Below are 55,671 nucleotides of genomic sequence, written 5' to 3' on the forward strand. Positions count from 1 at the left end.
TGGGCACCAGCGTCGCAGTTCTGCGCGGCGGTGGCATGGATCTGCCGCCCGGACAGGGTCAGGCGCTTCTCCAGCCTCAACTGCGGGACCTCAGCTCGGATGAATGCCGGGCGCGGCTTTCCACGCACGGCGTGGGCCGCATCGCGGTGTCGACACCCGATGGTCCGGCGGTGGTCCCGGTGAACTACGAGGTCATCGACGACGCGATCGCCTTCCGGACCGCGCCCGACTCAGTGGCCGCGGCGGCCGTGGGAGTGGAAGTCGCCTTCGAGGTCGACCACGTGGACGACGCGATGAGCCAGGGCTGGAGCGTGCTCGTCGTCGGTCCCGCGCGGGTGGTCACGGAGCCCGACGCCGTGCGCCGACTGGCCGAGCGTGCTCACACCACGCCGTGGGCGGGGGGTGAGCGGGAGATGTGGGTGTGGATCCAGATCCAGCGCCTCACGGGGCGCCGCATCGGTCCTGTCGACGAGTGAGTGGCCATGTGACCGCCGCTCGCAGGGCACGCACTCCGTGACCAGGATCCCCGCGACAACCGGCGAGCGGTCCCGCCCCGGGATCCCCGCGACAACCGAAGAACGGTCCTGTCCCCCAGGGACCGCCGACTCACGAAGGGAGGCTCGGGTGTTCCCTCAAGCACCGTCCGAGGAGCGGGTGACGGCCCTGGTCCAGGACGCCGTCGCCGCCCCGTCGATGCACAACGCGCAGCCGTGGCGCTTCGGCTACTTCCAGGGCAGCCGCACCTTCCACGTGCGCGCTGACCTGGACCGCGTCATGCCGCACTCCGATCCCGACACCCGTGGCCTCCACCTCGGCTGCGCCGCCGCGCTGCTGAATCTGCGGGTCGCGGTGGTCCACGGTGGCTGGTACCCGGCAACGCGGCTGCTGCCCGACCCCACCGATCCGGCGCTGCTCGCGGCCGTGCAGCTGACCGGCCCCGGACGTGGTGAGAGCGACCTCGCCGCGCTGTATCCGGCGATTCACCAGCGGCACACCAGCCGCTCCCCGTTCGACGAGACGAAGATCCCCGAGGCGGTACGCACGGCGCTCAGCGACGCCGCCCGCCGTGAGGGCGCCATCCTGGCCTTCCCCACCTCATGGCACCTGCAGGAGGTGCTGGAACTGGTCGAGGAGGGCGAGGCGCGTAATCTGACCGACCGCGGCAGCGACGAGGACCTGGCCGCCTGGATCCGCCTGGACACCCCGTCCGGGAGCACGCCTCCTGACGGGATCCCGGCGTACGCCTTCGGGCCGCGCAAGCGTGGCGGCAAGGCCCCGATGCGCGACTTCGCCGGGGCCAAGCCAGTGACGGGGCGCAGCACGACCGACTTCGAGGCGTCCCCTCAACTGGCCCTTCTCAGTACGGCCGACGACCGCACGGAGGACTGGCTGCGCGCCGGCCAGGCCATGGAACGCGTACTGCTGCTGGCCACCATCGAGGGTCTGTCCAGCTCCTTCGCCACCCAAGCCCTGGAGTGGACCGACCTGCGCTGGCCGCTGCGCGACCCGGTCTCGGGAAAGGGCCATGTGCAGATGGTGCTGCGCCTTGGCTACGGACCCAAGGGCCCCGACACGCCTCGCCGCCCGGTGCCGGAAGTACTCGACATCCAGCCCTGACTCGCCCGAGACCGCCGTCCGGCCCGCCCGAGGGCGCCGCCCGACCGCGTATGCGGACCCGTCCCCACGCGCCTTCCGGACTGGTCGGTGCGGCTGACTCGCCGGTGAGACGGGGCTCGACATCCACGACGCCCTCCACGGCGCGGATGAGACGCGCGGCAACCGAGATGAGCGAGGAGTCGGCGATCGTGCCGCGCAGGGCGACGACTCCCTCGTGCACGTTTACGTGGATGGCGTGGCTGAACGCGGGGAACAGGTGGGCGATCACCGTGCGGCGGACCTTCTCCTCGATCTCCTCGTCCGGACGCAGGAAGACCTTCAGCAGATCGCCGCGGCTGACGATGCCCTGCAACATGCCCTACTCATCGATCACGGGCAGCCGCTTGACGCGTCTCACAGCCATGATCCGCGCGGCCCGCGCCAAGGTGGCGTCGGGGTCACCGTGATGGCGGGGGTGCTCATGAGCTCCCCCGCCATCACCCCACTCGCCTTGGCGACATCGGACAGACGCTGCCGCTGCTCGTAGAGGTTCATGTCCCTCTCGCGTGCCCGCTCGGCACAGCCCGCCCGGACCCGTCCCGGGGCCCTTCGGCCCAGGGCGTCGTGCCCGCGTCCCCGCAGGCTGGAAGCCACACACAGGGTCGCGGCGGCGCAAGGCGTGATCGCCCTCTGCCTCCGGGAACGGTCATGCCCGCGGCTGTCGAGCCGACACGGGACCTGGACCGGCTGCCTGGCCGGGCCCAGGCACAGCAGGACGGGAAGGGCTCCACCCGCTTCTCGCGGATCCTGATTGCGCGGTGCGCGACCACCGGCCGCTTCTCCGCGTCTCGTCGGGTCCTTCCCGTCACTTTCAGCAGACCACGCGGACCGCGCAGCCGCCAGGGCCGATCGGCCCCATCCCGGAGGAGGCCGACTCCACCTGCGCCGCCACCGGGGCCGACAGGCCGGTACCGAGGGTCCCGTCGGCTCCCTCGACGGCGTACACCACGAGCCGTCCCGGCAGCCGGCCCAGGACGCGGGACAACTCGACGGCCTCACCGAGGCCCAGGCCGTGCGAGCTGGTCGTCCCCGCCTGCACCGGCCGAGTGCCGTCCGGGGCGAGGCGATGGACGCGACCGGGGTGCGGCGGATGAGCGCGCCCGGTGTCGAGGACGATGGCGAGATCGGCGTTCTCCCAGAGCCCGAGCAGCCGCCCCGGGTCACCGTCGCAGGTCTCCAGGACCGTGCCGGGCGGGATGGGTTCTGCGCTGCTCGAACGGAGTTGAGAGCTTGGGGAAGAGCGGAAGATCGCATGCTCCTTGAGGCGCGCGATCACGGCCCAGCCCACGCCGTCGTCGTGACGGAACTCGTTTCCGACACCGATGACCACGATCCGGGGGGCGTCAGCCATCTCCCCGCTCCCTCATCTCCCCGCTCCCTCACCTGGGACTACGGGACACCTCGGGCCGCGCAATCATCCTGTGTGTCCGACGACGCCCAACGTCATGGGCCGAACGTCCCCGACGGGGGCCGAACTGCCTCTCCTCCCGTCCGGCACCCGGTGCGACCGTGAGGGTGGACCCTTGTGCTGCACGTCGTGGCAGCCCGACGAAAGGCGGTGGGGAAGATGGAGCTCCCCCTGGTCGTGGGCGTCGACGGATCGGATTCCAGCCTCCTGGCGGTCGACTGGACGGTGGACGAGGCGGCCCGGCGTGGTCTGCCACTGCGCCTGGTGTACGCCTCCCTCTGGGAGCGCTACGAAGGGGCCACACCGTCGAGCGGCCCGGAGCGCCCGTCCGAGCGCGTGATGGCTGAGCACATCGTCGGCTCGGCGGCGGAGCGCGCCCGACGGCGCAATCCGGACGTGAAGGTTTCCACCGACATCGTCCCCGAGGAAGCGGCGTCCGCCCTCCTGCGCGAGGGCAACAACGCCTCCGTCCTCGTGACGGGATCGCGTGGTCGCGGAGAGCTGAAGGGCTTGCTGCTCGGCTCGGTTGGCCTGGCCGTGGCCGCACGCGCGCACTGCCCCGTGATCGTGGTCCGTGGCGACAAGGCCGGCCTGGCCGGCACGCACGAGCGGATCCTGCTCGGCGCGGGAGACCCCGCCACGAGCGGTGAGGCCGTGCGGTTCGCCTTCGACGAGGCCGAGGCACGCGCGTGCACGCTGGATGTCGTACGAGCCTGGGGCCGTCCGGCGCACGAGAGCACCGACCACCCCGCGACGGCCGAGGAACCGGGGCGCCTCTACGAGGAGCGGGCGTCCGCCCTGCTCGACACGCTGCTCCACGATGCGATGGTCGACCACCCGGGTGTCCGGGTACGCCGCACGACGGTCGAAGGACCGGCCCGCGCGGTGCTCCAGAACCGCTCGGCCGCCGCCGACCTCGTGATCGTCGGAGCCCGGTGCACGCAGGGCCACTTCGGCCTCCAGATCGGCCGGGTGGCGCACACGCTGCTGCACCACGCGGAGTGCCCGGTGGCAATCGTGCCGCAGCCCGTGTGATCGGCCGACGGTCGGCGTGTGAGAGGAGCGCCCGTGACCGTCCACTCCCGCACGGCGCCGCCACCCGCGCCGAGCTTCAACACCGACGGGTGATCACCGACTCGGCCGAGGGTGCACGCCGCCAAGCATGGGTCGGACGGTCCTCGGCGAGGACCTGGTAGCCCCTGTCCGTGCGCCGGGCACAGGGCCACGCTTGTACCGAGAAGTGGACCGAGCGCTGGAGGTGCCCGTCATGCTTCTGCCCGTTGCCGTCGGAGTCGATGGATCGGCCGAGAGCCTGGCCGCAGCCGAGTGGGCGGCCAGGGAAGCGCACGAGGGGCGCCCGGCCCATGTCCTGGTGCGGGCCGCGCAGGGGGCGGGCCTGCTGGTGGTGGGCCATTCGCAGGCGTCGATCCGCGGTCGGCTCGCACACCGGCCCGGTCGCCCACGCGTTGATTCACCACGTGAGCCGCCCGGTCGCGCTGGTCCCGCACGACTGACGGGCGTTCGCCCGGCGCCGGTGCCGGACGGGCCCCGGGAGTTACCGCTCGGCGCCGGCGCTCAAGATCCGAGGAAGTGATCCGAGATGTACTGGAACACAAATGACATGAGCGGCTGGGGCTGGTTCGCGATGTCCTTGAGCTTCATCGTCTTCTGGGCAGTGCTGGTTGCCATCGCCGTCCTGCTCTTCCGCACCCTGAACCGCGGTTCCTCGGGCATGAACCCCCCTCGCCCCGAGGTCACCCCCGAACAGCTGCTGGCCGAGCGGTTCGCCCGCGGAGAGATCGACGAGGACGAGTACCGGCGCCGGATGGCCGTCCTGGGAGCGGACAGCTCCGGCCGGACCGAGCACTCGCGCCGACCTTGATCGTCGTGACCCTGATGGTGAGGAGGCGCTGTCATGGTGCGACAGGGCCTGCCAACTGCACGATGTCGTCGGCAGCGACATCGTGCAGCCGGATGGCGAGGTCCTCCAGGGCACGGCTGACGGCGAGTTCGTCGCCGATCTCGGGGATGGGCCGGTCGATCGGATTGCGTCGGGCCACGCCCCTGCCCGTGACGGCCGACGTGTCGCGGGTGGTCAGCACGGCACGCGCGTGCGTGTCGTCGCCTTCCTCCGAGATGTACATCTGCACGGTCCACTGCTTGGTTTCCATCGTGATCACTTCCGCGCGCCGGTTCCTCACTACTCCTCAGCCTGCGCCGCTCAGCGCGGCCGGTCCAGAGCCGAGCGGCTTCGGCCGTGGCACGGCCATCCGGTCATCCGGCACGGGCCGCTCGGTCCAGGCGGGGGACATGCGGCTCATCCCCCGCACCCGTGCGAGAAGACGACCATGAAGGCAGGAAGCTCTCCAGAAAGGGCGGCTCCGCTCATGACCCTCGTCTGCGTACCCCCCAGCCATGCGTCCACCTATCTGGTCCGCGCGGCCGTCACCGCGCCCTCGGTGTACAACACGCAGCCCTGGACCTTCGTCGCGGAGGAACGGGACAAGGGCATCGACTTGCACGCGGACCTCACCCGCCGACTCCCGCTCACCGATCCGTACGGCCGGGAAGTGGTCATCAGCTGCGGCGCGGCCCTCTTCAACGTCCGCCTCGCCATGCGGCATCTGGGCTTCAGCCCGGTCGTCCGGCCCTTCCCGCACCCGCAGGACTCGTCGCTCCTGGCCCAGGTGACCTGGGGGGCCTACGGTCGGCCCAGCCGCGACGAGCAACGCATGTACGGTGCTCTGCGCAGGCGGCACACCGTGCACGGGCCGTTCCTGGCGCAGCCGCTGCCCTCCTCCCTGATCGACGAGTTGCGTGAGCAGGCCCGCGGTGAGGGCGCCACCCTGCACTGCCTCGACGACAGCACGAGTCGACGGCATCTGGCCGAGCTGGTCCAGGCCGGCGAGGATGCCCACCGGACCGATCCGGGGTATGCCGCCGAGCAGTCCCGGTGGACCTGTCGGATCGCACTGCCACGGAGCGACGGGGTTCCCGCCGACGCAGACGTCATGCACCCGGACTGCACGTCGCTCGTCGGACGGGACTACGCGGGTCTCACCCGGATGTTCCCTGCGCCACCCCGTCGGTGGCCCGCGCGGACGGGACTGGTCGCCGTGATGAGCACGGACCGCGATGACCGGCCGGACTGGCTCCGGGCCGGTCAGGCCCTGGAGCGGGTCCTGTTGTACGCGGCAGCCCACGGAGTCATGGCGGCCTTCCACACCCAGCCTCTCGAACTCCCGCCTCTCAGGGCAGAGATCCGCCGGACGCTGAGCATGGGAGAGTTCCCGCAGATGATTCTTCGCCTCGGGTACCCGCCCTGTATCCGACCTCTGTCTCGACGCCCCGTCGAAGAGGTGCTCACGACGAGAGATTCCCGACTCTCGTGAACCGTCCCGTCGGCGGGCGTGGACGGCCCTGACGCCCACTCGCGGGAGGGGCGTCGGGGCTGGTGCGCGTCGCGGACCGGCGTCAGCGGTTCACGGTCAGCGGCACGGTGTCGACGATCACAGGCGTGCCGTCCTTGGGCGAGAGGAAGTACGCGGTCAGCAGACCGGGGCCGGTCCGGGCGGCCTTGTAGGGGAAGGCCACATCGAAGGTCCCGCGGGTTCCGGTGCCGGATGTGGCCCGGACTTGGACATCGGCGAAGGTGCGGCCGGTCGTGTCCGTGACCTTCAGGCGGAACTCGGCCTCGAACGTATTGGCGCCGCCCCAGACTCGGACGGGTGTGCGGACGGTGTCGCCGACCAGCGGGGACTCGACCAGGACGGCCGGCGAGAGGTCCTCGAAGTCGGCCCGTCCCACCGGGCCGTTGAGGACGATGCCTTCGCCACCGAAGTCCTCGACCGGCTTGCCGTCGAGCTCGAAACGGACCTCGTGGACACCGGGGAAGCGGGTCACGGTGAACACGACCTGGGCGAGCCGCGCCCGCATGGAGAGGCTGCCGCCACCGTCGTCGTACCGGCCGGAGAGGTCTACGGTCGCGACGTGGTCGCGGACCACGACGGAGTGGAGCTTCGTACCGGACGGGATGGCCGTGGTGCGACCGTGGTCCGCTTCGTAGCGGTCGGGGCCGCTCAGCAGTTCCCGTACGGCAGCGGTGGCCGTGGCCGGAGCGGTCACGGTGCGCGGTGCGGCCGAGACGTATTCGCCGTGCAGGAAGTACACCGCCGTGCGGATCTTGTGTGCTCCCGCCGACGTGCTCGCCGAGGGTTCGGGGGCCGCCGGTGCCGTGTTGGTGGTTCCCGACGGTGCGGGCGTGCCGGAGGCACCGCCGGAGGTCGACGTGCCGGCCGGGGACCCCGCCGGACGGCCGCTGCCTTGCGGCCGATCCGGACCTGTGCCCGTGCCGCACGCGCCGACGGCGAGGAGAGGCAGCGTCAGCGCCGCCGCGGTGAGCACCAAGGGGTGACGCCCGCGGGGGCGTGGAACTGGGGCTTCGTTGTTCATGGCAACCTCCTCCGACACTTCAAGCGAAACGCCTGCGGGGGCCCGCTGCCAGGGGCCGTACGGCACCCGCGGTAGGTCGCCCAGCGGGAGCCCGAAGGACCGTCCGGCCTGCCGTGAAATCCGCTGCGGCCAAGGGAGTTGACTGAGCCTCAACACGCCTCACCGGCCGTGAGCCGGTGCCGCAGGGCCAGCGACGCGAGGGTGGGGAGCACCGTCGCGAAGACCGCGAGGACGACGAGGCCGCACTGGATCGCGACCAGGTCGCCGTCCCTGGAGAGCAGCGTGATCCACGCGTCCACGGCCCAAGCCGGCGGCACCGCGTGCCCCGCGGTGCGCAGCCGGCCGGGGGGCGAGGGCCGACGGCCACAAGCATCCGCTGCGCACCGTCTGACCCGCCGCGCTCGACGTTCCGGGATTCTCCGGTCAGCACCGATTCGTCGAGTACCACCGTGCCGCCGACCACGCGCCCGTCGACGGGGACGACCTCGCCCGGACCGACGACGAGCAGATCCCCGACGGCCACCTCGGCCGGCGAGACCGTACGCACCTCGGTGCCGATGCGGCGGCGGGCGGTGCGCGGTGCGTGTTCCAGCAAGGCCCGCAGGTCGTGCGAGGCGCGCCGCTGGGCCGCGGCCTCGAGCGTGCGGCCGGTGGCGAGCATCAGCGCGATCAGGGCACCGGCCAGATACTCGCCCAATGCCAGGGTGCCGCCGAGCGCCAGGACCGCGATCAGGTCCACGCCCGCGTGACCGTGCCGCAGCGCGTCCAGCACCCAGCCCACCGCGGGCGCGACGGCCACGACGGTACCGAGTCCCCAGCACAGGTCGGCAAGGTCGGCAGCACCGAGCAGCCAGGAGACCCCTCCGGCCGTCAAGGCCGCGGCCGTGACGGTCAGGAGAACCGGTTCCAGCTTCGACGGAAGGGACAGCACCGTGACCAGACGGCGCAGCGGTTCTCTCGGGATGAAGCGGTCCATGGCAGTCCTCACTGGAGCACCGACGGCACCTCAGTCGTACGGTAAGTATGCGCTCGCGCTGTGTTCGAGGAGGGCCTGGGAGGCCGGGGCCGACACGAGTTCCGTCGCCAGGGTCAGATCGATGTGGCGGTGGAGCAGCTCGGCTTCGATCCGCTGCACCACCGCTCCTCCGTGCCGCTGCTTGCTGAGGGCCTCTTGGACGATGGGTAGGTTGAGGGGCCGGGTGGTCTCTTACTTCCAGGCTGGGTCGCCCGACGGCCTCCGGGGCGACGGCCGGTTGGCGCGCTCGTGGGGGCCATCCGGCCCTGTCTGGGTGGTCCGGGCCGGAAGAACTCGGGCCCAGGAAGCGGGGCAAGACCGCCGGGCCGGGTGCCCGGCCGCGTGACGCCGCCTGTCACCGACTCCTGGAACCCGGCTGGCTGTCGTGCCCCTGAGGACTGTGCCCAGAGGAGGGAGAGCCGTCATGAGCAGCCCGGACGCACCAGCAACCACGCAATCAGGTAGCCGTCCGTTTCGATGACTTGCTGCCCATCGAAACGGTGGTGAGTCCCATGCAGGTGGTCGGTTTGCAGGGGGCTGCGCCATCCACAACGTCACGGAGCTGGTGAGGGCCCGCGTCCAGTCCCGCGTCCGCGTGCTGTCCGACCGCCGGATGGATCAGTTCGGATCGTCCGAAGCGGCGGCTCCGTCGCGGTCCAGGAACAGGGGTGGCATACGGCGGGGTGTAGCAGGTCCTTCCGGGCCGTATCCGAGCCGGATGAGCATCTGAACGTGATCGAAGGGCGCTGTCGCGCTGCGTAGGTCGTTCCGCAGGTCGGGCCATTCAAGTGCCTGATGCAGGAGCGAGGTACGCAGACTGTGTGCCGTCGCCACGAGCAGGACGTGCTGAAGTGCCTGCCCGGCGCGCAGCCAATCGGTGCGCCGGTCGTGGCCAGTGCTGAGTGACGCGAGCGTGGGGGTCCGCTCGAACGGCCGGGACGGCAGCTGCTCCACCGACCGTCGCGTGGTGAAGTCGCGCATGGGCAGCTGCTCGAAGGCGTCTTGAGGGCCGAGCGCGGAGGAAGGAATTCCCGTGCTCTCGAACTCGTCCCGGCTCGCCCACCTGCGGCTCTCCGCGCTGCGGTCCGCGTCGGCGCGATTGCGGTGCTCCGCGTCGGCAGTGACCCGCAACAGCCGTGCCGTCTCGTGTGGTTCGGGCACGATGAGCGTGGCACCTTCGGTATGGGCGGCCTCGGCGAGTTCGCGGAGGACGGAGCCGGGAAGCCGCTCGTCGGAGAAGGGGAATCGGCTGCTGTGCCTGTGCCAGATCGACTCGTACAGGTCTGCGCCATGGACTGCACGGGGGCCGGCGCGCTGAGTTATGTGCACCGAGGCAAGCAGACCGGGGTGCTGGGGGGCCGGGAGCAACCGGGCTACCGGCTTCCATCCGAAGTGGGTCACCGCGACCCGCAGGTTGAAAAGGGCCGCACCGGCCGCGATGTGCAGGGCCCTGCCGTGCGGATCCTCGTACGGCAGTCCCCGCTCGGCGATGGCGTGCAGCTCCACGGTGGACGTGTCGGGTTCGAGACGGAAACGCCAGGGCTGCGTGTTGTGCATCGACGGCGCCGCGATGGCGGCCGAGATCAGCTTCTCCAACGTTGACGGGTCCAGATATGTCGCGGACATGAGGACCTCTTCCCGGACGGTGTGAGCTCTGGAGAGTGCGAATGCCCTCAGCGTGCGGACGAGAGTGGCGCTCGGCGAAGGGGCCGTCCGGACCCAATCAGGGGCTGGGCGGCCATCTCGCTGCGCAGACCCCTGTCGAGTGGTCCCTTTCGGTCCCGAGCTCGGCCCGGAGGTCCCCGCGGGAGTGCCTGGTCGGCCCCTCCCGGCGTGTCGGGCGACGCTGGGACGTTCCTCACAGCACACAACAGAGAGTGCTGTCGGTACGAGGAAGGGGGTGTCCACCGATGGCGAGTACACGTCGTACGAAGGTGACGCGGGTGCGGTCATGGCGTTGGCGGCGCAATCCGCTTCGGCGTCACAGTGATTGCGTGGAGGCCTGGATCATACTCGCCACCTGGACATTCGTCCTTCTGGTCGGCGCGCTCGCAGGCCAGGCGACAGCAGCGGCCGTGGAACTCGACCTTGGCGGGCATCGCGCCGAGTTGCGGTCGCTTGCTGCTGTTCTGACCGAGAACGCGGCGAGGAGCGCCCGAGTGTCGCCGTCCGGTTTCAGGAGTGATGGCAACGTGTGGGCGCAGGTACGTTGGACAGCCATGGACGGTACGACGCACACGGGCCGGACAAGGGTCGAGCCCGGCAGCGCGGCCGGCACCACGGTCACCGTGTGGACGGACCGCACGGGTGAGTTGGTTTCGAAGCCGGTTACCGAGTCGGAGGCGCGATTGCGAGGGGCGTTGACCGGCGGGCTCGTTGGGCTGAGCGGCGGGGTCGCGGTGCTGGCCTGTGGACGGCTCGCACGTGTATGCGTGGACCGGCGCCGCATGCGGCAGTGGGACGCGGAATGGGAACGGATCGGACCCAAGTGGCGTAGGACGACCGGATGAGTTGCCGGGCCAACAACGGATCGTCGGCTTGCGGTACTCGACAGGGCGTTTCAGCGCGATTCAGTCCGTGAGGAAGCGTGCTGAGCGTCCGAGTCCCCGGAAAGATGCCACTTCACGTCCACCACGCCCTCGACGGCCCGCACCAGACGGGTGGCCACCGGCACGAGCGAGGGGTCGTCGATCTGCCCGGTCAGGGTGACCATGCCGTCGGTGACCTGCACGCGTACCGGTTCCACCGGACCGGGGAAGACATGCGCGACAACCTCGCTGCGGATCTCTTCGGCGATGTCCTCGTCCGACCGCAGGAAGACCTTCAGCAGATCCGCCCGGCTGACGATGCCCTTGAGTTTTCCTTCGTTGTCGATGACAGGAAGCCGCTTGACCTGGCGCTGGGCCATGATGCGCGCGGCCTGGGCAAGGGTGGCGTCGCCCTGCACGGTGACGGCCGGGGAAGACATCAGTTCCGCGGCGGTCACCGCTCCCGCCTTGGCGAGGTCGGACAGTCGGCGGAGTTGCGTGAAGCGGTCCGGGTCGCTGTTGCGGAACTCTTCCTTGGGCAGCAGGTCGGCCTCGGAGATGAGACCGATCACCCGGCTATCGCCCTCCAGTACGGGGACGGCGCTGACCTTCCACTCCTCCATGGTCCTGACGATCTTCTTGAACGGGGCGTCGCGACTGACTGCGACGACGGTGTGAGTCATCACATCGCTCACGATGTGTGGGCTGCCGTACATGGTCTCCTCCTCGGGATGTCATGTGCGGACGACGCTGGCGCGGCTGGTCGCCGCTTGGTCCGGCGCGACGCCGCCGGTGGCCCGTGCGGTGTGCGGTACGAGCCGGGCGTCGATGGCGATGCCTTCGCCGCGGCCTGTCATGGTGCCCTTCGGGAGCCGTGGGGCCGCTACTGCCAGCGTGGGCGCGTGACGCGAGAGAACACCACAGGCCGCCCGGTCCCGAACAGGGGTCGTTCGGCCCAACCTGTGGCGCACTCTCATGTGGGCCGCTCAGTGCCGTACCTTCGTGTGCCGCTCGGCAGCAAGGTCCTGGGCGTTCCGCTCCCAGGGCGGGTCCCGATCGGCCCTCGCGGTCGGCTGCCGGCGGGCCGATGCTGAAGGGGGTGACGAAAGGAGCCCCATGTCCGAGCGCCCAGATGGGGTGGCCGGGGAACGCCGACGCGGTCTCGTGCGGCGGATGGCTCCCGGTCTGGCCGTACTGGTCGGCTACCGTCGCTCGTGGCTGCGCGGTGACCTGCTGGCCGGAGTAACCGTCGCGGCGTATCTCGTGCCGCAGGTGATGGCGTATGCGGGCCTCGCGGGACTGCCACCGGTCGCCGGGCTGTGGGCGATCATCCCCGCCCTGCTGCTGTACACGCTGCTGGGCTCGTCGCGGCTGCTGTCCGTCGGGCCCGAGTCCACCACCGCACTGATGACAGCCACCGTGGTGGGGCCGCTCGCCGCGGGCAACCCGGACGAGTACGCCGCGCTCGCCGCCGGCCTCGCGCTCGTGGTCGGATTGATGTGTCTGGTCACGTGGGCGGCGCGGCTGGGCTTCCTCGCCGACCTTCTGTCGCGGCCACTCCTGGTCGGTTACATGACGGGTGTGGCGCTCATCATGATCGTCGACCAGCTGCCCAAACTGACCGGTGTCAAGACCTCGGGGTCCGAGTTCTTTCCTCAACTGCTGTCGTTCGTAACGAACCTGCGAGAAGCCCAGCCCGCCACGGTGGTCTTCTCCGTGGCGGCGATCGCATTCCTCTTCGCCGTGCCGCGGTTCTCTCACAATGTGCCGGGTCCGCTGCTGGCCGTGGTGCTCGGCACCGCGGTCGTCGCGGCCTTCGGCCTGGAGGACCACGGCATCGCCGTCATCGGCGCGGTACCGGCCGGGCTGCCCAGCCCTGGTCTGCCGGCACCGGGTGACCTGCCTCAACTGGTGCTGCCGGCACTCGGCGTGCTCCTCGTCGGATACACCGATGTCATCCTCACCGCACGCGCGTTCGCGGAGCGGGGCGATGAACTCGACCCCAACCAGGAGCTGTTGGCCATGGGTGCGGCGAACCTGGGTGCGGGCGCACTGCACGGCCTCCCCGTCAGCAGCAGCGCCAGTCGTACTGCCCTGGCGCACTCGGCCGGCGGCCGTACCCAGGCGTACTCACTCGTCGCCTGCGCCGCGGTCCTCGCCGTACTGCTGTTCCTCAGCCCGCTCCTCGCGCACACGCCGACGACCGTTCTGGGCGCCCTGGTTGTCTATGCCGCCGTCCGCATGATGGATGTGGCCGGGTTCCGGCGGCTGGCCGCCTTCCGGCGCCGGGAACTGCTGCTGGCCCTGGGCTGCCTGGCCGGAGTGCTCGTCCTGGACATCCTGTACGGCGTGCTTGTGGCGGTCGGGCTCTCGGTCGCGGAGCTGCTCAGCCGGGTGGCCCGCCCGCACGACGCGGTCGAGGGCTTGGTGCCGGGCCTGGCCGGCATGCACGACGTGGACGACTATCCGCAGGCCCACACCGTCCCCGGCCTGCTCGTCTACCGCTACGACTCGCCCCTGTTCTTCGCCAACGCCGAGGACTTCAAACGGCGAGCGCTGGCGGCGGTCGACCAACACGAGGACCCTGTCGACTGGTTCGTCCTCAACACCGAGGCCATCGTCGAGGTGGACATCACCGCGCTCGACGCAGTCGACGCCCTGCGCCAGGAATTCGAGCAGCGCCACATCGTCTTCGCCCTCGCCCGCGTCAAGCAGGACCTGCTCGACGACCTGGACGCCTTCGGACTGACGGAGGCCATCGGCACCGACCGGATCTTCCCGACACTGCCCACGGCCATGGCCGCCTACCTGGAGTGGCACCGACGCGGAGGCACTGACGCAACGAGGCAGAAGTAGTTCTCCTCCTGTGTGAACCGCACGCGCAGCACACCCAACAGACCCTGCAGAGAGGGCCGTTCAGCCCCACGGCCATGGCCCTTCGGCATCCGGCACGAACCGGTCCCGCGCCACCAGAGTGAGCGTTGTCGGACACCGGTCCGACAGCCTCCGATTCCCGAAGGGATCACCACCATGGCCGTGCACGAGCACCCTCACCGGAGCCCGGGGTTCCACCTGCCCTCCTGGCGTGGGCATCGGACCGCGTCCACCCCTGAGTCCGCCGTGTCCGCGGGCACCGACACGCACACCCTGTGGGCCTACTCCTTCGCGTCGCTCCGTCTGCTGACGGGATTCGTCTTCCTGTGGGCGTTCCTCGACAAGACCTTCGGCTTCGGCTACGCCACCCCGTCGGGCAAGGGCTGGATCGACGGCGGCTCGCCCACCAAGGGCTTCCTCAGCGGCGTCGCCGCCGGACCGATGGAGTCCACCTTCCACGACTGGGCCGGCGCGGGCTGGGCAGACTGGCTGTTCATGGCCGGCCTGCTCGGTATCGGGCTCGCGCTGATCGGCGGGATCGCCCTGCGGCTGGCCGCTGTCGCGGGCACCGCGATGATGGCGCTGATGTGGATCGCCGAGTGGCCGCCGGCCAAGCACCTGTCCGACGGCTCGGCAAGCATGTCCACCAACCCGTTCGTGGACTACCACCTCATCTACGCCGTCGTCCTCATCGCCCTGGCGCTGGCCTCGGCAGGCGGCACCCTGGGCGTCGGCAAGCTCTGGGCCAAGCTGCCGTTCGTCCGGAACAACGGCTGGCTGCGCTGACCGCGGACGGGAGGGCGGCACCCGGACAGGGTCCCGTCCTCCCGCGCCGGCCGCGGCTCCATAGGGCCGATCGGACCGTTCCGGGGACAAGCGGCCCCTGCACCACAAACCCCCACGACACGACGCTGGAATCGGGATCGCCCGATTCAGAAGGTGGAGACCATGACCCGCACCGTCACCGTGGGCCTCGACGGCTCGCCCGAGAGCAGGGCCGCTGCCGAATGGGCGGCCCGTGAGGCCAAGCTCCGCGGACTGCCGCTGAAGGTGGTCCATATCTGGGAGCCGGTACCGGAGCCCATGGCTCAGGCCCCGCTCCTCGGAGCCGAGACGCAGCAGCACTGGAGCGAGCGAAGCGAGATGGGGGCACCCCCGGCCGAAGGCTGGGGGAGGATCCCTCGCGAAGCGGCCGACGGAATCCGGATGCGCCACCCAGGGGTCGAAGTAGTCACAGAGCAACTCTCGGGGCGGCCCGCCGAGGTGTTGCCGGGCGCCGCGAAGGACGCCGAGCTGCTGGTTCTCGGCTCCCGCGGAATGAGCGGGGTGGGCGGTTTCATGGTGGGCTCCGTCCCCCTGGCCGTCGTGGCACACGCCGAGCGTCCTGTTGTCCTCGTACGGGCCGGAGAACTGGCCGCCGACGAGCACAGGCTGGACCCGGCCGGCGTCCCTTCGGCTTCGGCCCCCTTCCAGCCCGTCGTTCTGGGGCTCGACGCCGCGAACCCTGACGACGCCGTGATCGGCTTCGCCTTCGAAGCGGCTGTCCTGCGGGGTACCTCGCTCCGTGTCGTCCACGCCTGGAACGAGCCGCCCTACATCGCGTACGGCTTGCCCCCGGATCTCGAAATGAACGCCCGGATCGCCGCGGACGAGGCCGTCGCCGTGACCGAGGTGCTGCGTCCCTGGCGGCAGAAGTTCCCGGCGGTGGAGATCGTCGAGGACTCCCTGTCCGGAAAGGCGGCCGACCACCTTGTGGACGCCTCGCGCGAGGCGTCCCTGGTCGTCGTCGGCCGCCGCATCCGACGCTCCCCGCTCGGCGCCCACATCGGGCCCGTCACTCATGCCGTAATGCACCTTGCCACCGCCCCTGTCGCCGTCGTATCGCACGACTGATCACCCGAGGAGAGATTTCCCCATGAAGGCAGCAGTGGTCCGAGCCTTCGGCGAGCCCCTGGTCATTGAGGAGCGCCCCGACCCCGAGCCCGGCCCCGGCCAGGTCCGCATCCGGGTGGAGGCCTCCGGGCTGTGCCATACAGACATCCACGCGGCGCACGGCGACTGGCCGGTCAAGCCGAACCTGCCGTTCGTGCCCGGCCACGAAGGCGTCGGCCTCGTCGAGGCCCTGGGCGACGGGGTCTCCCACCTTGAACAGGGGCAGCGCGTCGCGGTGCCCTGGCTGGGCAAGGCCTGCGGACGGTGCGAGCACTGTCTCTCCGGCTGGGAGACGTTGTGCGAGCAGCAGATCAACACCGGGTACGGCTGCGACGGCGGCTACGCCGAGAAGATGCTCGCGTGGGCCGACTTCGCTCAGCCGGTGCCCGACGGGATCTCCCCCCTCGATGCGGCCCCGCTCACCTGTGCGGGCGTCACGACGTACAAGGCGATCAAGGTCGCCGACGTCCGGCCCACGCAGCTCGTCGCCATCTCGGGGGTGGGAGGGCTGGGCCACCTGGCGGTCCAGTACGCGAAGATCGCCGGGGCCGCCGTGGCGGCGATCGACGTCACCGACGAGAAACTCGAGCTCGCCGCGGAACTCGGCGCCGACCTCGTGATCGACGCCCGTAAGGACGATCCGGGCGAGGTGCTCAGGCGATACGGCGGTGCCCATGCCGCCATCGCGCTCGCCGTGAACGAGGCCGCCTTCTCCGCGGCGTACTCCGGGTTGCGGCGCGGCGGAAAGCTTGTGATGGTCGCCCTGCCGGCCCACGGAACGATCCCCGTGCCGATCTTCGACACCGTGCTGAACGGCACCTCGGTGATCGGCTCGATCGTCGGCACCCGGCAGGACCTGGCCGAGGTGTTCCACCTGCACGCGGCGGGCCGGACCAGGGTCATTCGGGAATCCCGGCCCCTGACCTCGGTCAACGAGTCGATCGACGAAGTCCTGCGCGGCGAGATCAAGGCCCGGATCGTCTTCGACTTCGGCGAAGGAAGGTGAAGAGCGTGGAGCTGCCGCTGGTCGTGGGCGTCGACGGAACCGGGTCCAGCCTGTGCGCCGTGGACTGGGCGACGGACGAGGCCGACCTGCGTGGGGTACCGCTGCGCCTGGTCTACGCCTCGCTGTGGGAGCGCTACGAGGGTGCGGCCCTCTCCGAGGGGCAGGGCAGGTCCTCGGAGCAGGTCATGGCCGACAACATCGTCGAGGCTGCCGCCAAGCGCGCCCACCGTCGCAACGTCGACGTGAAGATCTCCACGGAGGTCCTGCCCGACGACGCCGTGAGCGTGCTGCTGAAGGAGGGGCACAGCGCCTCCGCGCTGGTCCTCGGATCCCGTGGGCGCAGTGGCATGGCCGAGACGCTGCTCGGCTCGGTGAGTCTCGCCGTCGCATCCCGCGCCGCCTGTCCGGTGATCGTGCTCCGAGGCAGCCACGACAACCAGGCAAGGGCTGGGGCGCACCGGAGAGTTGTCCTCGGAGTCGGTGAGGGGTCGCACACCTCTGCGGCCGCGCGTTTCGCCTTCCAGGAGGCGGAGGTCCGCAGAGCCGCTCTGCACGCCGTACGGGCCTGGCGCTGTCCCGCGCACGAGACCACGGACCACCCGTTGCTCGCGGGAGAACCCGCTCGTCTGCACGAGCAGCGTGCGGTGGAGATCCTGGAGTCGGCGCTGAGCGAGGCCGTGGCAGATCATCCGTCCGTGGATCTGCGCCGACGCACCGTGGAGGGCACTGCCCGCCGGGTGTTGCTGGACGCTTCTGCCGACGCCGATCTGCTCGTCGTCGGCGCGCGCCGACGCGAGGGTCACTTCGGACTTCAGTTCGGCCGGGTCGCGCACGCGGTCCTGCACCACTCCGCGTGCCCGGTCGCCGTCGTACCTCAACGGGCATGAGCGGCTCAGAGGCTCGCCGCGTGATCGGGGACGTAGGTCTGCAGATCGCGCGGCGGGCGCACGTAGCCGGTGGACGGCGGCCGCGGTGGCAGCTCCAGAACGGGCGGCGACACCTCCTGGTACGCAATGGAGCCGAGCAAGTGGGCGATCATGTTCAACCGGGCCCGGCGCTTGTCGTCGCTCTCGACGACAAACCACGGTGCCTCCGAGATGTCGGTGTGCACCAGCATCTCGTCCTTCGCCCGGGAGTAGGCCTCCCAATGGGTGATCGATTCCAGGTCCATCGGGGAGAGCTTCCAGCGCCGCGTCGGATCCTTCAGCCGGCGCCGGAACCGGTCCTGCTGCACGGCGTCGCTCACCGAGAACCAGTACTTGCGAAGCAGGATGCCCTCCTCCACGAGCATCCGCTCGAAGATCGGGCATTGACGCAGGAAGAGCTGATGCTCCTCCTTGGTGCAGAAGCCCATCACGTGCTCGACACCGGCCCGGTTGTACCAGCTGCGGTCGAACAGCACGATCTCCCCGGCCGCGGGCAGATGTTCGACGTACCGCTGGAAGTACCACTGCGTGCGCTCGCGCTCGGTCGGCTTGGGCAGCGCCACCGTCCGGGCGATCCGCGGGTTGAGATGTTCCGTGACCCGTTTGATCGTGCCGCCCTTGCCCGCCGCGTCCCGTCCCTCGAAGACCACCACGAGCCGGGCACTCTCGGCCCGTACCCATTCCTGAAGCTTCACCAGCTCCGTCTGCAGACGAAGCAGCTCCCGCTCGTATGCCGCGCGCGGCAATGTCGCCGCCTTCTTGTCGGCCATGCCGCCTCCTCCGCCCGATGACTACGGAGTCACCATGCCCAAGGTCGAACACCAGGACAGCACCGTACTGACCGACGAGGAACTGCGCACCCTGGACGCCCACTGGCGGGCCGCCAACTACCTTGCCGTGGGCCAGATCTACCTGCTGGCCAACCCGCTCCTGACCGAGACCCTGACCCCCGCGCACATCAAGCCGCGCCTCCTCGGCCACTGGGGCACCTCGCCCGGCCTGAACCTCGTGTACACGCACCTCAACCGTGTCATCAAGGCCCGCGGTCTCGACGCCCTCTGCGTATGGGGCCCCGGTCACGGCGGGCCTGCCGTCCTCGCCGGCTCCTGGCTGGAGGGCAGCTACAGCGAGACGTATCCGGACGTCTCGCGGGACGCGGCGGGCATGGACAAGCTGTTCCGGCAGTTCTCCTTCCCCGGCGGAGTGCCCAGCCACGTGGCACCTGAGACGCCCGGTTCGATCCACGAGGGTGGCGAGCTGGGCTATTCGCTGGCGCACGCCTACGGGGCGGCTTTCGACAACCCGGATCTGCTGGTGGCCTGCGTGATCGGCGACGGCGAGGCCGAGACCGGGCCGCTGGCCGCGTCCTGGCACTCCAACAAGTTCCTCGACCCGGTCCACGACGGCGCCGTCCTGCCGATCCTGCACCTCAACGGCTACAAGATCGCCAACCCGACCGTGCTCTCCCGGCTGCCGGAGCGGGAACTCGACGAGCTGCTGCGGGGGTACGGCCACGAGCCGATCCACGTCACTGGCGACGACCCGCACCAGGTCCACCGGGCCATGGCCCAGGCGTTCGACGAGGCGTTGGATCGCATCGCGCTCATGCAGGCCACGGCTCGCGAGGACGGCGTGTCCGAGCGGGTGCACTGGCCCATGATCGTGCTGCGGACCCCCAAGGGCTGGACCGGGCCCGCCGAGGTCGACGGGGCGCCCGTCGAGGGAACGTGGCGCGCCCACCAAGTCCCGCTGGCCGCTGTCCGTGAAAACCCGGAACACCTGCGGCAGTTGGAGACCTGGCTGCGCTCGTACCGTCCCGAGGAGCTCTTCGACGCCGAGGGGCGGCCCGTCGCCGACGTCCTCGCCTGCGTTCCCGACGGCTCCAAGCGACTCGGCGCCACCCCTCACGCCAACGGCGGCCTGCTTGTACGCGACCTGCCGATCCCGTCCCTCGACCGCTTCGCCGTGCCCGTCGACAAGCCGGGCGCGACCCTGCACGAGCCCACCCGAATCCTGGGCGACCTTCTGGAGCAGGTCATGAAGGACACGTCGGGGCGGCGTGACTTCCGGCTGGTGGGCCCCGACGAGACCGCCTCCAACCGGCTGGGAGCCGTCTTCAATGCCAGCGGCAAGGCCTGGCAGGCGCAGACCCTTCCGGTGGACGAACACCTGGACAGGCACGGCCGGGTCATGGAAATTCTCTCCGAACACCTCTGCCAGGGCTGGCTGGAGGGCTATCTGCTCACCGGCCGGCACGGGCTCTTCTCCTGCTACGAAGCCTTCGTGCACATCGTCGACTCGATGGTCAACCAGCACATCAAGTGGCTCAAGACATCGAGGGAGTTGGCCTGGCGCGCCCCGATCGCCTCGCTCAACTACCTTCTCACCTCGCACGTCTGGCGCCAGGACCACAACGGCTTCTCCCACCAGGACCCCGGCTTCGTGGACCACGTCCTCAACAAGAGTCCGGAGGTCGTACGGGTCTATCTCCCGCCGGACGCCAACACCCTGCTGTCCGTGGCGGACCACGTCCTGCGAAGCCGCGACTACGTGAACGTCGTGGTCGCCGGGAAACAGCCCTGCTTCGACTGGCTCTCCATGGACCAGGCCCGCGTGCACTGCGCCCGAGGCGCCGGAATCTGGGAGTGGGCGGGCTCCGCCAACGGAGACCGCGAACCGGACGTCGTCCTCGCCTGCGCCGGCGACGTTCCCACCCAGGAAGTGCTCGCCGCCTCCGATCTGCTCCGGCGCCATCTGCCCGAGCTGGCCGTCCGGGTCGTCAACGTCGTCGACATGACCAGGCTGCTGCCGCGCGAGGAACACCCCCACGGGATGAGCGACTTCGAGTACGACGGCCTCTTCACCTCCGACAAGCCGGTGATCTTCGCCTACCACGGCTATCCCTGGCTGATCCACCGCCTCGCCTACCGCCGCACCGGCCACCGGAACCTCCATGTGCGCGGCTACAAGGAGATGGGCACCACGACGACGCCGTTCGACATGGTCGTCCGCAACGACCTGGACCGCTACCGCCTGGTCATGGACGTCATCGACCGCGTCCCCGGCCTCGGCGTCCGCGCCGCCGCCGTACGCCAGCAGATGGCCGATGCCCGCACCCGGCACCACGCCTGGATCCGCGAACACGGCACCGACCTGCCCGAGGTCGCCGACTGGACCTGGACCGCCTGAAACCCTGACCCAGCAGAGGAGTTCAACGCCATGACCGTACGTGTCGGCATCAACGGCTTCGGCCGCATCGGCCGCACCTATCTGCGCGCGGCACTCGACCGGACGGAGGCGGGTACGCAGGACGTCGAGGTGGTCGCCGTCAACGACATCGCCCCGCCCGCCACTCTGGCCCACCTTCTGGAGTACGACTCGACGTTCGGGCGTATAGGACGCGAGGTCATCCACGACGACAGCTCGATCACCGTCGACGGCCGGCGCATCGCCGTCTCCGCCGAGCGCGATCCGGCGGCCCTCCAGTGGGCCGACTACGGGGCCGACATCGTCATCGAGTCCACGGGCCGCTTCCGTGACCGTGAATCCGCCGCCCTGCACCTGAAGAGCGGCGCCCACACGGTCCTGCTCTCGGCACCCGGCAAGAGCGTGGACGCCACCATCGTGATGGGCGTCAATGACAACACCTACGACCGCCACCGCGACCGGATCGTGTCGGCGGCCTCCTGCACCACCAACTGCGTCGCTCCGATGGTCAAGGTGCTCCACGAGACCTTCGGCATCGACCGCGGCGTGATGACCACCATCCACGGCTACACCAACGACCAGTCTTTGCTGGACGGCCCGCACAAAGACCTGCGCCGGGCCCGGTCGGCGGCCCTGAGCATCATCCCGACGAGTACGGGAGCCGCACGCGCCGTGGGTCTGGTGGTCCCGGACCTGGCCGGCGCCTTGGACGGCATCGCGGTTCGCGTCCCGGTGGAGGACGGCTCGCTCACCGACCTCGCGGTGGTGCTGCGGCGCGAGGCGACGACCGAAGAGATCAACACCGCCTTCGCCAAGGCCGCGGAGGGCACGCTGAACGGCATCCTCCGTGTATCGCAGGCGCCGATCGTCTCGCGGGACGTCATCGGCGACCCGGCGTCGTGCGTCTTCGACCCGGCCCTGACCCAGGCCAACGGCACCCTGGTGAAGGTCTTCGGCTGGTACGACAACGAGTGGGGCTACACCCACCGGCTCCTCGACCTCACCGCACTGGTGGCCGACGACTGATGAGCAAGGAGCGGAGCGGCACCGCTGTACCCCGCGTGCTGCGGGGTACAGCGGCCGTGGTCTTCGACACCGATGGGGTCATCACCGACTCCGCGCGGGTGCACGCCGCCGCCTGGAAGGCGGCCTTCGACGCCTTTCCCGGTCTGCGTGGCCGCCGTCCCTTCGACGCGCAGGGCGACTACCTGCGGTACGTCGACGGCAGGTCACGTCTCGACGGGGCCGCGGCCTTCCTGAGCGCCCGGGGGCTGCGGCCGTCGGACGCCGAGGTCCAAGCCGTCGCCGCCCTCAAGGAGCGGCTGTTCACGGAGCGACTGCGCGCCGAGGGCATCGACGCCTACCCGGGCACGGTCCGGCTACTGCGCGCCCTGCGTTCCGCCAGAATTCCGCTCGCCGCAGCCTCCGCCTCCCGACACGCCGGTGAACTCCTCGAACACGCCGGAGTGCGCGGCCTCTTCGATGTCATGGTGGACGGCGGAGAGGCGGCCCGGCTGGGCCTGCCCGGCAAACCCGACCCCGCCCTCTTCCTGGAGGCGACCCGCCGCCTCGGCGTCCCCGCCGGCCGTGCGGCCGTCGTCGAGGACGCCCTCACCGGAGTCGAGGCCGGGCGACGCGGCGGCTTCCGGCTCGTCGTGGGCGTGGACCGGGCCGGTACCCCCGCGACACGGGCCGCGCTGCTGAAGCACGGCGCGGACGTGGTCGTCGACGACCTTGCTGAGCTACTCGGACAGGAGGACTGAGGATGCGCGACTGGACCTGGGAGTACGAGGGCTACGACCCGGCACAGGAACGGCTGCGCGAATCGCTGTGCACGCTGGGCAACGGCTACTTCGCCACCCGCGGCGCGGCCCCCGAGTGCGTGGCGGACGCCGTCCACTACCCGGGCACGTACGCGGCGGGCTGCTACAACCGGCTCACCTCGGACGTGGCCGGACGCCAGGTCGAGAACGAGGACATGGTCAACCTCCCCAACTGGCTGCCGCTCCGCCTCCGTACCGCCTCGGGGAACTGGCTCTCCCCCGACACCCACAAGCTCCTCGACCATCACCAGAGCCTGGACCTACGTGCGGGCACCTTCGAACGTGCACTGCGATACCAGTACGTCGAGGAGGGTGTCGGAAGGTGTCTCACCGTGCGGCAGGTGCGGCTGGTCCACATGTCCGAGCCCCATCTGGCCTTGTTGCGCACCCAGGTGACGGCGCAGGGCTGGTCGGGGGAGATCGAGGTCGAGTCGGCGCTCGACGGGGCAGTCGCCAATACCGGAGTGGAGCGTTACCGCTCCCTCGCCTCCCGGCACATCACACACGTCGAGACGGGGACCTCGGCGCCGGACACGGTCTGGCTGGGCTGCCGCACCAGCACCTCCGACATCGGGATCGGCCTGGCGGCGCGTACCGTCACCGACACGGCCACCGAGACGCGCGACGCGCACCAGGAGGCCCGGGCTGCCCAGTTGCTGCGGCTGTCCCTGACCGACGGCCGGACAGTGACGGTCGACAAGACGGTCGCCCTGCACACCTCCCACGACCCGGCGATCAAGGACCCGGTGCACGCGGCCCTCGACCGGGTCGGCCGCGCCCCGGACTTCGCCACCTTGCTGGCCTCGCACCGAACGGCCTGGCAACAGCTATGGCGCAACGCCGAATTGCACGTCCCGAACAGCGCGGGCCCGGTGTTGCGGCTGCACCTCTTCCACCTGCTCCAGACGCTCTCGCCGCACACCGCGGACCTGGACGTCGGCGTCCCGGCGCGCGGCCTGCACGGCGAGGCCTACCGCGGCCATGTCTTCTGGGACGAGCTGTTCGTCCTGCCGTATCTGAACCTGCATTTTCCCGAGGTCTCCCGTGCGCTGCTCACCTACCGGCACCGCCGTCTGGAGCAGGCCTGCCGCGCGGCCCGAGACGCCGGACACACCGGTGCGATGTACCCGTGGCAGAGCGGCAGCGACGGCCGGGAGGAATCACAGCAACTGCACCTCAACCCGCGCTCGGGGCGCTGGCTGCCCGACCACTCACGACTCCAGCACCACGTCGGCTCGGCGATCGCGTACAACGTGTGGCAGTACTGCGAGGCGAGCGGCGACACCGAGTTTCTGCACACCAAGGGCATCGAGATGCTGGTGCAGATCGCTCGGTTCTGGGCCGGCCTCGCAGCGTACGACCGGACGCTCGGCCGGTACCGGATCCGCGGCGTCGTCGGCCCCGACGAGTACCACGACGCCTACCCCGGCGCCGACCGGCCCGGGCTCGACGACAACGCGTACACCAATGTCACCGCCGCCTGGGTGCTGGCCCGCACCCTCGACGCCCTGCACGAGCTGCCCGAACTGCAGCGCAAGGACCTCTGCGAACGCACTGGTCTCGACTCCGCCGAACTCGACGGGTGGGAGGACGTGTCCAGGAAGCTGTACGTGCCCTTCCACGCCGGGGTGATCAGCCAGTTCGAGGGCTACGGCGCTCTGGAGGAGCTCGACTGGGCAGGCTACCGCGCGCGGTACGGCGACATCCGGCGGCTCGACCGGATCCTGGAGGCCGAGGGCGACACCGTCAACCGCTACCAGGCGTCCAAGCAGGCGGACGTCCTCATGCTGGGCTACCTCTTCTCGCCCGCTGAACTCGGGAACCTGTTGCGCAGGCTCGGACACGAGCTGGACGACACCGACTGGCGGCGCACGGTCGACCACTATCTGCGTCGTACGAGTCACGGCTCCACGCTGAGCAGCCTGGTGCACGGGTGGGTACTCGCCCGTGCGCGGCGCGCGGAGGCGTGGACGTACGTGCACGAGGCCCTGGACGGGGACATCGCCGATCTGCAGGGCGGCACCACGGGCGAGGGCATCCACCTGGGCGCGATGGCCGGCACCGTCGACCTCGTACAGCGCGGCTTGACCGGTCTGGAGACCCGTGGCGGCGCTCTGCGGCTCGACCCCGTGCCCTTGCCGGAGCTGTCTCAGTACGGCTTCACGATCCGCTACCGAGGCCACCGCGGCGTACGACTGCGGCTGAGCTCCGCCCAGTTGCGGGTTACGGTGCCCGCCTCGGACAGAGACCCGATCGACATCGCCCTCCCGGACCGCACCGTCTCCGTCGGTCCCGGAGAGTCCTGCACCCTCACCCTGCCGCACCAGTGACCGGACGGTCCCTTGTCACTGGGGAACCACGGCCACCGGGCACACGGTGTGCTCCAGCAAGGCGTGCGAAGTGGGGCCGAGTGACGTGCCACCGCGGCCGACCACCAGAAGCCGGGCGAAGGCCGAAGCGTGGACCAGGGCGGCCGACGGGCTCTGGAGGCGAACATCCTCGTAGACGTCCACCTGCGGATACTTCTCCCGCCACGGCCGCAGCGCGTCCGACAGCAACTGCACCTCCTGGTCCTCCCACGCGCCCCGGTCCTGCTCGGGCAGCGCGAACGGCATCCAGTGCTCGGCAGGGGAGGGCAGGTGCCAGGCGTGGACGGCGTGCAGCCGGGCGCCGCGTCGCCGCGCGGAGTCGAAGGCGAAGTCCACGGCGGCGCTCGCCACATCGCGGGCGTCGATGCCCAACGTCACCTGGTCCGTTCGTCCTTCGCCAACCGTACGGCCGGGGCTGCGCGGTATCAGGATCACCGGCCGGTCCGAGCGTGCGGCGACCTCCTGGGCCACGGAACCGACGGCCAGACCTGGGAAGCCTCCCGTGCCACGCAGCCCGAGAACCGTGCAGGAGGCCCTAGAGGCGAGCGAGAGCAGCCCTGGCACCGTCGCTCCGCTGAGGAGGCTCACCTCGACCCGCAGCTCGGGGTGAGCCTCCTCGAGCGACTCGGCCAAGGCGTCCGGAGCGGGTTCCCGGCAGTAGGGCCACGTCGTCAGCATTTGTTCATCGGGCAGCGCCGAGACGTGTACGACCCGCAGCGGCAGTCCGCTCTGTCCCGCCTCACCGGCCGCCCATCGGACCGCGGTCCGGCTGTGGGTGGATCCGTCGAAACCGACGACGATCGACTGCGCCATGGCGATTCATCCTCCGTCCGCAAGGGAGTTGAGGGATCCACAGTCCGCCGAACGCCCATGGTCCGCACAGGGGCCGTACGGATCCGAAGTGGGCCCGATGGCCTGCGCCGCGTGCTGGGCCTGCCTTGGGGCCGACCGGCCCATACGCCGCACCCGATCAGCCCCTGGGAGGGGCCTGCGGACCGCTGGATGCTCGAACTGTCGAGAGGTTTCGAGGAGGCCCGATATGACGGACGACGAGCGCAGCCGCCCCAAAGTTCACGCCCTGCTCCAGGACGGCACCACCGTGTGCATACGGTCCGTGAAACCCGGCGACCACGAGTCACTGCGCGGCCTGTACGAGGAGATGTCGCCGGAGAACCTGCGGCTGCGGTTCTTCGCCGCGAGCCGCCGCTCCGCCGACATGGCCGCCGACCGGGCCTGTGCGCCACCGCACCCCGGATACCGGGCGCTGCTCGCCGAGATCCAGGGTCAGGTGATCGGCCTGGCCGAATACGAGACCGGACACGACGCGGACACGGCAGAGATGTCGATCGCGGTGGCCGACGGGCTGCACCACCGGGGTGTCGGCACCCTTCTCGTCGAGCACTTGGTCTCCGCCGCCCGCGCGGACGGCATCACCACGTTCACCGCCGACGCGCTCTCGGAGAACCACGAAGTGCTCCGGCTCTTCGCCGACCTGGGCCTGCGTAGCGCACGCCACTTCGAGGGCCCCGACGTGCGCTGCACCATCGCACTCGACGAGGACGACACCTATCTGTCGGCGGTCGAGGCACGCGGCCGGGCCGCCGACGTGGCCAGCCTCGAGCCGCTTCTGCGGCCGCAGATTGTCGCAGTGGTCGGCGCCGGGCGCAGACCGGGGTCGGTGGGGCGGGCCCTGCTGCACCATCTGCACGCCGGGGGTTTCACGCGGCGGCACTTCGCGGTGAACGCCAGCGTCAGGTCGATCCTCGGGGTGCCGTCCTACCCATCGGTCAGCGCGCTGCCCATGGTTCCCGATCTCGCGGTGCTCGCGATCCCCGCCGCTGGCGTCCCGGCCACGGCTGAGGAGTGCGGCAAGGCCGGCGTCCGGGCGCTGCTGGTCGTGTCGGCAGGGCTCGACAGCGATCAGGCGGAAACGCTGATGGCGGCGTGTCGCACGTACGGCATGCGGCTCGTCGGGCCCAACTGCCTCGGCATCTCCAACACCGACCCGAGGATCCGCCTCGACGCCACGTTCGCGGCCGACCACCCGCGCCCCGGCACGGCGGGCGTCGCCGTGCAGTCCGGAGGAGTGGGCATCGCCCTCCTGGACGGCCTGTCTCGGCTCGGTGTAGGAGTCTCCTCCTTCGCGTCCCTCGGCGACAAGTACGACGTCAGCGGCAACGACATGCTCCAGTGGTGGGAGACCGACGGCCGCACCGACCTTGCCCTGCTGCATCTGGAGTCCTTCGGGAACCCGCGGGCGTTCTCGCGGACCGCCCGGCGCGTTACCCGCCGTATGCCCGTCCTGACGGTCGACGCGGGCCGCACCGAGGCCGGTCGCCGCGCCGCCGCGTCGCACACCGCGGCCGCCGCGACCCCGACCATGACCCGGCAGGCGCTGTTCACCCAGGCGGGCATCACTGCCACCCGCTCGGTGGGTGAACTCCTCGAAACCGCCGCCCTGTTGCACTCCCAGCCGCTGCCGGCCGGGACCCGGGTGGCGATCGTCACCAATGCGGGCGGCGCGGGTGTCCTCGCGGCCGACGCGTGCACCGAGGCCGGGCTGTCCCTGCCTCCCCCCACTCCAGCACTGATCGACGACCTGCTTGCCGTGCTGCCCGAGGGCGCCGCCGTGGGTAACCCCATCGACGCCACCGCGGCTGTCACGGAGGACCAGCTCAGGGGCTGTGTGGACCGGCTTGTTCAGTTCTCGGACATCGACGCCGTCCTCCTGGCCCTCGTTCCCACCGCGGTCGCCGCGGCGACCGGCGACGACCTCGTCCGGGCTCTCACCGACGGATCCGGCCGTGGGCCCCGGCCCGTCGCCGCGGTGCGACTGGAGCAGGACCTGCCGGTCACGCTGCTGCCCGCGACGGACGGCGGCACCATCCCGTCGTACGCGGAGCCGGCGGCTGTGGCCAGGGCCTTGGCGCACGCCGCCCGTCGCGCGGCCTGGCTGAGCCGACCGGCGGGCACGATTCCGGAGCTCGCGGAGGTCGACTCGGCCCGGGCGCACTCGCTTGCCGAGACCTATCTCGCCGCTCACCCGGACGGCGGCTGGCTCGATCCGCGCACCTGCGCCGAACTGCTGGCCTGCTACGGCATTCCGCAACTGCCCTGGGCATGGGCCGAGACCGAGAACGAGGCAGTGATCGCCGCGGAGCGGCTGCGCGGCCCCGACGGCCGTGTGGTCATGAAGGCCTACTGGCCCGGCCTGGTCCACACGAGCGAACAGCACGCCGTGCATCTCGATCTCGAAGGTGACGCCCAAGTGCGCGCCGCTTTCCGGGACTTCGAGACCCGATTCGCCGGGCTCATGACCGGCGTCGTCGTCCAGCCGCTGGCCGCGCGCGGCACGGAACTGTTCGCGGGCGTCGTCCAGGACGAAGTCTTCGGGCCGCTGGTGCTGTTCGGGCTCGGAGGCACCGCGACCGAGGTCTTGGCCGACCACGCCGCCCGCCTCGCTCCGCTCACCGACCACGACGTCCATGACCTGATCACCGCACCGCGCTGCGCGCCGCTGCTCTTGGGTGCGCATGGCAGCCGCTCGGCCGACCTCGAAGGCCTCGAACAGCTTCTGCTGCGGCTGTCCCGCATGGCGGGCGACCTGCCCCAACTCACCGAGGCCGACTTCAACCCCGTCCTCGCGACTCCCGCCGCGGTCACCGTGCTCGACGCACGCGTACGCCTGTTGCCGCGCCGGGCCCAGGACCCCTATCTGCGCCGACTGCGCTGAGGAGGAACAGACATGAAGCAGAACAAGGTCGGATCCGTGATGTCGGCCGAGGTCGTTACGGCCCAGTACGGCACCCCGTTCAAGGAGGTGGCGCGGCTGCTGGCCGAGCAGCGCATCAGCGGGCTTCCGGTGGTCGACGAGGACGCGAAGGTCCTCGGCGTGATCTCCGAGACCGACCTCATGGTCCGGCAGGCGGACATCCCCGACCCGTATGAGACCAAGCGCCGCTCCCTGCGAGCCGAGCTGACTCGCAGCGGCCGGCGGCAGGCCGCGAAGGCGAACGCTCGTACCGCCGGACAGCTGATGTCCGTGCCGCCGATCACCGTGCACGCCGACGACACCATCGCCGAGGCCGCACGGACCATGGCGCACCACCGCGTGGAGCGGCTGCCCGTGGTGGACGAAGAGGACCGGCTCGTCGGCATCGTCACCCGCCGCGACCTGATCCAGGTCTTCCTGCAGCCGGACGACGTGATTCGCCGTGAGGTGATCGGCGAGGTACTCGTCCGCTCGCTGTGGCTGGTGCCCTCGACCGTCGAGGTCGGCGTGCACGAGGGCGTCGTGACGCTCGACGGTCACGTGGAGCGCAAGAGCGAGGCCGAGATAGCCGTCTCCATGACCAATCGGATCGACGGCGTGGTCGCGGTGGTCGACAACCTGACCTACCGGCTCGACGACTCGCACCTGCGGCCGGACGGGCCTGCCCTGCACGGTGTCACCGAGGAATGGCTGCGAAAGCTGTGAGAGGGGGCGAACCGCCATGCTGAGCAAGGTGCTGGTGGCCTACGGAACGACGAACGGATCGACCGCGCGGATCGCCGAGACCATCGCCGAAGTTCTGCGCAAAGAAGGAGCGTCGGCCGAGGCACTGCCCGCGCGGTCCATCACGAGTGTGGACTCGTACGACGCCGTGGTGGTGGGCGGCGGACTGTACGCCGGACGCTGGCACAAGGACGCCCGCCGCTTCGTCCGCCGTTACCGCCGCGCGCTGGCCGAGCGCCCGCTGTGGTTCTTCAGCAGCGGACCGCTCGACGCCTCGGCCGCGGAGAGGGACATCCCGCCCGTCTCCGGTGTGAAGCGGGCCATGACCCGGCTCGATGTCGACGAGCACGTCACATTCGGTGGCTGCCTCGAAGAGGGAGCGAAAGGATTCATCGCCCGGAAGATCGTTTCCTCCGGGAAGGGCGGAGACTTCCGCGACTTCGAGCAGATCGAGGCATGGGCCGCGCGCATCGGTACCGAACTGGCGACCGGGGCACGGAAGAGCTGAACCGTGCCCGTCGGCCGACCACTGCGGCGGCACGACCCCGCGGCTTGGGGCCGGCGCTTCTGAAGCGCCGGCCCCGCCTCCTCGGCGTTCGCCACAACCGCTCCGCCCCCTGATTCCGACCGGAAACATGGTGTGACCCGATGAGGGCCCGGCGATGCCCGGATTGCTTGAACTGCGTTCAGGATTCCTGCCTTCGGGCCATTTCGTGGTGATGCCGAGGCCACCCAAGCAGTACGGTGAGGGCAGGCGAACTGGTGCGCGGTCTCTTGTCCGCCGAATTGGCCGGAGGAAGCGATGGGCGCGGACGCGCGCGGAGACACCGAACAGCATTTGCCCAAACTTCGGCTGGACGAGTTGCTGGGCGAGCTACAGGTGCGCATCGCCGCGGTGCGGGGTACCCGGGACCGCCTGCACAGCCTGCTGGAGGCCGTTCTGTCGGTCGGGCGGGAGCTGGACCTTCCGCAGGTGCTGCGCGGCATCGTCGAGGCCGCGGTAGCCCTGGTGGACGCCGAGTACGGGGCGCTGGGCGTGATCGGCGGCGACCGGAAGCTGTCCGAGTTCATCACCGTCGGCATCGACGAGGAGCGGCGGTCGGAGATCGGGGCGCTGCCCAGCGGGCACGGGCTGCTCGGCGAGCTCATTCGGCATCCGGTACCCCTGCGGCTGCCGGAGCTCTCGGAGCATCCGGAGTCGTACGGCTTTCCGGCCCATCACCCACCCATGCACTCCTTCCTGGGCGTACCGATCCGGGTGCGCGACAAAGTGTTCGGGAACCTGTACCTCACCGAGAAGCGGAGCGACAAGGAGTTCGACGCGGAGGACGAGTCCGTCTTGTCGACGCTCGCGGTGGCAGCCGGAGTCGCCATCGAGAACGCACGGCTGTATGAGGAGACGAGCCTTCGCGAGCGCTGGCAGCGGGCGAGCGGAAAGGTCACGAGCATGCTCCTGACGGGGGCACCGAGCTCGGAGGTCCTGGAGCTGATCGTCGACGAGGCCCGGAAGATCGCCTCCGCGGACATGGGGATGATCGCGGAGCGCCTGCCGGGTGACGAGGCGCTGCGGCCGGCGCTCGCGGTCGGTCTGGGCGCGGAGCAGCGCAGCGGCCTGGTGATGCCCGCCCGGGACGGCTTCGTCGCGGCCGCACTGAGCTCCGCGGAGCCGGTGGTAAGCGCCGACATCGAACACGATTCCCGCACCGGTGAGCGGGAGCCCCAGTGGGCCGGACTCGGACCCGTGGTCGCGGTACCGCTCGGCACCAGCGGGAAGGCGCGGGGCGTACTGCTGCTCGGGCGAGTGCCGGGCGGTTCACAGTTCGGCGACGCGGACACCGGACTACTGCTCGGGTTCGCCGACCAGGCGGCACTTGCCCTGGAACTGGCCGAGCGGCGGCGGGACGCGGAACAGATCACGCTCCTCCAGGACCGGGACCGCATCGCGCGGGATCTGCACGACCTGGCCATCCAGCGGCTCTTTGCGGCCGGGATGACCCTGCAGAGCACCCAGCGCTTCATGGAGCATCCCGAGGGCATGGAGCGTCTGACCCGTACCGTCGACGACCTCGATGACACCATCAAGATCATCCGATCCACGATCTTCGGTCTGCGTACCCACGGCGGGAAGGGCAGGGAAGGCAACGGTCTGCGCGGCCGGGTGTCCGAGGCGGTGACGGCATCCACCACATCGTTCGGTTTCCCGCCCGCGCTACGGATCGAGGGGCTCGTCGAGACGGATGTCCCGGAGCACATCGCGGACCACGCGGTCGCCGTGCTCGCCGAGGCACTCAGCAACGCGGCTCGGCACTCCGGCGCTCAAACCGTGGACGTTCGACTTCAGTGCGCCGGAGGGGAGTTGACGCTCACGGTGATCGATGACGGCTGTGGAGTGCCCAGCGACGTCCGGCGCAGTGGGCTCAAGAACCTGGAGGAGCGGGCCGTGACTCTCGGCGGCACACTGACGCTCGGTCAACGGCCGGAGGGCGGCGGTACGAGGCTGGTGTGGCGGGTTCCCGTGAGTCCGGACGGCGACGTGGCGGGAAGCTGATCGTCACACGGCGTCCTTACGATCGCGGGGGCGGAGGGGCCCGCAGGACTCAGCGCGTCGGGTGGTCGGTGGAGTCGGGCCGTTCGAGGTGGCTGGCCAGGACGGCCGCTTGGACTCGGCGCTGGACACCGAGTTTCGCGAGCAGCCGGGAGATGTGGTTCTTGACCGTCTTCTCGGACAGATAGAGCTTCTTGCCGATCTCGCGGTTGGTGAGTCCGTCACCGATCAGCGCGAGAATGTCCCGCTCGCGCGGTGACAGACTGGCGAGCTCGGGTGCCAGGGCGGGTGCCTCGGTGGGGTCCGCGCGCAGGGAGCGCATCAGCCGGGCAGTCGTCGTAGGGTCCAGCATCGACTGACCGGAAGCGACCGTGCGTACCGCAGCTACCAGGTCGGAGCCCTTGATCTGCTTGAGCACATAGCCCGAGGCTCCGGCCATGATCGCGTCGAGCAGCGCTTCCTCGTCGTCGAACGACGTCAGCATCAGACAGGACAGCTCCGGCATCTGGCTGCGCAGCTCCCGGCAGACGCTGATGCCGTCACCGTCCGGCAGACGGACATCGAGGACGGCCACGTGCGGACGCAGCGCCGGGCCACGCACCAGCGCGTGCTCGACGCTGTCCGCGTCGCCGACCACCGAGATGTCCGGCTCGGCGTCCAGGAGGTCGGTCAGACCTCGGCGTACGACCTCGTGGTCGTCCAGCAGGAAGACCCGGATGGGGTTCTGCTCCGAAAAGGTACGCGCCTCGGCCATGACGACCCCTTGTTCACTGGTGGCCTGCGGACCACGTGCTGACTGTGACGACGATCATGGCCCTGCGGAACCGAACGCACTAGGGCCGACCAGCCCAACCAGAGCGTAGTCGTATGTTCGGCCCCGCGTCACGGCTGCGGCGGGCGGGCCGGGCCGGTCAGCTCGAAGTCCACGTCCACCACACCTTCGACGGCCCGCACCAGGCGCGCGGCCACCGGCACCAAGGAGGTGTCCCTGACCTGGCCGGCGAGTGTGACGACGCCCTCCCGCACCTGCACACGGACAGGGGACAACGGCGCGCGGAACAGGTACGACACGACTTCCCTGCGGACCTCCTCGGCGATGTCCTCGTCGTCCCTGAGGAACACCTTGAGGAGATCGCCGCGACTGACGACGCCTTCGAGCCTGCCGGTCTCATCAACGACGGGGAGCCGCTTCACCTTGGCGTGTGCCATGGTCCGGGCGGCCTGTGCCAGGGTCGCGTTCGCCCGGACGGTGAGGGCCGGCGACGTCATCAGCTCCCCGGCGGTCACCGCGTCGGCCTTGGCGAGGCCGGAGGGGCGCCGCAGTTGCGCAGAGCGGTCCGGGTCGCCGTCGCGGTACTCCTCCTTGTGCAGCAGGTCGGCCTCGGAGACGACGCCGACCACGCGGTTCTCACCCTCGAGGACCGGAAGGGCGCTGACCTTCCACTGCTCCATCAGCTGCACGATCTCCTTGAAGTTGGCCCCACGGCCGACGGCTGCGACGGTGTGGGTCATCACATCGCTCACGATGTGCGGGCTCCCATGCACGGTGACTCCTTGGTGGTTTCCGACGCAGTCAACGAGGGCTTCCGCTGCCGTAGGGCGCGTACAGGTCCAGCAGCCGGGTCCTGGCCGACCGCAGACGGCGCGCGACGATGTCACCTACCCACTGGGCCACTGTCATTCCCAGCGCGGGATTGGCCTGACACATGGCGCGTACCGCCTCGGCGTCGAACTCGTACGCGCGCACCGGGCTCATGGCCTCGGCGCCCAGGTGCCAGATGTGCGGCCCGAACAGCCAGGACCAGCCGATGAGTTCGTTGTGTCCGAGGGTCTCGATGACGGCCGCGCGGCGGCCGGGCACATGCATGTCGAGAGCCACCGTGCCGGTCCGGATGATCCAGAACCGGTCCGCGCGCCGTCCCTCCTCGAACAGCCGAGTTCCCTCGGGGAACGACACCACCCGGGCGATGCCCATCAGTCGCTCGCTGTGGTCGGCGGGCAACGCCCGCAGCATGCTGGAAGTGGGGGAAGCGTTCATGATCCTGTCCTCTTCCGGGGAACGTGATCCTGCCGATTCCAATCTCGCCCCGGCACCCCGCCTTCACCATGGGCCACCCGGCCCCGAGGCCGGGCCGCATGGCATCGGTCGAGCTGAGGTCGAGCCGGTCCCCGAGCCATTGCGGGAGGGACGCCGCCCGTGCCGTGGGCGCTGGGACAGCCTTGGGCCGAAGGACCCTCGGAAGGGCCTGCCCGGCCCCTGCAACCCTGCTCTCCCCGGTACCAGGCTCGACGGGAGAGCAATCCACGGGCATGCATTCAGGAGGTGCGGATCATGCTTCGACACGTTGCCGCGGGGATCGACGGTTCTCCCGAAAGTCTGGCCGCTGCCCACTGGGCGGCCCGGGAAGCCATGCGCCGAGGCACGGCGCTGCGCCTGGTGCACGCATGGGAGTGGCAGCCGCGGCCGGCCCCGGACGTGCCCGCGGATATGTCGCAGCGGTCCTGGGCCGAGGACATGCTGGCCCGGGCATCGGACAGCATGCGCGCCGCGCACCCCGGCCTGCAGGTCATCGACCAGTCCGTGGCGGACGCGCCGGTCGGGGCCCTTCTGTCGGCTGCCGAGCAGGCTGATCTGCTGGTTCTCGGCTCCCGCGGACTCGGCGGCGTCGCGGGGTTCCTGACGGGGTCGGTGTCGCAACGGATCGTCGCCAGGGCACCGCATCCCGTGGTGCTGGTCCGGGCGGGAGAGTGCGTCGCCGACGAGCATTTCTCGGCAGTGGACGGGATTTCCCCCGAGGAGATACCCGAGACCCCCTACCGCGACGTCGTTCTCGGCCTCGGCATCGACCAGCCCTGTGACGAACTGATCGAGTTCGCCTTCGACGCCGCCCGACGCCGTGGAGCCTCGCTGCGGGTGATGCACGCCTTCAGTGCCCCGTCGGCCTTCACGGCGGTGGACAGGCTCGCCCCGGTGAACGGCCCGGAGCTGCTCGCCGAGCACGAGCACGCCGTGGTCGCGGCGCTGCGCCCTTGGTGCGAGAAGTTCCCCGAGGTAGCCGTCGCCGAGACCGTGACCGAAGGGCGTGCGGCCAGTGAGCTGGTGCGCGCCTCGACCGGTGCGGCTCTCGTCGTGGTGGGACGCCGGGTGAGGGAAGCCCGTCTCGGCACCCATGTCGGCCCGGTCGCACACGCCGTGCTGCACCACGCACCCTGCCCCGTTGCCGTCGTCCCGCACGTCTGAACACCCCGGAGGGTGGGAGAAATGACCCAGTACGTGTACGACTTCGCCGAGGGCAGCCGTGACATGGCGGACCTCCTCGGCGGCAAGGGAGCCAACCTCGCGGAGATGACCCGGCTGGGACTGCCCGTACCGCCCGGCTTCACCGTCACCACCCACGCCTGCCGGGAGTACCTGGCCACCGGCGAGGAACCCGGGGAGCTGGGCGCCCAAGCCGCCCACATGCTGGCCGAGTTGGAGCGCCGGACCGGCCGTGAGCTGGGCGGACGGGAGAACCCGCTGCTGCTGTCGGTGCGTTCGGGCAGCAAGTTCTCGATGCCCGGGATGATGGAGACCATCCTCGACATCGGCCTCGGCGACGAATCCGTCCTCGGGCTCGCCAAGGCCACCGGCCGCGAACGGTTCGCCTGGGACTCCTACCGCCGGCTCCTCCAGATGTACGGCCGTACCGTCCTCGGCATCGCTCCCGAGCTCTTCGACCGGCGCGGGAGCAACGACGATCCCGCCCTGCTCGTCGAGGACTTCAAGAAGGTGATCCGGGGCGCGACGGGCGAGGAGTTCCCGCAGGACCCGGGCGAGCAGCTGTACCGCGCGATCCAGGCGGTCTTCCGCTCCTGGAACAGCGAGCGGGCCCGGCTCTACCGCCGCCGCGAACACATTCCCGATGACCTTGGCACCGCCGTCAACATCCAGGTCATGGTTTTCGGCAACCTCGGCCCGGATTCCGGCACCGGCGTCGCCTTCACCCGCGACCCGGCCACCGGCGCCCGCGGCGTCTACGGCGACTACTTGCCGGATGCCCAGGGCGAGGACGTGGTCGCCGGCATCCGCAACGCCGTGCCGCTGGCCGAACTGGAACGGCTCGACCCGTCCTCGTACCGGCAACTCATGGACCACATGGGTACGTTGGAGCACCACTACCGCGATCTGTGCGACGTCGAGTTCACCATCGAGCGGGGCACGCTCTGGATGCTCCAGACCAGGGTCGGCAAGCGCACCGCCGAGGCCGCCTTCCGTATTGCCGAGGCGCTCGTCGACGAGAATATGATCGGCGAGGACGAGGCGCTCGTCCGCGTCGGCGGGGCACAGCTCGCCCGACTGATGTTCCCCCGCTTCGAGGGACATGCCGAAACGAAGCCGCTGGCGCACGGCGTCGCGGCCTCTCCCGGCGCTGCTGTCGGAGCGATCGTCTTCGACCCGGCGGAGGCGGTGCGCCGCGCCGCGACGGGGGAGAAGGTGATCCTCGTACGCCGCGAGACCACCCCCGATGATCTGCCCGGGATGGTCGCGGCCGAGGCCGTGCTCACCAGCCGCGGCGGCAAGACCAGCCACGCGGCCGTCGTGGCGCGCGGGATGGGCAAGGTCTGTGTGTGCGGGGCCGAGGAACTGACGGTGGACATCGAGGCACGGACGCTCACCGCACCCGACCGGACCGTGCTCGCCGAAGGCACGGTGATCTCCGTGGACGGCACGGCGGGCACGGTCCACCTCGGGTCCCTGCCGCTCACCGACTCGCCGGTGGGCCGCTTCCTGGACACCGGAGAACGCGACGGGGCACTGACCGGAGCCGTGGCCCGTACCCTCGAACACGCCGACTCCGTACGGCGCTTGGGCGTACGCGCCAACGCCGACACCCCCGAGGACGCGGCTCGCGCCCGCCGCTACGGGGCCGAGGGCATCGGACTGTGCCGCACCGAGCACATGTTCCTCGGCGAGCGGCGGAACCTGGTCGAGGCGATGATCCTCGCCGCGGACGAGACCGGACGGCGTGCCGCCCTGGACGCGCTGTTGCCGCTCCAGCGGGCCGACTTCGCCGGAATCCTGGCCGCGATGGACGGCCTGCCGGTGACGATCCGGCTCATCGACCCGCCGCTGCACGAGTTCCTGCCCGACCGCACCGAACTCGCCGTACGCGTCGCCACCCACCCGACCACGCGCGACGAGCGCCTGCTGGCGGCTGTCGAGCGGATGCACGAGAGCAACCCCATGCTCGGGCTGCGCGGCGTGCGTCTGGGACTCGTCGTGCCCGGTCTGGTCGAGATGCAAGTACGGGCGATCGCCGAGGCCGTCGTGGAGCGGCTGGAGGCAGGGGGAAACCCCAAGGCCGAGATCATGGTGCCGTTGGTCGGCACGGTCGAGGAGCTGCGGATCGTGCGGACGGCCGCGGAGCGCGTACTCGCCGAGGTGTCGGACGTCTTGGGGCGCACGATCGACTGTCCCATCGGCACGATGATCGAACTGCCGCGTGCCGCGCTGACCGCCGGCCGTATCGCCGAGGCCGCCGACTTCTTCTCCTTCGGGACCAACGACCTGACACAGACGGCGTGGGGCCTGTCCCGCGACGACGTCGAGGCGTCCTTCTTCCCGGCGTATCTCGCCCAGGGCATCTTCGCCACCTCGCCCTTCGAAACCCTCGACCGTGACGGGGTGGGTCGCCTGGTCCGTATCGCCGTCGAGGAGGGCCGCGCCACGAACCCTGGCCTGAAGATCGGCGTCTGCGGCGAACACGGCGGTGACCCCGACTCCATCCACTTCTTCCACGACACCGGCCTCGACTACGTCTCCTGCTCGCCGTTCCGCGTCCCGGCCGCTCGTCTCGAAGCAGGCCGCGCCACCCTCGCGAACCGCGCCGACGGCGCGTCGGCCGCCACCTAGACAGCACCGATCAAGGGAGGGACAGATATGGCCACCCGTCATGTCACCGTCGGCGTGGCCCGGCTGCGTGTGCTGGGCACCCGGTCCCACTGGCACCCGGTGTTACGGATACGGCGGTGTCCTCGTCCCTCAGCTCAATGCGGAGCTGGGCGCGCAGGTACAGCACCGACTGACCGAGGTACTGCGGCCGTGGCGAGAGAAGTTCCCCCGCATCGAGGTGAAGGAGCAGGCCGTCATCGGCAGCGCGGGATCCCACCTGGTCGACGCTTCCCGGGATGCCTCACTGGTCGTCGTAGGCCGTCGCAATCGTCGTACGCCCGGCGGTTCTCACATTGGACCCGTGACACAAGCCGTACTGCACCACTCGGCTGCCCCGGTCGCGGTGATTCCGCACGACTGACCATCCAGACGATCCGCAGCGCTCGCACGGGCCCCGGGGGTTGACCACCTCCCCGGGGCCCGTGCGGCGATGGAAGCCTTTCACCACCGCGCTGATCACGGCTGGTCCTGCGGGACAGTCGGCTCCGAGCCGCCCATGTCGAGGCGGAACGGCGGGTATCTGTCCGTCATCAGGGCCGCGTACGCGGCGACTCGCAGCACCCACCGGTTGAGGCCGAGTATGAGGTCGTACAGATCCTTCGGATACTTCTCGGTGAACGCCAGGATCACGGCGGCGATGACCGTCAGCACGGTGATGAGTCCGCTGTCCCACCAGCCGTGGCGGACGCCGCCGAGGAAGAAGCCGATGACGATGTAGTGCGGGATGGCCAGGAGCCACCACTTCACCAGCACCAGACCGCGGGAGAGCCGCTCCGGATAGGCGATGTCCAGCCGCGCGGGGTAGTCCGGTTCCTCGCCCAGGCTGAACGGCGGATACCTGTCGGTGCCGAGGGCGCCGTACGAGTAGTAGGCGACTCGCCAACTCCACCGCAGCACACCCAGGTTGAAATCGAAGAGTGGGCGCGGATAGCGCTCGGTGAACAGGATGGCGAAGAACGCGATCACGCTCACCACGGAGAAGGCAACCCAGAGGAAGAACAGCACCACGTAGTGCGGGATGGCCAGGATCCACTTCACCAGCCACAGCCACCGGGACAACGGTGCGTCGAGACGTGCGTTCACCCGGACCGGACGGTCCGGGAATCCCACCAGAGTCGTCATGGTGATCAGCTCCTTCACCCCGGCGGGCAAATCGCCGGGTCGGGCTCAAGACCAGTCTGAGCGTGCCGCGAGTGACGTCGCGAGGGCCCTGTGGACCCGTCCTGGGAGGCCGGTCGACCCAGGTGACCGGCCATGTGCGGTGCGTGCTCGTGCGGCAGAGGGGCGACCAGGGCGAGGCCGCCCTGCGAGGTCGGCTTCACGGGGACGGTCGGCCTGTGGGCGGGGCCAACCGCTACGGGTCATGTGGTCTTGTGTCCCCCCTGAGCTCCGAGCTGGTACCACTCGCGGCCCCATTGGTCGTAGCGGCGCTGATCGAGCCGCCATTGCGCGACGCGGCCGGCGGCGAACGTAAGGCCGGCGAAGGCGACCGCGGCCCCGGCGCCGAGCGTGCCCGCCTCCCAAGCCGCCTTCGAGGCGGTCGGCGGCTCCGTGGTGGGCTGCCCCGCGCCGTTCAGCCAGACCACGACATGCGATCCGGCCCGGTGCCCGGAGTCCACCAGGGCCCGGCCGGTATGGGTGGAGCCGTCCGACGCTTCCCAGCGGACCTTCGCCCGGACACGGTCATAGGCTGTGCCTTCCGCCGTCGGCACAGTTCGTGTCGTGCCCTCGACGAGGACGGCTTGGACCGAGTGCCGCCCGTGGCGCAGCTGCCGGAAGGACTCGTCGGCGGCATGGGCCGCCACCACGCCGACCACGGTGCCTCCCAACAAGATGACCGTCCAGACGGCCAGCAGGATCCACGCCTCCATGACGTCGTCGTGCCGTCGCAGCGGATTGCTCCGCCACCGCCACAGCAGCTGCCTCACACGCTTGGTCCCGCGCATTGCAGTGCACCTCCTCGTCATCGAGGACAGCAACGTGACATCCGGGAGTGAGCGGCGGCAGGGGCCGACCGGACGGCATCACGGGGCCGTCCGGAGCCCGCTCGCGTGGGGCGTTGGGCCGGTCGGCCCGGGTTGATGAGGAGCGGTCGGTTTGACGCGCTCACGCGCAGGCGTCGGTCGGTTCGAAAGGGCCCGCTCGGTCCGGCTATGGGGACCAACCGGCCCATGTGGACAACATCTGCCACGGTCAGGCTGGACATACGAGGTGACTCCGCGCGCGACGAGGCCGTCCAGCAGCATCCAAGCTTAGCCGGAACCGATGATTCCGGCGGAAGCCGAGGGGCGCCGCCAGGGGGCCGATGGCCCCGTTGCCGTCCCTCACGACCGGTATCCGTCAGGCCCAGGAAGGGATCGTCATGAAGGCACTCGTATTCCACGGCTCCGGAAAGGCCGCATGGGAGGACGTCGCCGACCCCGCCATCCAGGACGCCACCGACGCGATCGTCCGGGTCGACGCGGTCACCATCTGCGGAACCGACCTGCACATCCTCAAGGGCGATGTCCCGGAGGTACGCGCAGGCACCGTGCTCGGGCACGAATCCGTCGGGGAGATCGTCGAGGTGGGCAGCGACGTCCGCACGGTGCGCCCCGGCGATCGTGTCCTGGTCTCGTGCATCACGGCGTGCGGCCGTTGCCGCTTCTGCCGCGAAGGCACGTACGGGCAGTGCCGCGACGGCGGGGGCTGGATCCTCGGCCACCTGATCGACGGCACACAGGCCGAGTACGTGCGCGTGCCGCACGCCGACCTGTCCACGCATCTGCTGCCCGGCGCGTTGGAGAGCAAGGACGCCGTGCTGCTCGCCGACATCTTCCCCACCGCCTACGAGGTGGGTGTGCTGAACGGGCGGGTGCGGCCCGGAGACACCGTCGTCGTGGTCGGTGCGGGGCCCATCGGCCTGGCCGCGATCGCCACGGCACGGCTCTACACCCCCGAGAAGATCATCGTCGTGGATCTCGCCCCGGCTCGGCTGGACGCCGCCAAACATCTTGGCGCCGACGCCGTGGCAGTGGCCGGCGAGGAGGCAGAGCAGCTGGTTGCCGACCTCACGCAGGGCCTCGGAGCCGACGTGGTCATCGAAGCGGTCGGGGTGCCGGAGAGCTTCGAGACGTGTACGCGCATGGTGCGGCCGGGCGGGCACGTGGCCAACGTCGGCGTGCACGGCAAGCCCGCGACACTGCACCTCGAAGACCTGTGGATCAAGAACGTGACGATCACCACCGGCCTGGTCGACACGTACTCCACTCCGACCCTGCTGCGCATGATGGCCGCCGGCCACCTGCCCGCGTCGTCCATGGTCACCCACACCTTCCCGCTCGACGCCATGGAGGAGGCGTACGACGTCTTCTCGAGGGCCGCCGACACCGGCGCGCTCAAGGTCGTCCTCGGTGGGCCGCAGCACGACGCCCTGACGCTCAGGATGCCCTGACAGGAAGAAGTGAAGGATCATGTCCGAACAGACAGCGCCGCGCGCGGCGTCCACCACGGCGGACAGCGCGAAGGGCGACATCGGGCGTCGCATCGCCGGGCGACGCGAGGAACTTGGGCTGACCCGGGAGGAGGCGGCCTCGCGGGCGGGCACGGCTCCTGGCTACGTCCAGTACCTGGAGGAACAGTCCACCGCGATGCCCGGGATCGCCGCCCTCATCCGGCTCGCCGACGCGCTGGAGACCAGCGTGGCGGCCCTGCGCGGTGGTGACGCGGACCTGCCACCCGGTATCGGCCGGGCCGCCCGCCATCCCGAGCTGATCGAACTCAGCGCCGAGGAGTGCCGGACACGGCTCTCGAGGCACGGCGTCGGAAGGCTCGCGATAGACACGCCGGACGGGCCGATCATCGTCCCGCTCAACTACAGCGTCATCGACGGTGCGGTCACCTTCAGGGCGGCACCCGACGCCGTGCCCGCGACAGCCGTCGGGGCACACATCGCCTTCGAGGTCGACCACATAGACGAGGCGCTCAGCCAGGGCTGGAGCGTGCTCATACGCGGCCGCGCCCTAGCTGTGACGGAGCCCGACGCCGTGGAACGACTGAAGGCGCTTGCGTACAGCGGTCCATGGGCAGGCGGTGAGCGTGACGTGTGGGTGCGTATCGAGCCCGTCAGCACCACCGGGCGCCGGATCGAGGTGCGCTGACCCGGGTCAGTCGCGGGGGCCGGCGAGCGGCCACGCTCCGGTCGGCATGGACCGATGGGCCCTCGCTTCCGTCCCCCGCAGCCCCACAGGATGAAACGCGTACCCGCTGTACCGCGTGAAAGTGATCTCCGTGATGAACCCCAACGACGGCTTCCGTGACCTCGACCGGCAAGAGTGCCTCCGTCTGCTGCAGGGCGCACCGATCGGCCGCATCGTCCACACGCGCCACGCCCTGCCCGCGGTCCTGCCGGTCAACTTCTGCCTGGACAGCGATTCCGCGGTACTGCTGCGCACCTCGGCGGACTCGGAGCTGGCCGGTGCCGTCGATGGCGCGGTGGTCGCCTTTGAAGCGGACCAGGTGGATGCGGCGACGCAGTCCGGCTGGAGTGTCGTGGTCACCGGCTGCGCCACGGTGGTGACCGATCCGGCCGAGCACGCCCGGTTGTCCCTGAGCAGTCCGCTCTCATGGGTGCCTGCCCCCGAGGAAGTCTTCATCCGCATCGAGTCCGAGTTGGTCACCGGCCGTCAACTCTTTGCCGGACGCACGATCTACGGGGTCGACCTCTCCTCCTGAAGGCTGTCCCTGTCCCTGTCCCTGTCCCTGTCCCTGTCCCGGCCGGGGACCGATCGGGACGACACGCCGGGACCCATGGCCCCGGCGGCGGGAAAGGCGGCCACTCACCACGAGCGGGCCCGCGCGGAAGAATCGTTCGCGGAACGCTCCATCCTCGGCAACTCGCGCAAGGAGCACCTGGCCCGCCTCCCTCGTCTTCGACCACGCGGAGAACCGGCTGTGCACCATCAAGGCCGTACTCGCCGTCCCTTGGAGGACTGAACCATGCGCATGGTCATCGCCCTCGGCGGCAACGCCCTCCTGCACCGCGGCGAACACCCCGACGCGGCCGTCCAGCAGGCGAACATCGACCGGGTGACCACCGCGATCGCCGCCCTGGCCCACGAGCACGAGATCGTCATCACCCACGGCAACGGCCCCCAGATCGGCCTGCTCGCCATCGAGAGCGCCGCCGATTCTGCCCTCCGTGCCCCGTATCCGCTGGACCTGCTCGGCGCCCAGACCCAAGGCATGATCGGCTCCCTGCTGGCCCGCACCCTTTACAACGCCCTGCCCGGACACCGGATCGCCACGCTGGTGACCCACACCCTTGTTCGCGCCGACGACCCGGCTTTCGACCGTCCCGCAAAGTTCGTGGGCCAGGTGTACCCCTACGAACTGGCTGCGTCGCTGGCCCGGAGGCATGGCTGGCACCTTGCCGCGGACAGCAGCGGCTGGCGCCGCGTCGTCCCCTCTCCGGCGCCCGAGCGGATCGTCGAGACCGAGACCGTCCACGAACTGCTCAACAGCGGCACGCTCGTCATCTGCGCAGGCGGTGGTGGCGTCCCCGTCGTCGCCGACCACGACACCGGGGCGCTGACGGGAACAGAGGCGGTCATAGACAAGGACCTGGTGGCGGCCCTGCTCGCCGAGGACCTGAAGGCCGACTTCCTGCTCATCCTCACCGACGTGCCGTGTGTCTACGACGGCTACGGCACCCCCCACCAGCGGCCCGTCCTCGGCGCCACGCCCACCGAGTTGCGCCAGGGCGGCTTCCCGGACGGTTCGATGGGCCCCAAGGCCGAGGCCGCCGCCCGGTTCGTCGAACGTACCGGGGGACTGGCCGCGATCGGCGCCCTGGACGCGGCGTACGAGATCGTCCACGGCAGGTCGGGCACGCTCGTCAGGCCGGACCTCCCTGCCGTGTGAGCGCCTGGGTCCAGGGGGCCGAACGGCCCCCGCCGGAGGCCGGACGGCGGGGGCATGGGCACTGCACGGCCCTCCCGGTGGCCATCGCGTCACACAAGTATCGAAAAGAAGACGTTCCCGTGCGGAGCTGAGGGAGAGAACCGGCGATGACAGCGACAGTGACGGTCGGAACGCGCGCGTCCGAGGAATGGCGCGGTTTCGCCGGGACGCAGTGGCGCGAGAGTGTCGATGTACGCGACTTCATCCAGGCCAATTACACGCCGTACGACGGTGACGCGGCCTTCCTGGCCGGCCCGACGGACCGTACCCGGGAGGTCTGGGAGAAGGTCAGCGCCCTGTTCCCGGAAGAGCGGCGCAGGGGCATCCTCGACGTCGACACCAATACCCCTTCGACGATCACCTCGCACGCGCCCGGATACATCGACCGCGAGCGGGAGCTGATCGTCGGCCTGCAGACCGACGCCCCGCTGAAGCGCGCCATCATGCCGAACGGTGGTCTGCGGATGGTCGAAAACAGTCTGAAGGCGTACGGCTACGAGCCCGACGCCTTCGTGACCCGCGTCTTCGGCACGTACCGCAAAACCCACAACGACGGCGTCTTCGACGCGTACACCCCCGAGATGCGCGCCGCCCGCAAGGCAGGAATCATCACGGGGCTGCCCGACGCGTACGGCCGCGGCCGGATCATCGGCGACTACCGGCGGGTGGCGTTGTACGGCACGGACCGGTTGACCGAGGCCAAGCGCGCCGAGCGCGCGTTGCTGGACGCTGCGCCGTCGACGGAGCACGTCATCCGCGACCGGGAGGAACTCGCCGAGCAGATAAGGGCGTTGGGCGAGCTCACGCGGATGGCTGCCACCTACGGCTGCGACGTCTCCCGCCCTGCCACCACCGCCCACGAAGCCGTGCAGTGGCTCTACCTCGGCTACCTCGCCGCCGTGAAGGAACAGAACGGCGCCGCGATGTCTCTGGGCCGCACCTCCACCTTCCTGGACGTCTACCTCCACCGGGACCTGGAGGAGGGCTCGATCGACGAGAGCCGCGCCCAGGAGCTGATCGACGACTTCGTGATCAAGCTCCGGATCGTGCGCTTCCTGCGTACTCCCGAGTACGACGCACTGTTCTCCGGCGACCCGACCTGGGTGACGGAGTCCATCGGTGGCCTCGGCGCGGACGGCCGTCCCCTGGTCACCCGAACCTCCTTCCGCTTCCTGCAGACCCTCTACAACCTCGGCCCGGCGCCCGAGCCCAACCTGACGGTGCTGTGGTCGCCCCGGCTGCCGGCGGGGTTCAAGGAGTTCTGCGCCAAGGTCTCGATCGACACCAGCGCCGTCCAGTACGAGTCCGACGAGCTGATGCGCCCGTGCACCGGTGACGACACGGCGATCGCATGTTGCGTGTCGGCGATGGCGGTCGGCAAGCAGATGCAGTTCTTCGGAGCCCGGGTCAATCTCGCCAAGGCGCTGCTGTACACGATCAACGGCGGCCGGGACGAGATGAGCGGCGAGCAGATCGCCCCCGAGGCGCACACGCTGACCGGTGAGTACCTGGAGTACGAGGAGCTGTCGACGGCGTACGACCGCATGCTGGACTGGCTCGCGGGGACCTACGTCAATACGCTCAACGTCATCCACTACATGCACGACAAGTACGCCTACGAGCGCCTCGAGATGGCCCTGCACGACCATCCCGTGCACCGCTTCATGGCCTGCGGCATCGCGGGTCTGTCGGTCGCCGCCGACAGCCTGTCCGCCGTCAAGCACGCGCGGGTGAAGGTGATCCGGGACGACACCGGCCTGGCCGTGGACTACGTGGTTGAGGGTGAGTTCCCGGCGTACGGCAACAACGACGATCGTGCGGACGCCATCGCCGTCGGGTTGGTCGAGTCCTTCATGGCCAAAGTGCGCAAGCACCCTGCCTATCGGGACGCCGAGCACACCCAGTCGGTCCTCACGATCACCTCGAACATCGTCTACGGCAAGCACACAGGCAACACCCCCGACGGTCGGCGTGCCGGACAGCCCTTCGCACCTGGCGCCAACCCCATGAACGGCCGCGACCGTCATGGAGTGGCCGCCTCCGCTCTCTCCGTCGCCAAGCTCCCTTACGAGCGGGCCCGCGACGGCATCTCGCTGACGACGACGGTCACCCCGGAGGGACTGGGACACGCGCCCGGCGAGCGCGTCGGCCATCTGGTCGGCATCCTCGACGCGTACATGGCGTCCGGCGGCTTCCACATGAACGTCAACGTCCTCGACAGGGCTACACTGGAGGACGCGATGGAACACCCGGAGAAGTACCCGGAGTTGACCATCAGGGTCTCCGGATACGCCGTCAACTTCGTCCGGCTGACCCGCGAGCAGCAGGTCGACGTGATCAGCCGCACCTTCCACGGAACGCTGTGAAGCCCGTGACGAGCGGCCGGATCCACTCGTGGGACCTGTCCACCGGCGTGGACGGGCCCGGGACCCGGTTCGTCCTCTTCGTCAACGGCTGCCCGTTGCGCTGCCTCTACTGTGCCAACCCTGACACCTGGCACATGCGGGACGGCCGCGAGGTCACGGTCGACGAGGTGATGGCGGAGATCGACAAGTACCGGGCCTTCGTCACCACGGCCGGGGGAGGTGTGACGATCACGGGAGGGGAGCCGTTGCTCCAGCCGGCCTTCACCGCAGAGCTCCTGCGCTGCTGCAGGGAGGCGGGAGTGCACACGGCCCTCGACACCTCCGGCTTCCTCGGCGCCCGCGCCACGGATCAACTCCTCGCCGATACAGACCTGGTGCTCCTGGACATCAAGTCCTTCGACATCCCTACGTACCGGAAGCTGACCGGCGGAGAATTGGCGCCCACGCTCGGCTTCGCCACTCGCCTGGACCGCCTTGGCATCCCCGTGTGGATCCGCTGTGTCCTCGTCCCCGGCTGGAACGACGACCCGGAGGCCGTCGCCGGGCTCGCCCGGTTCGTCGCCGGACTCGGCAATGTCGATCGGGTGGATGTCCTGCCGTTCCACAAGCTCGGCGCTGCGAAGTACGAAGCCCTGGAGATCCCCTTCCCGCTGCGGGACAACCCGGTTCCCGATCCGACGTTGACGGAGCGCGTGCGCAGGCAATTCCGGGAGCTCGGGCTCGTCGCGTACTGAGCCTGGGAGTACCTGGGCCCTGCACGAGCCGGTAGGAAGAGCCTGCGACTATCATGCCTCGCCTCTGATCGACAGCGAGGGGAGCATCCAGTGCAGGACGCGGCGGAGACCGAGGAGCTCGCTCTGCGTGCGGCCGCCGGTGACGGGGTGGCGCTGAACGCACTGCTCCAGAAGGTCCAGCCCGAGGTCGTACGGCGCTGCGGACGCTTCCTGCCCTGCCGTGAGGACGCGGAGGAGGCGGCCCAGGACGTCCTCCTCCAGGTGGCCCGGAAGATCAGCACGTTCGAGGGACGCAGCCGCTTCAGCACCTGGCTGTACACGGTGGTCGCCAACTGCGCCCGCCAGAAGTACCGCGAGCTGAAGCGGCACGCGGCCGAGCAGCCGGTCGTCATCGACGCGTCGCAGCATGTCGATCCGCGCACCACGAGCGTCATCGCCGGATCCCGGGTCGACCTCCTGGAGGCACTGGAGCGCCTGGAGCGGGAACATCCGCATTTGGTGGCGCCGTTGGTCTACCGGGACATCTGCCAGCTGGAGTACGCGGAGGTGGCCGAGCGGGTCGGCATCCCGCTCGGCACGCTCAAGTCCCGGCTGCACGAGGCGCGCAAGCAGGTCAGGCCCTGGCTGACAGAGTCATCCTGATGAATCGTCAACTGCGCTCGACGGCACCGACCCGTCCGGCTTCTCCATCAACCCGCTGGACATCGGCTCCGGCTGTCCGGCGGCGATCTCCGACAGCAGCAACGCGGTCCTGCACGGGTTGTTCGGCGCCGTGACGAAAAGCCTCACCGCCAGCGGTACGACGGCCACCCTCGAGCCCGCCGACAACTCGTCCGTCAAGGGCCTGCTCCACCACAGCGGTTACTCCGGCAACACCGGAGGGTGATTCGCGACCATCGCCCTCGGCAGTGGCAAGGTCGCCTTCGGGGGCGAGAGTTCGCCGGTCGACGACGGTACCGGCCAGTCCGGCAACACGCTGTGCGACGGCTGGAACGACACCGGCGCCACCGACGCGGCGCTCGCGCTGAACGCCACCGAGTGGCCCTCGGCGTAGGCGAGTTGGGCAAGTCCGTGCCCCGCCGCGTCCGAGAACACGGCGGGGCACCGGTGTCCAGGACGGTCGGGTCAGCGCTGGGTGTAGATGAAGCCGATCTTGTCGACCTCGTCGCCCGCGCGACCGTGGAAGCCGGCGATCTGCCGGCCGGACGGCGCGGTGCGGGTCACACAGTCCGACGTCGTCGTGCCGCCCGCCAGAGCGCGGCCCAGGTTGGTGCTGAACTTCGCGTAGAAGATCCGCGTGTGGCTGTCCCTCACGCTCTGGCACAGCTGCGCCGAGGTGACGTACTCGCCGCTGCCGAGGGTGAGGGACGAGGCGGTGCCGCCCGTGCCCCCGTGCGCCAGCGTCGTGCCGGTGCTCAGCGTCAGTCCCATCTGGTCGACGCGCGAACCGCTGCGCAGCGAGACGGCGGTGGCCCGGGCGCCGGCCGGCACACTGTCGATGTCGTTGAAGAAGTCCCCGTGCGGGCCGCCGAACTGGTCGCTGAGCTGGAAGGCGGAGTTGCGTGACCAGGTGAAGCCGACCGTGATCGGGTCGTGGTCGGAGAGCATGAGCCCGTCGGAGTTCAGGAACTTGGCGTGCTCGTTGTTGTAGGTGGTCGCGTTCAGCGTCACCAGCTTGCTGCCGCGGTAGAGGACCTTGTCGACGACCTCGCAGGTGTTGGGCACGGTGGCGCCGGTCTGGTCGCACACCAGCGCGTCGCTGCCCTTGGCGGGCGGGGTGCCGCCGCGGACGAGCTTGACCCAGGCGTCGGTGAGGCCGTTGGCGGCGGCGAACTCGGCGATGGTGTCGCCGGAGCGGGTGTAGCGGGTGTTGGTGTCACCCATCACCACCACGGCGTTGCCGGCCGAGTGGGTGCCGATGAACGAGGTCAGTTGGGCGAGGTTGGCCGCGCGCGCGTCCAGGTCGCCGTCGTTGGTGCCGGCGTTGGTGTGGAGGTTGTAGAAGTCCACGTACACGCCCTCGGCCAGGCGCTCGCGCATGAAGGTGAAACCCTTGGGGGTCAGACAGTCGCCCGAGTCCAACTGGCAGTCGTTCCAGCCCACGCGCTCGAAGTCGTCACCGTCCCAGGCGTAGTTGGCGACGGTGTTGAGTCCGCTGCCTATGCCCGCGCCGCCGCTGGTCGCGGTGCGGTAGGGGTGAGTGTCCGTGGAGTACAGGTACGCGTGGTAGTTGAAGTCCTCCTGGACGTGGACGATGTCGTACGGGGCGATGCGCCGGCCTATCTCGGTGGTGCTGGTGTCCCGCGGCGTGGAGGCGCTGGACAGCGACTCCGGCAGTCCGGCGACGTTGTAGCTGAGCACGCTGAACGAGCCCGAGTCGGCGGCGGCCGCGGCGGGAGCGGTCACCGTGAGCCCGCCGAGAGCGGCCGTTGCCGCTGCCAGACAGGCGAGAATTCTGCGGAGAGGTGACATGGGGGGTGTCTCCTGAGGGCGAAGGGAGGTCAGTAGCCGATCGAGAAGGTGGCGTCGGCCTTGTCGGTGCTGGTGGAGACGGGATCGATGCGCAGGACGTAGTTGGCGTGCCTGATGTAACGGTCCGGGTTGTTGTAGGAGCGGAAGGATGACCATGAGGTGTCGGCCAGACCCGCCGTCCGGTAGAACGTGGCGTCCTGCGCGAACGTCGATGTGCCGTCGCTGACGTCCAGTTGCAGCTGGTAGTCGTAATGCCGCAGATAGCGGGTCGGGTAGTTGACCGACTGGAAGGACACGCCCGCGCTGTCGGCGAGACCCGGCACGAGTTTCCACTGGGAGTCGGTGTACGGGTCGAACGGGTACTCGTCGATCCTGCCGACGTAGTTGGAGTGGCGGACGTAACGCGCCGGATAGTTGTAGGACTTGAGCCGGTTCCAGGCCGGAGCGCCCCACTTCGCGAGGAGGTTGTTGTACTCGGTCGTCGTGATCGCCTGGATGGTGGCGTGCTTGGAGTTCACCGGCTGCGTGTAGAGGCGTTGGTCGACCGCGGTCCAGGTGCCGGCGGCGAGGTTGCTGCTCTGCCAGGCGTAGAAGACGCCGTTGGGCGTGTAGGTGTCTCCCCACAGGTACCAGGTGCTCGACGTCTGGGACTTCACGAGGATCGGGGCCTCGGTGCCGCCGTGCGAGACCGGCGTGCTGAACACGGTGAAGCTGCCCGGGTCCAGGGAGGCGGACCTGGCGCCCACCAGCGTCTGGTCCTTCTTGAAGTACAGGTAGTTCACGCCGCCGACGCCCACGGCCAGGTCGCCGTCGATCACGTCGTAGCCGGGGTCGAAGAAGACCTGTGCCGCCGACGCCGTCACGAAGTCAGTGGTGTAGTTGATCAGGATCACGTTGTGGCCGCTGGAGTTGACGGCCGAGTAGATGATCCCGTACTGGCCGCGGCCCGCGTCCCAGAACGCCTCGGGCGCCCAGCTGTGCGTGGCCATGTCGTGCAGCTTCAACCGGTGGTAGTTGGTGAAGGTGCGTAGGTCGGTGGAGTCCCAGACATGGATGTACTGGCTCTGCAGGCTCCAGTCGGTGCCCTTGAGGTCGGTGGCGAGCACCACGAACGTGCCGTCCTGCTTGCGCAGGATGAACGGGTCGCGCAGTCCGCCGGTGCCTCCGGTCGGGGTCACGACGGGGTTGTTCTGGTTCAGCGGAGTCCACTGGAGTGAGTCGGTGCTGACGGCCAGATGGAGGCCGTAGTCGGAGCCGTTGCCGTTCGGCGACTCCGTGAAGTAGCCCATCACGTACGCGGTGGTCGTCGCGGCACGGGCGGACGGGGCACCGAGCGTCAGACCGGCGGTGAGGGCGGCCATCGCCCCCAACACGCCCCGGCGGGACGGCTGCAGCGGGCCGGATCGGTCGCTCATCGGATCTCCTTGTCTCTGGCGGGTGGCGGTCATGCCCAGGCCGTGACGGGGACGAAGGAGCCGTCCTGGCGGAAGAGGTCGGTGCCGTCCGCGACGTCCACGCGGAGCTGGTAGTTGTAGTGGCGCAGGTAGTAGCCCGGGTAGTTGTACGACTCCAGGCGGACCGAACCGCCGGCCGTGCCGGTCCGGGCGATGTACGTGGCGTCCTTGGCGAACGTCGACGTCCCGTCGTTGGCGTCGAAGCGAGCACGGAAGTCGTAGTGCCGCAGATAGTTGCCGGCCGCGTCCCGGAACGAATAGCCGTTGGCGTCGGCGAGTCCCGCCACGACGGTGAAGGTGGAGGCCTGCTTCTCCGCGCTGCTGCTGGAGCCGCTCACCACGGGCAGGTTGAGCAGCGCGGACTGCTCCTGCCAGTACCGGGTGGTGTAGTTGCCCGACTGGAAGGAGCGGGTGACGCCGGTCGACAGGCTCACCCCTCCGGAGACCGTCTCCTTGATCACGGTGAAGTGGCGTGCGGTGCCGGAGATGCCCGGCAGCTTCTTCGGGGCGCTCCAGGTGGCGAAGGTGTCGTAGCTGTCGCTGTAGTAGTAACTGCCGTCGCCGTAGCCGTCGAAGAAGATCCGCCAGCCGCCGTTGTCGAGCTGGATCAGGGCCGGGCCCTCACGGGTGCCGCCCCAGCCCGCCCAGTCGCCGGTCCGTTGGATGGTGTACGAACCGGTGAGGCTGGAGGCGGTCGCGTACTCGATGTACTTCGTCGTCTCGTTCTTCGTGAACGCGTGGTACGTCGACCCGGTCTTCACGATGAACGTGTCGATGTGGTTGGCACCGATACCGGACAGTGCCACCGGCGAACTCCACGCGCTGAGCGCGGAGTTGGTGGCCTTCAGCCGATACGGCGTGAAGATCCACTCGTCGCTGGTGACCGAGCAGGACACGATGATGTTCACGCTGCCGTCGCTGTCCACGAACCACTCGGGTGCCCAGGCGCGGGACAGGTTGGCGATCGGGACCGTGTAGTCGTACAGGAAGGTCCAGTTGACCCGGTCGGAGCTGCGTGCGAAGCCGATGGTGGTGCTGACGTCCTGCCAGGTGTGCGTGGTGTAGGTGATGTAGTAGTAGCCGTCCGTGTGTTTGAACACGCTGGCGTCGCGGATCCGGTTGCTGGGCGGCGTGTACGCGGAGGCTTTCAGCAGCCGGAAGTCCGTGGCGTCGTCCGACTCGTAGACGTTGACGGTGCCGTCGTTGCTGTTGAGGAACGGCACGATGGTGTAGCGGGTGGCGGCGCCCTTGGCCGGTGCCGCGGCCGCGGCGGTGCCGAGCAGCCCGGGCAGCTCACCGAGGACGAGGGCGGCGGCGGGCAGGGCGACCATCGCGCGGAGCAGGCTCCGACGGGATGGTCGCGCGGGGTGTGACGGTGTGCCTGGTGCGATCATGTGCGGCTCTCCTTGGATCGGTCGCACAGCAGGCGGCGACTTCCGGCATCTCTGTGATGGCGAGGAAGCGACGCCTGTCGAGAGGGGGGCTCACGAAGACCTCCGCATGCCGAAAGCCGGGGCGGTGGCGTCCCCCACCACTCTGCTTTCGTTCGAAATACCGAATGCTGTACGACATACTGTGCGAGGCATTACGGTAAGGGCTTGCTGGGTGGTGTGAACAGAGCCTGACGAGGCGGAAGTTGGAGGTGTTCACGCGGGGGATCGGCTGCCGCGGCGCACGGGGTGTCCTCGCCCCTGTTTAGGGTGGTCCGCGTGAAGGAGAAGAGCAGCAGACCACTCGCCGTGTTCGACCTGGACGGCACACTCGCGGACACCGCGCACCGACAGCGGTTCCTGGAGCGGAAACCGCGGGACTGGGAGGCGTTCTTCGCGGCCGCGCCGCAGGATCCGCCGCTGGTCGAGGGCATCGCGCTGGTGCGGGAGAGCGCGCAGGAGTGCGAGGTGGTCTACCTCACCGGCCGCCCCGAGCGGTGCCGCCGGGACACCGTCGACTGGCTGGCCGCACAGGGGCTGCCCGACGGGCGCATCTGGATGCGGCGCAACGACGACCGCAGGCCCGCCCGGCGCACCAAGCTGGAGATCCTCCGCCGACTGGCCCGCGACCGAGACATCCGCGTCCTCGTGGACGACGACGAACTCGTCTGTGAGGACGCGGAGCGGGCGGGCTTCAGGGTCGTGCGGGCGCGCTGGGCGGCCACGTCGGAGGCGCTCAAGGACGCGCAGGAGCGGGAGGGCCGGACCTGAGGGGTGCGCGAAGACCCTGGAGGGGCCGTACGGGTGGTGCACCCCCGGGCGATGTGCTCCAGGGGCTGGTCAGTCGCCCTCATCCAGCCGGAAACCGACCTTCAGGCCGACCTGGTAGTGCTCGATCTGCCCGTTCTCAATCTGTCCCCTGACCTGCGTGACCTCGAACCAGTCCAGGTTGCGCAGAGTCTGCGAGGCGCGGGTGATGCCGTTGCGAATCGCCTGGTCGACGCCCTCGTGGGAGGTGCCGACGATCTCGGTGACCCGGTACGTGTTCTCGGACATGCGGGTGCTCCTCTCCGCCGTGGCGGGTGTGCCACGCGTCATTCCACGGTGCCCCACAGTGCGGCGGTCCGCGAGATGTCGGGGATGCCCTGGGTGAAGTCCTCGGGCGCGTCCCGGGCGGTACGGCCGTGGTGCGCGCCCAGCGACAGCCGCGAGACGATGCGGTAGCGGTCGCCCCGGTAGAGGGAGTGGACGTACTCCACCGGGCGGTCGGAGGTGTCCGTGGTCAGGCGTTCGATCAGCAGCGCGGGGGAGAGGACCGGGACACCCAGCACCTTGGCCTCGGCCTCGCTGACCACAGTCGGCTCGATCGACTGGGTCGCCTCGTGGACATGAACCTGGTGGTGTTCCCGCAGATGGGCGTAGAGGTCCCCGGCCTCCAGTTCGGCCGGGGTGAGCGAGGGCACCAGCGCGGCCGGGATGTGCAGATGCTCGATCGCCATGGGGGAACCGTCGACCAGCCGCAGCCGCGCGATGTAGACCAGCTCGGCTGCCGGTGACATGCGCAGCTTCCGGCCGATCCTGGCGCCCGCGCGGATGGTCGCCAGCTCCAGCACACGGCTCGACCAGCTGCCGGTGGCGAGCGGCACGCTCGCCGTCTGCCGGTCCGGAACGATCTCCTGGGTGATCTTCGCGGGTGCCACGAACATGCCCCGCCCGTGTTCGCGCACAAGGAGCCCGGTGGCAACAAGTTCATCCACGGCGGCCCGCAACGTGGGCCGCGAGACGCCGAGTTCGGCGCAGAGCGTGCGCTCGGAGGGAATGGCCGCTCCGGGCCCGCGGTCCTCGACGAGTCCGAGCAGGAAGTCGCGGACCCGCTCCCGTTTCAGTACGCCGTCCATGGGTCGCCGCTCCCCGGTGCTCGCCTTCAGCTGGTCAGGCCGATGGTAGCTGGCAGGTTGACCAGTTGACGAGCCGTGCCTCCGGATGCGGCTTCAAATCCCTTTGCTGTAAGGACCCTTGACGCCCCTATTGGTCTATGCCACCTTCGTGTCGCGCAAGAGGTCAGTTGACCAATTGGTAAGGTCGATCCGGTCGCGAAAGGCACCTCCGCCATGCCCGCAGTCGACGTATCGCTGCTTCCCGTGCCCAGCCAACTCGATGTGCGCTCAGGGCAGTTCACCTTCGACGAGCGCACGAGCCTCAAGATGACACCCGGCACCGAGGCGGCCGCGGCACTGTTGCGCGAACTCCTCGCCCCCGCCACCGGGCTGCCCCTGCCCGCGACCGCCGACGGACGGGTCGCCTTCGCCCTCGACGCGACGCTCACCGCCCTCGGCCGGGAGGGATACGGGCTGACCGTCACCCCCGACGCCGTACTCCTGTCCGCGGCCGACCTCACCGGCCTGCTGCGCGGAGTCCAGACCCTGCGCCAACTGCTGCCGCCCGACGCCCTCGCCGGCCGCCCGGTACGCGATGTCGCCTGGACCATCCCCTGCGTGCGGATCACCGACACACCGCGATACCGCTGGCGCGGGGCGATGCTCGACGTGGCCCGGCACTTCCAACCCGCCGCGTACATCAGGCGATTCATCGACTTGCTGGCGCTGCACAAGCTCAACACCCTGCATCTGCACCTCACCGACGACCAGGGCTGGCGCATGCCCGTCGCCGCCTACCCCAAGCTCACCGAGATCGGCGCCCGGCGCACGGAGACCCGCGGGGACGGCATCCCGCACGGCGGCAGCTACACGCGCTCCGAGCTGCGCGGTCTCGTCGCCCACGCGTCCGCGCGGGGCGTCACCGTGATACCCGAGATCGACATGCCCGGCCATGTCCGGGCCGCCCTCGCCGCCTACCCCGAGCTCGGCAACGACCCGGACCGCCGGCTCGACGTGTGGACCGAGTGGGGTGTGTCCGAGCATGTGCTGGGCGTCCACGACCAGGCCCTGGACTTCTGCCGCACCGTCCTCGACGAGGTCATGGACACCTTCCCCTCGCCGTACATCCATGTCGGCGGCGACGAGTGTCCCACCACCGAATGGGCGCCGCATCCGGATGCCCGGAGCCGGGCGCGGGAGGAGGGGCTCGCCGGGCCCGAGCGGCTGCAC

Annotated in this window: 51 protein-coding genes and 2 pseudogenes (2 of these 53 running past the window's edge); 32 read left to right on the forward strand and 21 right to left on the reverse strand. The window is 69.9% G+C overall.

The window, feature by feature from the left end; all coding sequences use genetic code 11:
- Window positions 1-476: the 3' portion of a pyridoxamine 5'-phosphate oxidase family protein gene (locus tag ACZ4RZ_RS18165; RefSeq protein ID WP_467745652.1), read on the forward strand. It extends 448 nt beyond the left edge of the window; only the last 476 of its 924 coding nucleotides appear in the window; the start codon falls outside the window, past its left edge; it ends in the stop codon at window positions 474-476.
- Between the two features lie 148 nt (window positions 477-624).
- Window positions 625-1,617, forward strand: a complete 993-nt coding sequence (locus ACZ4RZ_RS18170; RefSeq protein ID WP_467745654.1) for an Acg family FMN-binding oxidoreductase — start codon at window positions 625-627, stop codon at window positions 1,615-1,617.
- Window positions 1,618-1,696: 79 nt separating this feature from the next.
- Here the strand turns inward: ACZ4RZ_RS18170 and ACZ4RZ_RS18175 are convergent.
- A pseudogene (locus ACZ4RZ_RS18175) lies at window positions 1,697-2,154 on the reverse strand (CBS domain-containing protein); the annotation flags it as partial.
- A 313-nt stretch (window positions 2,155-2,467) separates the two neighbouring features.
- The gene (locus ACZ4RZ_RS18180) at window positions 2,468-3,007 is read right to left on the reverse strand and encodes a hydrogenase maturation protease (RefSeq protein ID WP_467745655.1); all 540 of its coding nucleotides are present in this window, start codon (window positions 3,005-3,007) and stop codon (window positions 2,468-2,470) included.
- A 216-nt stretch (window positions 3,008-3,223) separates the two neighbouring features.
- On the opposite strand from ACZ4RZ_RS18180, the gene ACZ4RZ_RS18185 reads away from it, so the two are divergent.
- Entirely contained in the window at window positions 3,224-4,099 is an 876-nt protein-coding gene (locus tag ACZ4RZ_RS18185; RefSeq protein ID WP_467745812.1) for a universal stress protein, read from the forward strand.
- 565 nt (window positions 4,100-4,664) lie between these two features.
- Window positions 4,665-4,946, forward strand: a complete 282-nt coding sequence (locus ACZ4RZ_RS18190; protein ID WP_467745657.1) for an SHOCT domain-containing protein — start codon at window positions 4,665-4,667, stop codon at window positions 4,944-4,946.
- Between the two features lie 31 nt (window positions 4,947-4,977).
- On the opposite strand, the gene ACZ4RZ_RS18195 is transcribed toward ACZ4RZ_RS18190, so the two are convergent.
- Window positions 4,978-5,235 carry a DUF1876 domain-containing protein gene (locus ACZ4RZ_RS18195; protein WP_467745814.1) on the reverse strand — a complete coding sequence of 86 codons (258 nt, stop codon included), beginning with the start codon at window positions 5,233-5,235 and terminating at the stop codon, window positions 4,978-4,980.
- A gap of 216 nt (window positions 5,236-5,451) precedes the next feature.
- Here ACZ4RZ_RS18195 and ACZ4RZ_RS18200 point away from each other — a divergent pair, with 216 nt between their 5' ends.
- A complete protein-coding gene (locus ACZ4RZ_RS18200; RefSeq protein WP_467745659.1) occupies window positions 5,452-6,456 on the forward strand; it encodes an Acg family FMN-binding oxidoreductase in 1,005 nt (334 codons plus the stop codon).
- Between the two features lie 82 nt (window positions 6,457-6,538).
- Here the strand turns inward: ACZ4RZ_RS18200 and ACZ4RZ_RS18205 are convergent, their stop codons facing one another.
- The 4 genes from ACZ4RZ_RS18205 to ACZ4RZ_RS18220 all read right to left on the reverse strand — a co-directional run bounded on the left by ACZ4RZ_RS18205 (window position 6,539) and on the right by ACZ4RZ_RS18220 (window position 10,157).
- Window positions 6,539-7,516: a GerMN domain-containing protein gene (locus ACZ4RZ_RS18205; RefSeq protein ID WP_467745660.1), complete on the reverse strand. Its 978-nt coding sequence runs from the start codon at window positions 7,514-7,516 to the stop codon at window positions 6,539-6,541.
- Between the two features lie 19 nt (window positions 7,517-7,535).
- Window positions 7,536-8,492, reverse strand: coding sequence for a P-type ATPase actuator domain-containing protein (locus ACZ4RZ_RS18210; RefSeq protein WP_467745661.1), 957 nt, complete (start codon window positions 8,490-8,492; stop codon window positions 7,536-7,538).
- Between the two features lie 30 nt (window positions 8,493-8,522).
- Window positions 8,523-8,651: a hypothetical protein gene (locus ACZ4RZ_RS18215; RefSeq protein ID WP_467745663.1), complete on the reverse strand. Its 129-nt coding sequence runs from the start codon at window positions 8,649-8,651 to the stop codon at window positions 8,523-8,525.
- A 498-nt stretch (window positions 8,652-9,149) separates the two neighbouring features.
- Window positions 9,150-10,157 (reverse strand): Acg family FMN-binding oxidoreductase, encoded by a 1,008-nt coding sequence (locus ACZ4RZ_RS18220; protein WP_467745664.1) that lies wholly within the window; start codon window positions 10,155-10,157, stop codon window positions 9,150-9,152.
- Between the two features lie 284 nt (window positions 10,158-10,441).
- On the opposite strand from ACZ4RZ_RS18220, the gene ACZ4RZ_RS18225 reads away from it, so the two are divergent.
- Window positions 10,442-11,041: an Rv1733c family protein gene (locus tag ACZ4RZ_RS18225; RefSeq protein WP_467745666.1), complete on the forward strand. Its 600-nt coding sequence runs from the start codon at window positions 10,442-10,444 to the stop codon at window positions 11,039-11,041.
- 50 nt (window positions 11,042-11,091) lie between these two features.
- Here ACZ4RZ_RS18225 and ACZ4RZ_RS18230 read toward each other — a convergent pair whose 3' ends face one another.
- Window positions 11,092-11,775 carry a CBS domain-containing protein gene (locus ACZ4RZ_RS18230; protein WP_467745667.1) on the reverse strand — a complete coding sequence of 228 codons (684 nt, stop codon included), beginning with the start codon at window positions 11,773-11,775 and terminating at the stop codon, window positions 11,092-11,094.
- 18 nt (window positions 11,776-11,793) lie between these two features.
- The gene (locus ACZ4RZ_RS18235) at window positions 11,794-11,916 is read right to left on the reverse strand and encodes a hypothetical protein (RefSeq protein WP_467745669.1); all 123 of its coding nucleotides are present in this window, start codon (window positions 11,914-11,916) and stop codon (window positions 11,794-11,796) included.
- 259 nt (window positions 11,917-12,175) lie between these two features.
- On the opposite strand from ACZ4RZ_RS18235, the gene ACZ4RZ_RS18240 reads away from it, so the two are divergent.
- From ACZ4RZ_RS18240 to ACZ4RZ_RS18260, 5 genes are all read left to right on the forward strand, one after another.
- Complete coding sequence (locus ACZ4RZ_RS18240) at window positions 12,176-13,915, forward strand: SulP family inorganic anion transporter (protein ID WP_467745670.1); 1,740 nt, start codon at window positions 12,176-12,178, stop codon at window positions 13,913-13,915.
- A gap of 174 nt (window positions 13,916-14,089) precedes the next feature.
- Entirely contained in the window at window positions 14,090-14,719 is a 630-nt protein-coding gene (locus ACZ4RZ_RS18245) for a hypothetical protein (RefSeq protein WP_467745672.1), read from the forward strand.
- Between the two features lie 162 nt (window positions 14,720-14,881).
- The gene (locus ACZ4RZ_RS18250) at window positions 14,882-15,826 is read left to right on the forward strand and encodes a universal stress protein (RefSeq protein ID WP_467745674.1); all 945 of its coding nucleotides are present in this window, start codon (window positions 14,882-14,884) and stop codon (window positions 15,824-15,826) included.
- A gap of 22 nt (window positions 15,827-15,848) precedes the next feature.
- The gene (locus ACZ4RZ_RS18255) at window positions 15,849-16,871 is read left to right on the forward strand and encodes a zinc-dependent alcohol dehydrogenase (protein WP_467745676.1); all 1,023 of its coding nucleotides are present in this window, start codon (window positions 15,849-15,851) and stop codon (window positions 16,869-16,871) included.
- A gap of 5 nt (window positions 16,872-16,876) precedes the next feature.
- Window positions 16,877-17,758, forward strand: a complete 882-nt coding sequence (locus tag ACZ4RZ_RS18260) for a universal stress protein (RefSeq protein WP_467745678.1) — start codon at window positions 16,877-16,879, stop codon at window positions 17,756-17,758.
- A 5-nt stretch (window positions 17,759-17,763) separates the two neighbouring features.
- Here the strand turns inward: ACZ4RZ_RS18260 and ppk2 are convergent, their stop codons facing one another.
- Window positions 17,764-18,567, reverse strand: coding sequence for a polyphosphate kinase 2 (gene ppk2, locus ACZ4RZ_RS18265; RefSeq protein WP_467745680.1), 804 nt, complete (start codon window positions 18,565-18,567; stop codon window positions 17,764-17,766).
- Window positions 18,568-18,601: 34 nt separating this feature from the next.
- Here ppk2 and ACZ4RZ_RS18270 point away from each other — a divergent pair, with 34 nt between their 5' ends.
- Genes ACZ4RZ_RS18270 through ACZ4RZ_RS18285 form a run of 4 tightly spaced genes read left to right on the forward strand, consistent with a single transcriptional unit; the run spans window position 18,602 to window position 25,157 of the window.
- Window positions 18,602-20,986: a phosphoketolase family protein gene (locus tag ACZ4RZ_RS18270; RefSeq protein ID WP_467745682.1), complete on the forward strand. Its 2,385-nt coding sequence runs from the start codon at window positions 18,602-18,604 to the stop codon at window positions 20,984-20,986.
- 30 nt (window positions 20,987-21,016) lie between these two features.
- Window positions 21,017-22,030 (forward strand): type I glyceraldehyde-3-phosphate dehydrogenase, encoded by a 1,014-nt coding sequence (gene gap, locus ACZ4RZ_RS18275; RefSeq protein WP_467745683.1) that lies wholly within the window; start codon window positions 21,017-21,019, stop codon window positions 22,028-22,030.
- Entirely contained in the window at window positions 22,030-22,767 is a 738-nt protein-coding gene (locus ACZ4RZ_RS18280; RefSeq protein WP_467745685.1) for an HAD family hydrolase, read from the forward strand. The genes gap and ACZ4RZ_RS18280 overlap by 1 nt, the downstream gene beginning before the upstream one ends.
- Window positions 22,768-22,769: 2 nt before the next feature.
- The gene (locus ACZ4RZ_RS18285; protein ID WP_467745687.1) at window positions 22,770-25,157 is read left to right on the forward strand and encodes a glycoside hydrolase family 65 protein; all 2,388 of its coding nucleotides are present in this window, start codon (window positions 22,770-22,772) and stop codon (window positions 25,155-25,157) included.
- 15 nt (window positions 25,158-25,172) lie between these two features.
- Here the strand turns inward: ACZ4RZ_RS18285 and ACZ4RZ_RS18290 are convergent, their stop codons facing one another.
- Window positions 25,173-26,009 (reverse strand): universal stress protein, encoded by an 837-nt coding sequence (locus ACZ4RZ_RS18290; RefSeq protein WP_467745689.1) that lies wholly within the window; start codon window positions 26,007-26,009, stop codon window positions 25,173-25,175.
- Between the two features lie 226 nt (window positions 26,010-26,235).
- On the opposite strand from ACZ4RZ_RS18290, the gene ACZ4RZ_RS18295 reads away from it, so the two are divergent.
- From ACZ4RZ_RS18295 to ACZ4RZ_RS18310, 4 genes are all read left to right on the forward strand, one after another.
- Window positions 26,236-28,929, forward strand: coding sequence for a bifunctional acetate--CoA ligase family protein/GNAT family N-acetyltransferase (locus ACZ4RZ_RS18295; RefSeq protein WP_467745690.1), 2,694 nt, complete (start codon window positions 26,236-26,238; stop codon window positions 28,927-28,929).
- Between the two features lie 12 nt (window positions 28,930-28,941).
- Window positions 28,942-29,673 (forward strand): CBS domain-containing protein, encoded by a 732-nt coding sequence (locus ACZ4RZ_RS18300; protein WP_467745692.1) that lies wholly within the window; start codon window positions 28,942-28,944, stop codon window positions 29,671-29,673.
- 16 nt (window positions 29,674-29,689) lie between these two features.
- Window positions 29,690-30,199 carry a flavodoxin domain-containing protein gene (locus ACZ4RZ_RS18305; protein ID WP_467745694.1) on the forward strand — a complete coding sequence of 170 codons (510 nt, stop codon included), beginning with the start codon at window positions 29,690-29,692 and terminating at the stop codon, window positions 30,197-30,199.
- A gap of 294 nt (window positions 30,200-30,493) precedes the next feature.
- Window positions 30,494-32,239 carry a sensor histidine kinase gene (locus ACZ4RZ_RS18310; RefSeq protein ID WP_467745696.1) on the forward strand — a complete coding sequence of 582 codons (1,746 nt, stop codon included), beginning with the start codon at window positions 30,494-30,496 and terminating at the stop codon, window positions 32,237-32,239.
- Between the two features lie 49 nt (window positions 32,240-32,288).
- On the opposite strand, the gene ACZ4RZ_RS18315 is transcribed toward ACZ4RZ_RS18310, so the two are convergent.
- From ACZ4RZ_RS18315 to ACZ4RZ_RS18325, 3 genes are all read right to left on the reverse strand, one after another.
- Window positions 32,289-32,990 (reverse strand): response regulator, encoded by a 702-nt coding sequence (locus tag ACZ4RZ_RS18315; protein WP_467745698.1) that lies wholly within the window; start codon window positions 32,988-32,990, stop codon window positions 32,289-32,291.
- Window positions 32,991-33,118: 128 nt separating this feature from the next.
- Window positions 33,119-33,781, reverse strand: coding sequence for a CBS domain-containing protein (locus tag ACZ4RZ_RS18320; RefSeq protein WP_467745700.1), 663 nt, complete (start codon window positions 33,779-33,781; stop codon window positions 33,119-33,121).
- 28 nt (window positions 33,782-33,809) lie between these two features.
- Complete coding sequence (locus ACZ4RZ_RS18325) at window positions 33,810-34,274, reverse strand: Crp/Fnr family transcriptional regulator (protein WP_467745702.1); 465 nt, start codon at window positions 34,272-34,274, stop codon at window positions 33,810-33,812.
- Between the two features lie 294 nt (window positions 34,275-34,568).
- Between ACZ4RZ_RS18325 and ACZ4RZ_RS18330 the strand changes: the two genes are divergently transcribed.
- From ACZ4RZ_RS18330 to ACZ4RZ_RS18340, 3 genes are read left to right on the forward strand one after another with little or no spacing between them, the layout of a single operon-like run.
- Complete coding sequence (locus tag ACZ4RZ_RS18330; RefSeq protein WP_467745704.1) at window positions 34,569-35,477, forward strand: universal stress protein; 909 nt, start codon at window positions 34,569-34,571, stop codon at window positions 35,475-35,477.
- 21 nt (window positions 35,478-35,498) lie between these two features.
- Window positions 35,499-38,129: a pyruvate, phosphate dikinase gene (gene ppdK, locus ACZ4RZ_RS18335; RefSeq protein WP_467745706.1), complete on the forward strand. Its 2,631-nt coding sequence runs from the start codon at window positions 35,499-35,501 to the stop codon at window positions 38,127-38,129.
- A gap of 40 nt (window positions 38,130-38,169) precedes the next feature.
- On the forward strand, window positions 38,170-38,529 hold the full coding sequence (locus tag ACZ4RZ_RS18340; protein ID WP_467745707.1) for a universal stress protein: 360 nt from the start codon (window positions 38,170-38,172) through the stop codon (window positions 38,527-38,529).
- Between the two features lie 95 nt (window positions 38,530-38,624).
- On the opposite strand, the gene ACZ4RZ_RS18345 is transcribed toward ACZ4RZ_RS18340, so the two are convergent.
- Window positions 38,625-39,290: a DUF4389 domain-containing protein gene (locus ACZ4RZ_RS18345; protein ID WP_467745708.1), complete on the reverse strand. Its 666-nt coding sequence runs from the start codon at window positions 39,288-39,290 to the stop codon at window positions 38,625-38,627.
- A 239-nt stretch (window positions 39,291-39,529) separates the two neighbouring features.
- Window positions 39,530-40,114, reverse strand: a complete 585-nt coding sequence (locus tag ACZ4RZ_RS18350; protein ID WP_467745710.1) for an Rv1733c family protein — start codon at window positions 40,112-40,114, stop codon at window positions 39,530-39,532.
- A 416-nt stretch (window positions 40,115-40,530) separates the two neighbouring features.
- On the opposite strand from ACZ4RZ_RS18350, the gene ACZ4RZ_RS18355 reads away from it, so the two are divergent.
- The 8 genes and pseudogenes from ACZ4RZ_RS18355 to ACZ4RZ_RS18390 form a co-directional block, all read left to right on the forward strand.
- Window positions 40,531-41,601, forward strand: coding sequence for a zinc-dependent alcohol dehydrogenase family protein (locus ACZ4RZ_RS18355; RefSeq protein ID WP_467745712.1), 1,071 nt, complete (start codon window positions 40,531-40,533; stop codon window positions 41,599-41,601).
- 19 nt (window positions 41,602-41,620) lie between these two features.
- The gene (locus ACZ4RZ_RS18360) at window positions 41,621-42,307 is read left to right on the forward strand and encodes a helix-turn-helix domain-containing protein (protein ID WP_467745714.1); all 687 of its coding nucleotides are present in this window, start codon (window positions 41,621-41,623) and stop codon (window positions 42,305-42,307) included.
- 133 nt (window positions 42,308-42,440) lie between these two features.
- The gene (locus ACZ4RZ_RS18365; RefSeq protein ID WP_467745815.1) at window positions 42,441-42,881 is read left to right on the forward strand and encodes a pyridoxamine 5'-phosphate oxidase family protein; all 441 of its coding nucleotides are present in this window, start codon (window positions 42,441-42,443) and stop codon (window positions 42,879-42,881) included.
- Between the two features lie 264 nt (window positions 42,882-43,145).
- On the forward strand, window positions 43,146-44,069 hold the full coding sequence (locus ACZ4RZ_RS18370; protein ID WP_467745715.1) for a carbamate kinase: 924 nt from the start codon (window positions 43,146-43,148) through the stop codon (window positions 44,067-44,069).
- 146 nt (window positions 44,070-44,215) lie between these two features.
- Window positions 44,216-46,474 (forward strand): formate C-acetyltransferase, encoded by a 2,259-nt coding sequence (gene pflB, locus ACZ4RZ_RS18375; RefSeq protein ID WP_467745717.1) that lies wholly within the window; start codon window positions 44,216-44,218, stop codon window positions 46,472-46,474.
- Window positions 46,471-47,208 carry a pyruvate formate-lyase-activating protein gene (gene pflA / locus ACZ4RZ_RS18380; protein ID WP_467745719.1) on the forward strand — a complete coding sequence of 246 codons (738 nt, stop codon included), beginning with the start codon at window positions 46,471-46,473 and terminating at the stop codon, window positions 47,206-47,208. The genes pflB and pflA overlap by 4 nt, the downstream gene beginning before the upstream one ends.
- A 90-nt stretch (window positions 47,209-47,298) precedes the next feature.
- Window positions 47,299-47,850, forward strand: coding sequence for an RNA polymerase sigma factor (locus ACZ4RZ_RS18385; RefSeq protein ID WP_467745721.1), 552 nt, complete (start codon window positions 47,299-47,301; stop codon window positions 47,848-47,850).
- 19 nt (window positions 47,851-47,869) lie between these two features.
- Window positions 47,870-48,256 (forward strand): annotated as a pseudogene (locus ACZ4RZ_RS18390) (hydrolase); the annotation flags it as partial.
- Between the two features lie 77 nt (window positions 48,257-48,333).
- Here the strand turns inward: ACZ4RZ_RS18390 and ACZ4RZ_RS18395 are convergent.
- The 3 genes from ACZ4RZ_RS18395 to ACZ4RZ_RS18405 are packed head-to-tail and all read right to left on the reverse strand — an operon-like array spanning window position 48,334 to window position 52,528.
- Window positions 48,334-49,680, reverse strand: a complete 1,347-nt coding sequence (locus ACZ4RZ_RS18395) for a jacalin-like lectin (protein ID WP_467745722.1) — start codon at window positions 49,678-49,680, stop codon at window positions 48,334-48,336.
- Window positions 49,681-49,709: 29 nt separating this feature from the next.
- Window positions 49,710-51,095 carry a glycoside hydrolase family 43 protein gene (locus ACZ4RZ_RS18400; RefSeq protein WP_467745723.1) on the reverse strand — a complete coding sequence of 462 codons (1,386 nt, stop codon included), beginning with the start codon at window positions 51,093-51,095 and terminating at the stop codon, window positions 49,710-49,712.
- A gap of 29 nt (window positions 51,096-51,124) precedes the next feature.
- The gene (locus ACZ4RZ_RS18405; protein ID WP_467745725.1) at window positions 51,125-52,528 is read right to left on the reverse strand and encodes a glycoside hydrolase family 43 protein; all 1,404 of its coding nucleotides are present in this window, start codon (window positions 52,526-52,528) and stop codon (window positions 51,125-51,127) included.
- A 315-nt stretch (window positions 52,529-52,843) separates the two neighbouring features.
- Between ACZ4RZ_RS18405 and ACZ4RZ_RS18410 the strand changes: the two genes are divergently transcribed.
- A complete protein-coding gene (locus ACZ4RZ_RS18410) occupies window positions 52,844-53,335 on the forward strand; it encodes a phosphatase domain-containing protein (protein ID WP_467745727.1) in 492 nt (163 codons plus the stop codon).
- A 69-nt stretch (window positions 53,336-53,404) separates the two neighbouring features.
- Here the strand turns inward: ACZ4RZ_RS18410 and ACZ4RZ_RS18415 are convergent, their stop codons facing one another.
- Window positions 53,405-53,620, reverse strand: coding sequence for a dodecin (locus ACZ4RZ_RS18415; protein WP_399093204.1), 216 nt, complete (start codon window positions 53,618-53,620; stop codon window positions 53,405-53,407).
- Between the two features lie 38 nt (window positions 53,621-53,658).
- Complete coding sequence (locus tag ACZ4RZ_RS18420) at window positions 53,659-54,462, reverse strand: GntR family transcriptional regulator (RefSeq protein WP_467745728.1); 804 nt, start codon at window positions 54,460-54,462, stop codon at window positions 53,659-53,661.
- Window positions 54,463-54,675: 213 nt separating this feature from the next.
- Here ACZ4RZ_RS18420 and ACZ4RZ_RS18425 point away from each other — a divergent pair, with 213 nt between their 5' ends.
- Window positions 54,676-55,671: the 5' portion of a beta-N-acetylhexosaminidase gene (locus ACZ4RZ_RS18425; RefSeq protein WP_467745730.1), read on the forward strand. 555 nt of this gene lie beyond the right edge of the window; only the first 996 of its 1,551 coding nucleotides appear in the window; it begins with the start codon at window positions 54,676-54,678; its stop codon lies beyond the right edge, outside the window.

The sequence above is a fragment of the Streptomyces sp. NPDC027189 genome (assembly GCF_055566975.1).

Excerpts from the sequence above, each read along its gene's own strand:
- ACZ4RZ_RS18360 (WP_467745714.1), top strand. The coding sequence starts at position 41,621 with ATGTCCGAACAGACAGCGCCGCGCGCGGCGTCCACCACGGCGGACAGC.
- ACZ4RZ_RS18245 (WP_467745672.1), top strand. The coding sequence starts at position 14,090 with ATGGCCGTGCACGAGCACCCTCACCGGAGCCCGGGGTTCCACCTGCCC.
- ACZ4RZ_RS18405 (WP_467745725.1), bottom strand. The coding sequence starts at position 52,528 with ATGATCGCACCAGGCACACCGTCACACCCCGCGCGACCATCCCGTCGG.
- ACZ4RZ_RS18370 (WP_467745715.1), top strand. The coding sequence starts at position 43,146 with ATGCGCATGGTCATCGCCCTCGGCGGCAACGCCCTCCTGCACCGCGGC.
- ACZ4RZ_RS18195 (WP_467745814.1), bottom strand. The coding sequence starts at position 5,235 with ATGGAAACCAAGCAGTGGACCGTGCAGATGTACATCTCGGAGGAAGGC.
- ACZ4RZ_RS18315 (WP_467745698.1), bottom strand. The coding sequence starts at position 32,990 with ATGGCCGAGGCGCGTACCTTTTCGGAGCAGAACCCCATCCGGGTCTTC.
- ACZ4RZ_RS18345 (WP_467745708.1), bottom strand. The coding sequence starts at position 39,290 with ATGACGACTCTGGTGGGATTCCCGGACCGTCCGGTCCGGGTGAACGCA.
- ACZ4RZ_RS18280 (WP_467745685.1), top strand. The coding sequence starts at position 22,030 with ATGAGCAAGGAGCGGAGCGGCACCGCTGTACCCCGCGTGCTGCGGGGT.
- ACZ4RZ_RS18190 (WP_467745657.1), top strand. The coding sequence starts at position 4,665 with ATGTACTGGAACACAAATGACATGAGCGGCTGGGGCTGGTTCGCGATG.
- ACZ4RZ_RS18250 (WP_467745674.1), top strand. The coding sequence starts at position 14,882 with ATGACCCGCACCGTCACCGTGGGCCTCGACGGCTCGCCCGAGAGCAGG.
- ACZ4RZ_RS18210 (WP_467745661.1), bottom strand. The coding sequence starts at position 8,492 with ATGGACCGCTTCATCCCGAGAGAACCGCTGCGCCGTCTGGTCACGGTG.
- ACZ4RZ_RS18235 (WP_467745669.1), bottom strand. The coding sequence starts at position 11,916 with ATGACAGGCCGCGGCGAAGGCATCGCCATCGACGCCCGGCTCGTACCG.
- ppdK (WP_467745706.1), top strand. The coding sequence starts at position 35,499 with ATGACCCAGTACGTGTACGACTTCGCCGAGGGCAGCCGTGACATGGCG.
- ACZ4RZ_RS18330 (WP_467745704.1), top strand. The coding sequence starts at position 34,569 with ATGCTTCGACACGTTGCCGCGGGGATCGACGGTTCTCCCGAAAGTCTG.
- ACZ4RZ_RS18400 (WP_467745723.1), bottom strand. The coding sequence starts at position 51,095 with ATGAGCGACCGATCCGGCCCGCTGCAGCCGTCCCGCCGGGGCGTGTTG.
- gap (WP_467745683.1), top strand. The coding sequence starts at position 21,017 with ATGACCGTACGTGTCGGCATCAACGGCTTCGGCCGCATCGGCCGCACC.
- ACZ4RZ_RS18180 (WP_467745655.1), bottom strand. The coding sequence starts at position 3,007 with ATGGCTGACGCCCCCCGGATCGTGGTCATCGGTGTCGGAAACGAGTTC.
- ACZ4RZ_RS18295 (WP_467745690.1), top strand. The coding sequence starts at position 26,236 with ATGACGGACGACGAGCGCAGCCGCCCCAAAGTTCACGCCCTGCTCCAG.
- ACZ4RZ_RS18350 (WP_467745710.1), bottom strand. The coding sequence starts at position 40,114 with ATGCGCGGGACCAAGCGTGTGAGGCAGCTGCTGTGGCGGTGGCGGAGC.
- ACZ4RZ_RS18255 (WP_467745676.1), top strand. The coding sequence starts at position 15,849 with ATGAAGGCAGCAGTGGTCCGAGCCTTCGGCGAGCCCCTGGTCATTGAG.
- ACZ4RZ_RS18285 (WP_467745687.1), top strand. The coding sequence starts at position 22,770 with ATGCGCGACTGGACCTGGGAGTACGAGGGCTACGACCCGGCACAGGAA.
- ACZ4RZ_RS18340 (WP_467745707.1), top strand. The coding sequence starts at position 38,170 with ATGTCACCGTCGGCGTGGCCCGGCTGCGTGTGCTGGGCACCCGGTCCC.
- ACZ4RZ_RS18300 (WP_467745692.1), top strand. The coding sequence starts at position 28,942 with ATGAAGCAGAACAAGGTCGGATCCGTGATGTCGGCCGAGGTCGTTACG.
- ACZ4RZ_RS18185 (WP_467745812.1), top strand. The coding sequence starts at position 3,224 with ATGGAGCTCCCCCTGGTCGTGGGCGTCGACGGATCGGATTCCAGCCTC.
- ACZ4RZ_RS18325 (WP_467745702.1), bottom strand. The coding sequence starts at position 34,274 with ATGAACGCTTCCCCCACTTCCAGCATGCTGCGGGCGTTGCCCGCCGAC.
- ACZ4RZ_RS18200 (WP_467745659.1), top strand. The coding sequence starts at position 5,452 with ATGACCCTCGTCTGCGTACCCCCCAGCCATGCGTCCACCTATCTGGTC.
- ACZ4RZ_RS18310 (WP_467745696.1), top strand. The coding sequence starts at position 30,494 with ATGGGCGCGGACGCGCGCGGAGACACCGAACAGCATTTGCCCAAACTT.
- ppk2 (WP_467745680.1), bottom strand. The coding sequence starts at position 18,567 with ATGGCCGACAAGAAGGCGGCGACATTGCCGCGCGCGGCATACGAGCGG.
- ACZ4RZ_RS18220 (WP_467745664.1), bottom strand. The coding sequence starts at position 10,157 with ATGTCCGCGACATATCTGGACCCGTCAACGTTGGAGAAGCTGATCTCG.
- ACZ4RZ_RS18395 (WP_467745722.1), bottom strand. The coding sequence starts at position 49,680 with ATGTCACCTCTCCGCAGAATTCTCGCCTGTCTGGCAGCGGCAACGGCC.
- ACZ4RZ_RS18355 (WP_467745712.1), top strand. The coding sequence starts at position 40,531 with ATGAAGGCACTCGTATTCCACGGCTCCGGAAAGGCCGCATGGGAGGAC.
- ACZ4RZ_RS18420 (WP_467745728.1), bottom strand. The coding sequence starts at position 54,462 with ATGGACGGCGTACTGAAACGGGAGCGGGTCCGCGACTTCCTGCTCGGA.
- ACZ4RZ_RS18230 (WP_467745667.1), bottom strand. The coding sequence starts at position 11,775 with ATGTACGGCAGCCCACACATCGTGAGCGATGTGATGACTCACACCGTC.
- ACZ4RZ_RS18290 (WP_467745689.1), bottom strand. The coding sequence starts at position 26,009 with ATGGCGCAGTCGATCGTCGTCGGTTTCGACGGATCCACCCACAGCCGG.
- ACZ4RZ_RS18365 (WP_467745815.1), top strand. The coding sequence starts at position 42,441 with ATGAACCCCAACGACGGCTTCCGTGACCTCGACCGGCAAGAGTGCCTC.
- pflB (WP_467745717.1), top strand. The coding sequence starts at position 44,216 with ATGACAGCGACAGTGACGGTCGGAACGCGCGCGTCCGAGGAATGGCGC.
- ACZ4RZ_RS18240 (WP_467745670.1), top strand. The coding sequence starts at position 12,176 with ATGTCCGAGCGCCCAGATGGGGTGGCCGGGGAACGCCGACGCGGTCTC.
- ACZ4RZ_RS18415 (WP_399093204.1), bottom strand. The coding sequence starts at position 53,620 with ATGTCCGAGAACACGTACCGGGTCACCGAGATCGTCGGCACCTCCCAC.
- ACZ4RZ_RS18270 (WP_467745682.1), top strand. The coding sequence starts at position 18,602 with ATGCCCAAGGTCGAACACCAGGACAGCACCGTACTGACCGACGAGGAA.
- ACZ4RZ_RS18225 (WP_467745666.1), top strand. The coding sequence starts at position 10,442 with ATGGCGAGTACACGTCGTACGAAGGTGACGCGGGTGCGGTCATGGCGT.
- ACZ4RZ_RS18305 (WP_467745694.1), top strand. The coding sequence starts at position 29,690 with ATGCTGAGCAAGGTGCTGGTGGCCTACGGAACGACGAACGGATCGACC.
- ACZ4RZ_RS18205 (WP_467745660.1), bottom strand. The coding sequence starts at position 7,516 with ATGAACAACGAAGCCCCAGTTCCACGCCCCCGCGGGCGTCACCCCTTG.